Below are 57,671 nucleotides of genomic sequence, written 5' to 3' on the forward strand. Positions count from 1 at the left end.
GGACAGCCACACCATCACACTCTTGCCAAACGACGACCTGTTCGAACCGTACCTCGACCGCCAACTCGGCTCACAGCGCCCGTGGCACCGGTTCTACGCCGCTGTCGCCACCGTCGGTGCCGCCGCGTTCGCACTCGCGGCACTCGCCGTCGGTCCGGTGACAACTGCCGCAGCCCCTATCGTCGCACTCGCCGTCTGTGTCGCTATCCTCGCGATCTCGATCGCCCAGCACGTCTCGCGCCGCCCCGAACTCGAGTTCCCGTTCGGGTTGGCGAGCATGTAGGTGGTCATGGCGACGATCGCACCTGTGACGACGGTCGTGGCTGCAGCATCCCGCGTGTGGATTGCGGGCGTTCGCGAGCCGGCGAACCGACGATGCCAGAGGAGTGAGCACCGCGAAGCAAACGACCACCAGGACGCCCGAGACGGGACAGTCCACCCCGAAGCGCCCTCGACACTGTTCGACGTTCGAACACCGATTTTTGAGTCGCGATCACAGAACGAGCCCAGCTATGCGGGAGTGACACCGCTGTGCAAACACGCGACCAGGGTCACGATTACGATCATGCTCCTGATCACTGCCACAGTCAGAACCGCCAGAACACCACCAACAGCCCGGTGTCTCCTCGGGAGTGCACTGTCTCTCAGGAGTTCGGTTCAGTCTCCGTCAGTTGTTTTCGACTCGAGTCGGCGAGTCGGCCGACACAACGTCGCCCTCTGTAGTTGATTCTATCCCGGGGGTATCGCTACTGCCAGTCCCGGCATCGACACTCGACGTATCGTCGCTTACAGCATCGTCATTTGCAACCTCGTCACTCGCAACCTCGTCAGTACTCGAGAGCGACCGCCGTTTCGAAATGTAGGCGGGGACGACGAGGATCCCACCCATCGGAACGAGAATGCCGAGTTCGTACATCTCCGGGTTGTCGAATCCCTGACGGCGAGCGTCGAACCGGACGAGCAAGGCGATCGGGATCTGGATGAGAAGAGCGGCCGTCAAGAGGACGACGACGAGAGATTCCATGGTTCAGTGTCGTGTTCGGCGGACTCACAAAAGAAGATTCGTCATTTGACGGATGGGTTTCGACTCACGCTGTGGCAATGTGTCCTGTGGTGATGCCGTGGGTGATCACTTCAATTCTGACGCTGGCACGGATACCGACGCCGACGCCGATACCCGCACCGACGCCAATACCTGTACCCGCACCCACACCGAAACCAATTCACGAGCGCGATTACGGAGCGCCGTCCGCCAGAGTCAGTTGTCCTCCTCCGCAGCCGGCTCAGTCACCGTCACCCAGAAGTTCGTATCCGCAACCGCATCCTCGGCCGTCGGCACTCCCGACGGTTCCTCGTCGTACAGCAACACCGCAATCCGGACCGTCTCACCCGGCTCCGCTGCCGGCACCACATCGAACTCCTCGAGTTCCTGCTCGCCATCCGCCACCGACACCGCCCGCGTTTCGAGTGCCGCCCGCTCCGTGACGGCACCGTTCTCGAGTACTTGCTGCTGGACGACGACGGTGTAGGTCTCGTCCGACCCTTCCTGGTTATCGATCTCAATTGTCGGCGAGACCGGTTCGCCGGGTTCGAGTTCGTCCTCGAGTTCGCCGGCAACGAGTTCGCCGCCGTCGCCCTGAGAGTAGAGAGCGAGTTGCGTGAAGCCGCCGGCTGAGAGTGGAGCGATAAGCCCGACGAGCAGCGCCCCGATAGCAGCGACGATGGCAACGGCCAGGATGGCCGAGGTCACCGTCCCAGCGGCAGTCTCGTCCCTGCGAAAGCGAGAGAGCGCTGCGAGGGGGGCAACAGAGAACCGCTTGGCTTCGGGGATCCGAAGCCGACGGATTGCACCGAGTTGTGCGAGTCCAATGGTAAGCACTGCGAAGGTGGCAGCGATCGGATCGGTCGCCAGTCCCCACTCGGTGACGGCTAACACGAGCGCGACGACGGGGGCGATACCGATCGACAGCGCAAACGACAGTCCAAGACGCTCTGCGAGGTCGATTCCGCGGGGGTACGTCTCGATGTCGGGTGCGGTCACCGTCGTCTCCTGAGCGGTACGTTCGTGCGCCGGGAACAGGGTGGAGACGAGTGCGTAGCCTGGGAGAAACAGAACGAGCGGGAGTGTCGCGAGCAGGCGGAGTACACTGCCCTCGGCGACGCTCGTTACAACGAGGTAGGTGATAACGGCCAGCACCGAAATCGTCGCGAGATCGCTGGGATACTGCCGGACGGTACCCAGTCGAGTCTGTGTGTCCGTTCGCAAACTCATCGGGACGACACCACCGATTGGATACAATACCCGTCAGTCGACGGTGTTCTCAGAACCATTTGGGCGGATAAACCGGCCGTGTCCGCTTTGTTATGTCCGCGATATTCACGGAGGATGACCTGCTGTGAGTGAGTATGGCTCCGTGACGGCTCAATGTGGGCAAATCGAACAAAACGATCAGCACGCGGGCGACTGTATGCACCGATGAACGCTGACCGACTCACACATCGACAGCTAGGGTGTGCGACGGCCCTGTGGGTGAAACTCGGCCTTGATGAAGCGTAGCGTCATGTTCTGTGGGCAGGCCGTCAGTACGTTGCTCCCGTCTTTCCGGTTCTTTCGGTCTTCTCCATCCTCACCACCCCTGTCTTTTTCGTCCTTTCGGTCTTCTCCATCCCGTCTCTTCTTTCCCGTCCCCTCCGTTCTCTGCTCTCTGCCCTCACCAGAGACATGCACGAATATACCATCTCTGACCATACTACAGCAACCACCCGGAACGCAATACAGCCGTAGTACAGGTCAATCAAAACTACGCGATGTCTCGCTGTTCTCACTGAACTCATAGCTGTCAGCATCTACAGCCGTCGCCGCACATGGTCTCCACTACCTCTATCAGCACACTCATCCGTCAACGAACACCCTCACGAACTCCCGTGTGTATCCGTCAAAAACTCAGAACTCCACGTACTGGCCTTCCCACTCGCGACGCTTGTCGATCTGCTGACGCCCATCCTCCGTGATCGCATAATAGTTCGTTCGTCTGTCCAGTTGTCCTTTCTCGACGAGCTCTTTGTTGACGAGCGTGTCCAGATTCGGATACAACCGCCCGTGGTTTATCTCTGAACTGTAGTACTTTTCCACCTCATCCTTAACCGTTTGTCCAGATGGCTGGTCAGCTCCTGCGATCACGTACAACAAATCTCGCTGAAAGCCGGTCAGATCGTGCATTGCTCAATCACAGTGACCGTACCATTGAGTAGATATTTGTTATCCGTATCATACAGGGCTGTTAGTACTGCTTTCAATATGTTTCAGACTGTCTAAATCGATTGTTCTCGTGACAACGGTTTGGTCGTGACTGTTCACCCTACCGTACAGTCAACCGCAGCGGTCGACGGCATCGAATACGAGTGAGTTTCTATCAGCCACCCGCCAGGAACGTCAACCCCTCACTCGTCCATCGCCGAGAGCGCTACGTCAATGCCGTCGGCGTCGATCTGGACTTCCACGTGCTCGACGGTTGCCTCATAGGCGGTCGTGTGGGAGCCGTCGCTTTCGAATCGAACACACTCGGCGAGCAGATTGCTCTCGAGTAGGTTGTTGATTCGGCGGTAGACGGTTGCCGAGGAACTGTCGGTTCGGTCGGTCAGCTCCTTGGCTGTTTTTGGTCCTGCGCTCGTTGCGACGAGGATCGTTCGCGCACACTCGTCGCCGAGGACATCGAGCTGAATTGTTGGATCGGTCGTCGGGGTCGTCTGAGAGTTGGTCGCTTTCGTTGACATTGGTCTCACCTGTCTGCGGAGGCTAGTCTGGTTCGCTCTCGGTGTCGAGAGGTGGCGGTCGGGAACGATCGAATCGGTGTTGCCGCGCCGTCGCGGCGACCGGGAGTACGTTCCAACAATACAACCGGTAAGCGAGAGTGGTATTTTATAACGATGTGCCTTCTCGCTGGAAAGTCACGCATTCCGCTGCGAAATATTGTATTTCGGTCGCGAAATATCGTGTTTCGGTCGCTCGAACAGAGTGTTTCGCTCGCCGATGAGATGCGAACGGCGAGCAATCGAACCAAATTCTGCTTGACAATCGGAGAGCGTATCGTCGACCTGCACCCTCGAAATGACTTCTGGGACGGGTGTAACCGCTGGAAATTCGGCATTTCCAGTACTGTCCGGCAACCAGTACAGTGAACGGACGCCGTCCTTTATTCGGATCTAACCCCCTCGGTCGTAGTGATGCCGAGTCGCACGCTCTCGTCACCACAGGTCGTCCTCAGTCGGTACAGACCAAGCAATCGGTCTGGTGGTCGAACTGACCGCCACGGTGTCGCCGACTGTGAGAGCTGGGGCCGCCGCTGGCAGACTGATTGCGGTGCGCACTCGGATACACTAGCATTCATCCCTGGTTGGCTGGCGAACTGTGAGTTGCACCGTGGTCGTGATCGTGCTCATAGTCGTCCCCGGACACACACCGGGCGACGTACGATCGCCCACGGCCGCGCTCTCTCGATTGCACCGACTGGCGACCATACTGACCGCCAGTCCGGTTCAGCGACCGCAGCGATAGTTGCAGTGTCTCCCTACAACAACGTCATGACACTGCTGTCGACCGATGACGGCGACCGCCACCACCCACGAGCATCGACCGACGACCGTACTCGAGACACCACTTGTCCGCACCGACAGCCACAATCCACAATCACAACACGATCACTATGAAACCATCACAACAGAACTGGCGTCCGATGGAATCGTCGACAGCAGGCGCTCGCTGTCGAAACTGTGACACCCACGTTACCCAGCAGTTTGCCCGCGTCTTCGGTGACAACGGCGACGTCGTCCACGGCTGTCCAGCCTGTACGACGTATCGAGAGATGCAATCCGGTGGCCACCTGCCGGGCGAAGAACGAGAGTGAGTAGCGCTCTCTTCGCTCGGAACCGCTGTTTCACTCGAGAGACTGACTCGTGAAGTGGTACTACAGTGACACAGGCGAAACAGTAGCGACATCGACTATCCAGTACCGAACACAGCCAGCGAATCCGAACTCTCCTCGCGTCGAACCAGTCGCCGTTCATACCGTAGCCAGCTAGTTTCTACACCATTATGCAAGGACAAAATACCGCAGGTTAAAGTCAGTGGTTCGCAAATTGGATGACGTGTATGAGGGCCGACGACGAACTGCTCGCCGAGACGCGACCACTGACGTCACACTAAGCAATGTCTGTGCAGAGGACTAGATCTGAGACGCTCGCGGAAAGCGAGGTGTTTCACATCCTCGGTAACGACAGGCGGCGTGCAATCGTCCAGTTGCTCGCACGCCAGTCCGGACACGTCGACGTCTCGGACGTCGCAACGGAGATCGCTGCAACCGAATCCGACACGACGCCCGTTCCGAACAACCTCTACAAGAGCGTCTACGTCTCCCTGCAACAGACACATCTCCCGCAACTCGAGGAGGATGCCGTCATCGAGTACGACTCTGACGCGAAAACCATCCAATCCGGTCCGAACTTCGAGACCGTCGTCGGCTACATCGACGGCCACGACGGCGACCGCTCGACTGTCTTGCAGTTCCACCTTGCCGCCTGTTTTCTCGGCCTCGGACTGATCGCGCTAGCCGGCCTCGATCTGCCAGTGTTCTCGAGTGTAGATCCAGTCTTCTGGAGCGTCCTCATTCTGCTTGCCGTCGCGGTGAGCAGCCTCTATCGACTGTTTTACTGATCGAGTCTCGGACTCCGTCCCGGGCCCGTATCCGGACCCGGTATCGTGGTTCAATGAGTGGGCAGAAGCCGACCAGTCTCGAGTAGTAGCGCACGCTAATCGGCCTGATTGTGGTCAGAAGAACAGTTGGATGCACTGCAACAGTGATCAGTGGGGAACAGGTGTGCCGAAGGAGGTCTATCGACTGGAAGAAGTGCGTGACCGTGTGGTAGCGGTGTTCGTTGACGTGTGGTTCGTCGAATGTCGTCGGAATCCGTCGGGAATTTGTCGAGATTCTTCGCGGGAAATGAGGAGACGCGAATAAACGTGTGACGCGCTTAGGCGAGCGCGGCGGTCACGTCGTCAGTAGTCTCGTTCTCGGTCGGTGATGGACAGTCGCCGTTGGTGGCGATTTCGTCCTCGTCATCGTTGACGTACTCGGCTTCGTCACCGTTCTCATCGACGCCATTCTCCGGCTCTTCGATCACGTCTCCGATCATGTCGTGGTCCGCAATGATGACTATGATCGTTGCCTGTTCGACGGTTACGTCGAATGCACCGGTGGCTGACTCGTCGTCAGCGTCAATGGGATCGTCCCTGTCGTCGGTGCCAGCGTCGTCGGGTCCGGGACAGTCGGTTCCGATTTCGGTATCGGTGTCTGCGTCAGTGTCAGTGTCAGTGTCAGTGTCTGCGTCAGTTTCTGTTTCGGTGTCGGTTTCAGCATCGGTCTCGGTCTCCGCAATACCGTCCATCGCACTGTGATCGTCGAACACGACGAAGACGGTCGCCTGTTCGATCGTCACGTCGAACGAGTCGTCTTCGTCAGTATCGTCGGCGCGGTCGTCATCGGTTTCGTCGCACTCGTTAATTTCGTCGTCAACATCGTACTCATCGTCAGTGTCCGCTGGCTCATCGTGGTCGTCAGCCGAGCCACAGCAGACACCGTCATCAGTTTCTGTGGCCTCATCGTCGTTGACCGCCTCATCAGTGTCTGTCTCTGTCTCAGTATCTGTCTCGTCGTGATCAACATCGTCAGCTTCGTCCAGCGAATCGCCATCGTCGACGCCGTGGGTAACCACGACGATCGTCGCGGACTCGAGTGTGAGCTCGTCCTGACCCTCGGTCATGGCCGCCTCGTCTATGAGGTCATCCTCGATGATGACGAGAATCGATGCGCTGTCGATATCGTGTTCTCCGGCGGTTTCGTCGCCGGCTTCGGCGAGACCGGTGATCGTTGGCTCTTCAATGGTGACCTCGAGCTGGTGGTCGGCCATGGCACCGTTGTAGTTGTTCTGCTGGTCGTTGTGGTTGTGTTCCTCGTGTTCGTGGTTATCGTGACCGTGTTCGTAGTCTCCGTACTGGCCGTACAGACCGTGCACAACGAGGAGTGCACGGTCGATAGTAACAGTTAGTTCGCCGTCGGTCGGCCTCTCAACTGGCTCCTCATCATCGACGGGTGGTTCGGGGACGTCGACAGGTTCATCGTCGGTTTCGTCGGGTTTGTCGTAGTCGTCTGGTTTCTCGTTTTCCTTGTTGTCCGTGTCGTCTACCGCGTCCTCGTCGTCTTTTTCATCCTTCGGCCGTGTTTAATCGCATGATGGGAGCGGAATTTCCTGTTTTGCAGCCTTCTTAATGTTGTAAACCGCACACATCAGCGCGATCTCACGAAATTCTCGATACCAGGTTCGCGCTCGCAGGGCGACGCCCAGCGAGCGCTTGACAGAAGAGAAAACGGTTTCTGACATTGCTCGTTGGTCGTAGAGCTTGTCATCAATCCGCGCGTTGTGCGGGTGCATGGACGCAGTGCTTGATCAACGGTCGAATGTCGAATTCTCGGAGGTTTTCTCGAAGCTAGTTACAGTCATAGCCCTTGTCCGCCGTGAGGACGCGCAACTCGCCCGCGTGCTTGCGGGCGAGTTGATCACAGATCTCTGCATCATTCCCTTCCCACGTCGTAGTACAGTGCAAATCAAGAATCGCTTGCGTATCTGTATCGACGAGTTTCGTCACTTTCGTCGTTTGAACGCAGTAGTTTGTCCGTCGGCAGTAGTGGCGACTTGCACGGGAGCGGTCGAAGTACGTTGCGTCGATCGCCCCGATCTCACCGGCTCGTGCAGCTCCGCTGAATAGCGCAGCAGCACTCGGCACACACGCATTTCGAGCCTATCGAACGCTAGATATAACGTGCATGGATGAGGGAGATCGGCCGGTTCAAGGCCGATCTCCCGAGTTATTCGTGGTATCTCCGTCAGGATGTCGATGGTCATCCGATAGGACGTCCCAAGGTAAATCCGTAAGCAGTGAAGCGGAGTCATCGCATAATCGGCGAATCCGCCGCCCCGGTAGGTGGCGGCGGATTCGTTCGTATCGTCGAGGGTGTCATAGAACTCTTGTCACACCGTGATGATTGTGCTTCCCGGATTGTCTCCGCGTTCATAGTTGGTGATTGCAATAACAAGGCGAAGGCACAGCGCGAGGAACACCTGTGCACGTGCGTGGACGCGGCCTCGGGCGAACGCACGCCCGAGGCCGCAGTCCTTGACTGATTCGTTGGTTCGTTCGACGCCTATTCAGCGGTTATACGTCTCGTCTAGTGTCGGTTGCTTCAGCTGAACGTCCTCGCTGTGTTCCTCGATACGGTCTTCGACCCTGTACTCGATGTCCTTCGGGTTATCAGTGTTGCGTGGGTTATAGGGGGTGACTGGCACGACCCCTGCGGCCAGCAGGTGGTCGTGCCAGTCAAGTGTATCGTACGCGCTGTCACCAAGCATCCACATCGGTTTAGCGACGGCGAGCGCGTCACCCGTGACGCGCATCTGGTGCTTGTTTGCTCTCGGTGAACTCCGCTGCAATCGGAATCTTCGACCCGGTCGAAACGATCGTGCAACCGTAGCCGTAGTAGTACTCTTCAGCCGTTGGATCGTAGCATTTTGATGCGTCAGGATCGGCAGGCATTGCTCTCACGTCTGTCGAATCAATCGAGTAGGTCAAGTTGAGCAGGCCCCGCAAGGCGGCCTGCTCGACGAGATGGTCGAAAATCACGTCGATGACGTGTTCGAGATCGGTGAGGAAGCGATCGACCGCGTCTCTCGACGGCGGTCGATCGAAGCCACAGCTGAGCCAGACGACTGTGTTGTTCAGTTCTCGTGCAACCGGACGGATGCCGTAGATGTCCTTGTAGTAGCAGTGCAGAAACCCACGCATCATCTCGGGTGGTTCGTGATCTCGTGTTCGCCCCGTCTCCGCCGGGGCGAACACGTCGAACTCTTCGAGAAACTCGAAGGAGAGNCGTCTCTACCGTAGGATTCTCTTGCAGGGTCGCTGGGCTCATACCACCTCAGCGTTCACCCTGCTCTCTGGTATGAGAACTGTTCTATGACACTCTCATCGTCAGCAACTCTTTTAGCAATCCAGACACAGCGTTCGGTGAAGCGGAAGATTTGGGTTGGCACAATTTCCGGTCTTCCGCTTCAACACCGTGATTCTAACGACTTAACTCGACGCTGTCTAGCGATTAAACAGAGCCCAGTGAAGACGATCTCTTTCTCTCGGCCCGTCATTGCCCTCCCAACTCAGAGTACACCTAAATCTTCTGTGACTCACTAGGGCGACGGCATCACAAAAGCTGAGTGAAGTAGCGAGTTCGGTACTCTAAAGCGAAATATCCTCTTGATAGATGCGCTGCCCGTCGAATCCGATGAGATCTTCGAGAGGACGGAAGTAGGTTGGACCATCGCCAGAAGCAGCGGTATCTTTGACGTGGTGAAGGGTAAATTCGTGTTCTCCTGCGGTTGTCACAGCGGTTCGTGTGGAGGTTCCAGCGCGCTGGAAACGGCGGTCACCGTTTCCGCGCGCGTGTTTCTCCCCGCAATACGCCTCGACGAGGCGCTCGTCGAGGCTTCTGACGGTCTCCTCGAGGATAGTGGCCTCAAGCTGCATCTCGGTAAGCGATTCAGCGAGCGTGGCGAGCGGTAGCGTTTTGTCTTGGGCGATGCTAACTGCGAACCGCACGTTGATTTCGGCGTGCATGGGTCACTTCGGTGTAGGTACCAGAGGTGACCCTGCTTCCACAGGAGTCAGTTACGACTCTAGACGAGTTTGAGACACGACCGACGTTTTGCGCCCGGAAGGGACAGGTCAATACCCAATTTAGCCTAACAGACGATGAGATCCTATTCCCGTCAGAGCGCTGGGCAGCGACCTTCCGATCGTACGCCAGCTCCTCCTTCACGAACTCGGAGAATATCTGATAGAGTTCACTTAGAATGGGGGAAATTAAACTCAATTATATGGAGTGTTAACCCATTATATGTGTTTTAGAACCCACAAATCAGACTCTAATGTTTGTTTTTATATCATTAACATATATTATCTGAGGGAAAAATATTTAGTTATACGATTATTATTTTCGTCTGCAATGTCTGATAATAACAGAAGAAATAGCGGAGAAGAACAGAAAGATTTATCCGGAAAGCAGCCAAATCGTCGGTCCTTCCTCAGCACAGCCACCATGGCGGTAGTTGCTGGAACTGGGACATTTCTGACGTCCGGTGCGGCAGCAGAAGTCGGCGATAAGCCAAGTACACTCGGAGAAGTGAGTTCAGTCAAGGCTGAGGATAACCTCGGTTGTCACGGCATCCTAGTGCAAGGGCTAGAGTCGTCAAGTGAATACACAGTGCAGTTGAGCGATTACATGTTCGATATCGATGTGGAAGCGATCCCGCTTGGATACTCAGGTTACGACATAGATAATGAGAACGGGGTCATTTCTGGAACCATCGGCGAAAATGATATCCACGGCTTTGCTTCACGTTTCAGTCCCATCATCGAGTCGATAGAAGTACATGAGGGTAGTGTGGCGGTCGAGTTACAGTACAACCCGTTAGATCGCGAGGAATGTAACGTTGTCGGGGCTCCTCCGGACAATGTCGAACAGGTTGAAATCTACCTGGAAGGAGACGGCGACTATGGCTTCGGGTTTTGGGAGGCACACGGACCACTTTCAGCGGTGGACACAGGAAGTAGTGAACTTGAGGTTTGCCTGCCGGCCGGAGATTCTATCATCTGTCATTGGTCCCATTCAGGAGGAGTACAAACCGAGGAACTCGACATAGGGAACGGCGAACAAAAATACGACTTCGCTGCAGGTTCGCTTGACGACGAGCAGCATGTGTACGCCGTGGAGAAAGGCTTGTTGGACACCACCGACACGCCTGGACACTTCTATCTCACAGGTTCCACGACCGTCACTATCGATATCGGTTCACTCTTGTAAAGGACATTGTTGGTGAGTCAGGGAACAGTTTGAACGATTTTTTCAGGGCTTTCCGCCGGGTTTGCGTAGGATTTTCCGTCGAAGATCAAAGAGTCTGAGATACGCTGTGAGTTTGTCCTTCGAGATACCTCGATGGGGCGAGAGCCATCGTCGCGCCAGCGACCATCGCTGCGCCCGATGTCACGAGCAACGCCGTGACAAGGAGTACGACTAACTGATTGCGTGCGATCATAATCTGCTGTGAAGGCAGTGACCCATCGCCAGTTCTGTGCTTAAACCAGCACAACCATTTCGGGAGAAACTGCTCACTTCGAACGCGAGGTGTGGGCAGCGATCAGTGCTGTTCGACGAAAGCGGACATGGTGTCAGGAGGCGATAACGAGGCGTTTCGCAGGGTGTACGGACAATAAGTCGCGCTCGTTCCGGCCGACTCCGCCAGTGCGCTACTCGTTCGACTGCTCAGGCGATTTCGACGCCGTCGGCTCGTGGCCCGGCAAACAGACCAGATTCTCCCGTCCCAATCGAAGCTTCGTAATCTGCCCGTCCTCCTCGAGTTCAGCCAGCAGTCGGCTGACCTTAGCTTTCGACCAATCGACGGAGTCGACGATTCGTGACTGTTTCATTCGACCGCCGTTCTCGCTGATGAGCTGATGGACCCGTTCCTGATCCGTCATGAACTCCTCGCGCTGGGATTCGTACTCGTGCCCGAGCGAGCTGCGGTCGTCGAGTCGGTCACGAATCGCGAGCAAGGAACCAAGGAGTGCAAGAACGATCATGCCGAGCAGGGCAGCGATGTGTGCGAGTCCGCTCGCCTGAAGGGGGAAAAGAGAGGGGGAAAAGAGGGAGAACTCGAGTACGAGTGTCGGTGCAGCCAGTAGTGTCGAAAGGAGAGTGAAAAGTCCGAGTCCGAACCCGAGCAGCGAGACTGTCGCAATCTCAACCTCACTCGAACCGCAGGCGTTACAGACGCGACAGAGGGCACCCCCACAGGGAACGGCGGTGTTAGTGAACGCTGTAGCCGCTGCTCCCAGTCCGGACCGGATGGTCGGGCCGAGCTGTGCGAACAGCGACCCGCTGTCGAGAGTCGCGACCGACGTGGAAACGGGGTGAGATTCGTGCATGCTCGTGCGGAAGGTCGAGGTCATGGTGACGGCGAACAGCGGTTCACTCGTTTCTGTACCGTCGTGACCGCCCCTCAAAGTATTTTTTATGGGTCATGTATTGTTATTGGTTTATCTGTATGTCTCGATTGAGTGTCTCTCCGAGACGCCGACGTAACGGCGATAGCGGACACCCGTGGTTCTGGCGACTTCGGAAACAGCGCCCAGCAGTCACCGGTGAGACTGAACGACCGGACTCGATTCTGCGACAGTCCGTGCCAGACTGACGGGTCGTCGCCGTGTCGCTTCGCGACCGATACTCCAGTCGCTCGACACCACGCCGAATAAACGCGTACGGACGTTCGGCGCGCCTAGCCCGGATTTGGATCGGGTTTGCGCGATAATCGTCAGTTACGTCAAACTGACGACCCCCGTCTGAAGATTCCGGACTCATTGGCCAACACTTGTCTTGCCGCTCGCGTCGGCGCTTACGTTCCCGGGACACCGGCTGCCTCGAATCCAGTGACGCCCAGGAACGCAAGGACGTACAACACGACCAGGACCGAGACCCACGCGACGATCGTGATCGCGACCGCATCCACCCAGCCGCCAGGGTAGCGGGCGTTGATCACGCCCAGGTAAGCGATGAACACCAGCAGTGGACCGAGCAGCGGGATCCAACCGAGGAAGAATCCCACGAGTGCCCAGACAACCGCGCCGATCAGTGCCGTGATGAACGCGTACGTGTAGTCCTCTGTATCGACGATGAGCCTGGCACCAACGAAGATGCCGAGGCCACCAATGAGCAGGCTAACCGCGAACACGATGAGGCTCTCGATCATAGCTATCGACGAGGCCGTGCATACCGATAGTTATCACTCACCTACACAAACCAGAGCCCACCGTTAATCCGTTATCTGCCGGCGACACAGCCGAGCGTTCTCACCCGTCTGCGTGGGAAATTACGACGTACCTCCGTAACGAAGACCGACCGTTATCGGTGAGAACTTGTCGATTCCCAACCGGACCAAAACAGGCCATCGCGGTCGGAAGATGGCGTTATCTGCCGCATCCGAGAGCATCTATCTAATCCTGTGACTGTCGTTCCGGTCTGGCGACCAATGGCTGTTGTTGTGTTTCCTGTTGCTGCTGTTCCTGCCCCTGTCCCTGTTCTGCCCCCTGCTGAGTCGACGGACTCGAGTACCCCTGCTCACCAGCAGCCCCAGTCACGAGCGAGCGGATTCCGGACTCGAGACCGACTCGGGCCTCGAAGCCGAGTTCGTGACGCACCTTCGAGACGTCGGCGCGGCTGTGTCGAATGTCCCCGGAGCGAGGGTCGCGGTGGACGATCGGTGAGGATGAGCCGACGGCGTCACGGACCAGTTCGGCGAGGTCACGGATCGAGGTCCGCTCCCCAGTGCCGACATTGTAGGCCTCGCCGACGGCGTCAGTGGTCGCTGCGAGGAGGTTTGCGCGCACGATGTCGGAAACGTGGACGAAGTCCCGTGTCTGCTCGCCGTCACCCTCGATCGTGATCGGCTCGTCGGCGCGGGCCTGCTCAAGAAACGTCGAGATGACGCCGCTGTAGGGGCCCTGCTGGCGTGGCCCGTAGGCGTTGAAGTACCGCAGTGCGACGGTCGGAAGGTCGTACAGTTCGTGGTAGCTGCGAGCGTACTGGTCGAGTGCGAGCTTCTGGATGCCGTAGGGCGAGGTCGGCTCCGTCGTCGCTGTTTCGGAGATGGGCAGTTCGTCGGGGTGGCCGTAGACGGCCGCACTCGAGGCGAGGACGACGCGGGCGTCCTCCTGACGGGCCTGGTCGAGGACGAGCAGGCTGGCATCCAGGTTGGTCTCGTTGCTCCGGCGCGGCGCGTCGACGCTCTCGGTGACGCTGACGAGGGCAGCCTGGTGGAAGATGAGGTCGACGCCCCGGGCGGCGCGCTGGAGCGCCATCGGGTCGGAAATGTCCCCGTCGACGATGGTGAGGGAGCCGTCGGGGTCGAGGTCGGGGTCGGGATCAGCGTCCTCGCCCGTGCCCTCGGCTCTCCCGTCATCGTTCTCGGTGTCGTCGATCCCACCGTCCGCGCTTGCTGGTGTGTCGTTGGCCCACAGGGAACCGGTTTCCGATGTGGACGAGACCGAGAGGTTGTCCCGCGAACCGGTCGAGAAGTTATCCAGCACTCGAACGTCGTTGTACGGTGCCAGCGCCTCGACGAGGTGGCTCCCGATGAAACCGCCACCGCCGGTGACGAGTACTGTCCTGTCGCGAATCGCCGGCGAGGTCATGGCTCACTCGAGCATCCCGCATCGGTTTAGTATAGCACGCGTACCTGAACTGTACACCGAACCTACCGGTCAGCCAGCGGACTGGCGCGATCCCGTTATGCACAACACTACCAGAACCGGCACTAGTATCAGTACTCGTATCAGCACCAGTACCACTATCAGTACCAGCACAACACCAGCGGCCGATGCGGTCCTGCCAACCCAACAGAAGCTATATGCGCCCACCTCGGCAACGCTACGCCAACGCCAATGAATGCCAGTGAGAGTGAGAACGAGACTGAAAGCGAGAGCGACACCGTCGACCTCGTCGTGCGAAACTGCACGGTCGTCACCCCCGCCGGCCGCACCCCTGACGCCGGCGTCGCCGTCGAGGACGGAACCATCGCCGCTGTCGGCCGCAGCGACCGCCTCCCCGACGCCGACCGCGTCGTCGACGCCGACGGACAGGTCCTCGTCCCCGGCATTGTCGATGGCCACATCCACAATCGCGAGCCCGGACTCGAGTACAAAGAAGACTGGGAGTCTGCAACTCGCGCGGCCGCGGCGGGCGGCGTCACGACCGTTGTCGGAATGCCGAACACGGACCCGGTGATCGACCGCCCCGAGCATCTCGAACTGAAGTTCGAGCGCGGCGAGGCATCGGCCCACGTCGACTTCCAGAGTTACGTGGTTGTCACGAGCGAGAATCTCGATCAGATTCCGGCGCTAGACGAAGCCGGTGCGCTGGGGTACAAGATTTTCCTCGGCTCGACGGTCGGCGACGTACCGCCACCGAACGACGGCGAAATCATCGAGGCCATGGCAAAGATCAGAGAGACGGGCAAACGCCTCGGCTTCCACGAAGAGAACGGCGAGATCATCGACCACTACACGCAAAAATTCAAAGAAGACGGGAAGAACGAGCCGATCGACCACTCCCACTCTCGACCGGTCATCGCCGAGAAAGAGGCCGTCGAGCGGATGATCACGTTCGCCGAGGAGACCGACGTGAAAATCCACATGTTCCACGTCTCCTCGGGCTCGGCCGCCGAGGCCGTCGCCCGCGGGAAAGAGCGCGGCGTCGACATCACCGCCGAAACGACGCCGCATTACCTCTGGTTCACCGAGGAGGTCATGCGCGAGGTCGGCAACCCGGCACGCATTCAGCCGCCGATCCGCGACGCCGATGAGCGCGACCTGCTCTGGGAAGTCGGCATCGACGACGGCGCGATCGACTGCATCGCGACGGACCACGCGCCCCACACACCCGAGGAGAAGAAGGTCGACGACCCGTTCGGCAACACCTGGGACGCCATCTCAGGCTTCGTCGGCCTCGAAACCGAAGTGCCGACGATGCTCACCTTCGTCGATCAGGGACGACTCACACTCGAGGAGTGGGTCCGTCGCCACTCGACCCGCCCAGCACAGGTCTGGGGGATGTACCCCCAGAAGGGCTCGCTCCAGGTCGGAACGGACGCGGACTTCACGATTGTCGACCCCGAACGCGAGTGGACACTCGAGCACAGCGACGAACTGCACTCAAAGAACTGCGTCACGCCGTTCGTCGGCGAGACGTTCACCGGGAAGGCCACCACGACGGTCGTCCGCGGTAAAGTCGTCTACGAGGACGGTTCGGTCGTCGGCGAGTCAGGATACGGTACGCGGGTTGACGTCGACGCGGACGACTAACTGGTAGTTTCGCTCTTTCTTTCTCTCTCCGTCCGTCTGTCCGGTACTTGAGCAGCGACAGCAGTGGTTTCGGTAGTGATTGCACCAGTCCAACAGATCCCAACTACCGGGAGAAACACAAACGTATTTCACTACCTGACCATTCAGTCAGGGTGCAACCCATGACCGAGACACAGTCAGAAACGACGGACGAAACTAACCCAACAGACACTGACGCCGAACAACACGCCGAAACTGGCCGTTCAGCGGGTGACACCGCGGACGCAAACGTAGCCGGAAAGGAAACCGGCGAGTCTACCGCAACCGACCACCTCACCGAAGTTTACCTCTCGATCACCGATGGCGAAGCCGAATCCGTCGTCGAAACCCAGCGTTCTGATCCAGCCGACCGGGAACTCGAGTTCGACCGTGCCGAGGAGGCACTCGGCCCGGCAGCGCTGCACGGACTGGATGACGCGATTGGAGACCCGGACAGTTCGATTTCGTAGGTCAGTTGTCGGTGTGTTCGTTCGGTGTTCGTTGGCATTCGTTGGTATTCGTTGGCATTCGTTGGCATTCGGCAGCGCCACCAGTGCGAGGTTCTGAACCGAAACCCGAAACCAACATTACCGAACCGACCACATCACTCGACAGTGACCCGCGTTTGTCTCATCGGGGCCGACGACTGCACTCTCCAGTACGAGCTGCTCTCGCGCGAGACGGCTCGCGAGGCACTCTCGACGTACGATCTGCGCCGGCCGTTCGAGAACACGATCGCTTTGCGAACCGTCAGCGTCGGCGCGGCCATCTCGCTGTTGAACGATCTCGACTGGTATCTCACCCGTTTCGTCGACGAGGCGCTCGTCCAGGAGCCAAGCGTGAGCGACGAAGAGTGGCTCTCGCGCGAACTCGCGACACAGCTTCGAAATAGCGCGGTCGATCCCGACGAAACGGGCGAATTCTGCAAGATTTACGGCGTGGAACGTGCCGATCCCGCGTCTGCTCCCGGCGCTCCTGCTGTATCAGCCGCCGGAGCGAACACCGAAAGCGAATACGGTTCCGAGGGAGAGCACGGGAGCGGGAGCGACGAGAGGCAGGACGCGAAGACACAAACAGCGGGAGGGCAAGCACGGACCGAGACACAACAAACTGAAACGGAAACGGCGACAGCGACCGCACGCCGTCACCTCGTCGAACCGCTGTACGTCCGTCGGACAGGTGGCGACCTCCCCGAGTACGACCTCAGGGATGTCGACTCGACGCTCGTCGTTCGAATTACTGAAGCAGAGCACTCGCCTTGAGAAGCGCCAGGGGGACCAGCCCGTCGATACTGTTTTTTAGGCGTCCGCCTCAGCCGAATCGGACGCAGAATCGCTCGCACTGTCGCTCGCCGTAGCCATTCCGTGTTCTTTCCCGTCGCGGTCGGTGAGCGACACCGACACGTCCGTCACCGGGTCGTCGTCGAACGTCGCGCGAACCACTGCGCCGACGGTCACTTCCTGCTCAGCACAGGCCGTTTCCGGCGTCGACTCGTCTACCACCGCGGCCTCGACGACGAACGTGTCGTCCTCAAGTTCGGCGCGCTCAACGGCCAGTTCGTAACACAGGTTCGGGCCGCCGCCCTCGAGTGCGACGAGCACCGACTCGCCGAAATCGGTTTCGTCCAGGAACTCGGTGAGATCGTCGTCGACGTCACGCTCGGCAAGCCAGTTGTCGGCGTCGTCGGCCGATCGCAGGTGTTCCATGGACGGCTCGTCACTAATCTCGGAGCGCTGGTACTGGTGGTCGTCGATGGAAACGCCGTCGGTCCCAGTTCCGTCGTCATCGTCGTCCTCGTCTCCGTTCTCAGTGCCGTTTTCGTCTCCATTTACGTCGCCGCCGTTCTCTGACTCATCGTCGTCACCGGACCCTGAGCCCGGATCCGGGTCATCGTCATCATCGTCGGCGATACAACCAGCCGTCAGCGCGAGCAGTCCTGCCGTACTCCCGATGAGCGTTCGTCTGGAGGGGTGTGTCATCGTACTTGGACATACACGGGGACGGATAAAGACGATTGCTCTAGGTGAAAGAGGTCTTTTGGCTATCTTCGTTGTCGAAGTCCAGCTTACTTGTCGAACAGTCCAGTCGACATGTAGCGCTCGCCGCTGTCCCAGAAGACGGTGACGACGAGCGGACAGTCTTCGATTCGCTGACCCCCATCAGGCTCCGGCGTGGCGAGTTCCTGGTGCTCGAACGCGTCCGGTACCTCCGGGCAGTCACGCTCCGGTTCGGCGATTTCGTGTGCGATTCTGTTCGCAACCAGACTCGTCGCACCGCTCGACTGGCCGACCAGAATTCCCTCCTCGCGGGCGAGACGACGACACTCGTCCTCAGCGTTCTCGAGTGCAACCGTCTCGACGCGGTCAATCAGGTCCCGATCAAGGTTGTCGCTGACGAAGCCCGGTCCCATTCCCTGGAACTCGTCCTCGCCGGGTTCGCCCGTCGAGAGGACAGCGTTTCGTTCGGGTTCGACGGCGATAATGTCCATCTCGGGAAATTCCTCGCGGAGGTGACGGCCGGTTCCCGAGAGGGTGCCGCCGGTGCCGACACCGGCGACGAAGGCGTCGATCTCGCGGTCGCCGACCTGTTCGATGATCTCCGCGCCGGTCGTCTTGTAGTGGGCCTCTGGGTTGGCCGGGTTCTCGAACTGGCCGAGCTGGACCGCGCCCTCGGACTCGAGTTCATCTGCGCGCTCGCGGGCGTCTTCCATCTCGCCGTCGACGAGTTCGAGGGCTGCGCCGTAGGCGGCCATGACGCGGCGGCGTTCCTCGGACTTCGAGGCTGGCATGACGATGGTGAGGTCGTAGCCGCGGGCGGCGGCGACGAGCGCGAGCCCGATGCCGGTGTTGCCGCTGGTTGGTTCGACAAGCCAGTCGCCGGGTTCGATCGCGCCCTCGCGTTCGGCGGTACGGATCATCTCGAGGGCTGGCCGGTCCTTGGCCGACCCGCCAGGATTGAAGGATTCGACCTTCGCGGCGACGGTCGCCCCCTCCGGTGAGTCGACCTGGACGAGCGGTGAACCGATAGTGTCCAGGATGCTTCCCTTCATTGACCCAGGCTATGGAGTCGAGACGTAAACCCGTGCTGGACACAGGCAGGACGTGCCGGTGGTGGCGATGGCGGAAAACGAGTGTGAGAACAGGAGTACAAGAGTACAGGCGTACAGGAATGCTGGAATATTGGGATACAGAACGTGCAGAACGTACAAAACCGATAGAACGGACAAATTGGCTAGTTCGACGGCAGCGCCGGCGTCACCGTGTCGGATTCGTCGATTCGTTCCTGTGCGTACGCTTCGGCAGCGTCGACCACCGTGCTGTCGTTGGCTTCGGCACGCTCGATCATCTCGGTCAGTCTGTCGCCAATCTTCTCGGACTCCTCGTAGGCCTCCTCGTACGTTCCGCCGAAGTACTCCTTGCCGACGGTGACGAGGCCGCCCGCGTTAATCACGTAGTCCGGCGCGTAGAGGATGTCGCGCTCGGCGAGTGCGTCCGCGTGTCGTCGCTCCTTGAGGACGTTGTTCGCCGAGCCGGCGACGATGTCACACTGCAACTGGTCGATCGTCTCGTCGTTGACGACGCCGCCGATCGCACACGGCGCGAAGACATCACACGGTTCCTCGTAGACCGCATCCGGCGCGACGACGTCGACATCGTGGGCCGCGCTGAACTCGTCGACTGCCTCCTGGTTCACGTCCGAAATCGTCACGGACGCGCCGTGCTCGAGTAGCTCCTCGGCGAGCAGTCGGCCGACCTTTCCGAGTCCCTGGACGACGACATCGAGGTCGCTGACAGTGTCGGTGCCGTAGGTGTGTTCCGCGCAGGCGCGAATGCCCGAGAAGACACCGTGTGCCGTGACTTCAGACGGGTTCCCCAGCCCGTCCGTCCCGCCGACGACGTGGTCCGTCTCGCGCGCGACGATGTCCATCTCTTCTGCGCCCGAGTTGATGTCGACCGAGGTAATGTACCGGCCCGCGAGACAATCAACCGCGCGGCCGTAGGCCTCGAGTGCGTCTTCGGTTTTGACCTCCTCTGGGTCGCCGATGATGACCGCTTTGCCGCCACCAAGCGGGAGATCGGTTGCGGCCGCCTTGTATGTCATCGCCTCCGAAAGGCGCAGCACGTCCGTCAGTGCGGCCTCTTCGGACTCGTAGTCACGGATGCGTGTCCCGCCGAGACTCGGACCGAGGCTCGTGTCGTGAATCGCGACGATAGCCGTCAGTCCCGTCTCCGGGTCAGAGAAGTACGAGATCTGTTCGTGCCCTGGCTCAGCGATCGAGTCGAATACCATGCTGATAACTCTTGGGTTTGGTGTAAAAATGCTACCGACTCGCGGCCAGTAGCACTGGAAAGACAATCCAAATGATCGACACCTGCAACGACTGTCAAGAACACGCCCGTTAAGCCCCTCGACTCACAACCACCGCGTATGAGTCTCGAAACCATGCAGCCGAACCCCGCGTGGGACGCTGCCTCCTACGAGGACGCCGTCGACACGCTCGAAGCACACAACAATGAGGTCGTCTACAAGGTCTGGGGTGGCGACTGGTGCAAGGACTGCCGAAAGCTCCTCCCCGATTTTGGCGCTGCACTCGACGCCGCTTCCGTCCCCGACGACCGCATCGAGGAGATAGCCGTCGACCAGGACAAGCAAGGCTCTGGGGTCGACGAGTACGGTATCGAGTACATTCCGACGATTGTGGTCGAGCGCGCGCCCGCCGGCGCGGACGGAGACGAGGGTGAGGAAGTCACCCGTTTCGTCGAGGAAGAGGCCGTCCCACCAGCCATCTGGCTCGCCGACCAACTCGAGAGCAAGCTGTAACGTGTAACTGCGTCGAACGATTCTTTAGCTCTAGTGTCCAAGACGACTTGTATGGAGAGCCGTCTCGAACGGTTCGTCGCGAGGACCTCTGGCTCCTGGTCGCGATCGTAACCTTCGGCATCATCAGCATCCTGAGTCTCATCGAACTCGAGTTCGTCGTCGACGTGCTCGCGGTGATCGGCTGGTTCGTCCTGACACCGGTCTTTCTGTTCTGGGGCGAGGACATCGCCGCGCTCATGGCCGAACGGAGGCAGCCGACTGGTTCAACATGGCCCGAATCGTCCGCAGGCGACACCAGCGACCAGACCGATGCGTTCGCACAACTCAAACACCGGTACGCGAGCGGCGAACTCAGCGAAGAAGAGTTCGAACACCGACGCGACCGCCTGCTAGAAGCCGATGAGGCGTTCGACCGCGAGGCTGCAAACCGACCGATGGCAGAGCGCGGTGGACGAGCGCAGTCAGCGAACGGTCGGGGGGACCGCGGGCGCGAACTCGAGTGACGCCGGCAGCAATCACATCTACCAGTCTAGAACGGACTCTCAGTCTGCTCCGCACCTGCGAGCCACTCGAGTGCATCCTCAACATCGTGCGTCGGCGGCGAGCACGTCCGGTCGCGACAGACATATAGCGTTGGTTTGCCGTCTCTTGCTTCGCGCCCGGCCCAGACCGGCGGCGCATCTGTGAGGTCGAGTTCAGTGAGCCAGTCGCCGAATTCGTCGTCCGTCGCCGGTCGGCGCGCGAACAGCCGGTCCGGCAGGTACCGCGAGGCGAACGCCTCGCGCCACTCGTCGGGCAGGTCGTCCGCGGCGACCGTGATCTCGAGTGCCNGAACAGCCGGTCCGGCAGGTACCGCGAGGCGAACGCCTCGCGCCACTCGTCGGGCAGGTCGTCCGCGGCGACCGTGATCTCGAGTGCCCCGGACGCGAGTCGGTCTGCGGCGAGACAGAGCGTCGCGTGCTCGAGCGAGTTCGTCTCGATGCGGTTGGCGTGGGTTTCGAGCACGGTCGTGGCGATTTCCTCGAACTCGTCGCCTTGATCCGCGAAGCCCTCGAGCGCGAGCAGCGTCTCTACAGCGACGCCCGCCGCCGAGGGCGTCGACTGATCGCCCAGTTCCTGCGGGCGAGTGACGAGCGATTCCCCACTCTCGGGCGTGAAGTACAGCGTTCCCCGGTCTGCGTCCCAGAACTCGTCCTCGATGACGCGTGCGAGGTCGAGGGCGAACGCGAGGTGGTCGACCTCGCCGGTAGCCTCGTAGCAGCCCAGTGCAGCGCGCGCGAGGAACGCGTAATCTTCGAGGTAGCCGTCGATGGCCACGTCCCCGTCTTTGTACCGCCGCGAGAGTCGCTGTTCGTCTTCGTCCCAGAGCCGATCGCGAACGAACTCGAGTGCGTCGACGGCCATAGTGGCGTACTCGTCACCATCCTCACCCCCGCCGAGAACCAGAGCGGCCTCGGCACAGGTCGCGATCATGAGACCGTTCCAGCCGGCGAGCACCTTCTCGTCGCGGTTGGGTCGCGGGCGTTGTTCGCGAGCCGCGAACAACTCTTCGCGGGCGGACTCGAGTCGGTCCTGCACGTCGGGTGCTTCGAGATCGTACTCGGCCGCGAGATCTGACACCGAGCGCACGCGGTTCGGCTGATTCGAGCCCTCGAAGTTGCCTGACTCCGTGATGTCGTACCGGTCACAGAACAGGTCAGCTGTCGTCTCGTTCTCGAGTACGTCGTGAATCTCGTCGGGCGTCCAGACGTAGAACGTACCTTCCTCACGCTCGCCGGTGTCGGGGTCCTCGCTCTGGGCGTCGAGCGTGCTGAAGAAACCGCCCTCCTCGTGGGTCAGTTCACGCTCGACGAACGCCAGGGTCTCGGCAACGACCTCGGCGTAGCGCTCGTCGCCGGTCTGCTGGTAGCCGATGAGGAACGCGCGCGGAATCGCGGCGTTGTCGTACAGCATCTTCTCGAAGTGGGGCACCGTCCAGTCGCGGTCGACGCAGTAGCGGTGGAAGCCGCCGCCGACGTGGTCGTAGAGGCCGCCAGCAGCCATCGCGTCGAGCGTTTCGACGAGCACGTCCTGAAAGTCCTCGCGTTCGGTTCGGTCTGCGGCGCGGGCGAGCACCCGGAGCCGCGATGGCTGGGGGAACTTCGGGCCGTCGGAGCCGAAGCCGCCGAACTGGCGGTCCGCACTCCGAAACGAGGCGTTCGCGGCCGCGTCGAGTACGTCACTCGACGGCGGCTGTGAAGCGCTCACGGTATCCGGAGTCTCTTCGAGTCGATCTTTTGCCGCGTTGGTCCACTGTTCGGCGCGGTTCTCGACCTCGTCGCGGTCTCTTTCCCACGAGTTCGTCACGTTCTCGAGGATGTCGAGGAAGCCAGGCTGGCCGCGCTTGGCGTTCTTGGGGAAGTAGGTCCCAACGTAGAACGGCTTCCCCTCGGGGGTGAGCCACGCCGAGAGAGGCCAGCCGCCGCGGCCGGTGACGAGTTGGCAAACGGTCATATAGATGCTGTCGACGTCCGGCCGCTCCTCGCGGTCGACCTTGATCGGAACGAAATTCTCGTTCAGGGCCTCGGCGACCTGCTCGTCCGCGAAGCTCTCGTCTTCCATGACGTGACACCAGTGACACGCCGAGTAGCCGATCGAGAGGAAGATCGGCACGTCGTGCTCGCGGGCCGTCTCAAGGGCTTGCTCGTCCCAGGGCTGCCAGTTGACGGGGTTGTCCGCGTGCTGGCGCAGGTACGGGCTCTCCTCCTCGTCGAGCCGATTGCGATCGGTCGGCGTGGATGTCGTCATACCCACGCCTACGGCTGGCGGTTGTAAAAGGCCGACGAGTGTGTGTCGGTACAGCAAACAACACACTACGTGAGACCGAGCAACGAGAGGCCGAATACGGACGCAGCCGTTAGGATCACCGTCCAGATCGCGATGCCGACCGTCATCCATCCCGCGACGAGCCGATCCCGGCTCCCCGCGAACAGCGCGACGATCGCGGCGATATGAACCCCGGTGAGGATCGGTCCGCCAAAGGAGATTCCGGGCAGGCCGTACCTGTCCCAGAGGGTTCGTGCTCGCGCGTAACGATCGGTGGGTTCAGACTCCTCGCCATCATCGTTCCCACGCCAGCCCGCCCACCAGTCCGAGAGCCGCCCGTGAAACAGAATCAGGGCGTACACGGAGAGAACGTTGCCCGCGAAGGCGATGACTCCCGTCAGAACCGGATCGAGTCCGAGTCCGATCGCAATCGGAATCACGACGAGAATCTCAAACACCGGAATCGCAGCGAAGATGAACACCAGCAGGTACTGGACGAAGCCAGTAGCGTCCTCGAGTGTCGTTCCGATATCGACGAGTAGTGGCGTGAGTGACATGCGATTGTGCGGAGAGGCGGACTGTGGTTGTGCGGACGTGAGTGACAGCAGGTGGGTAGTGACAGCAGGCGGGGGAGTGGGGAGGTCAGCGCGAGCAGAGCGTTGCCGACCGCCGCGTGATGGGCGCTGTCGGAGCGCGCTTGGTTAGTGCAGTTCCTCGGTGAGCAGTCGTCGCAGCACGAGGTGGAGCACACCGCCGTTCTCGACGTACTCGACAGCCATCGGGGTGTCGACCTGCGCCGTCACGTCGAACTCGACGGTTTCGCCGTCGTCTTTTTCTGCGGTGACAGTCAGTTCGGCGTTTGGCTCGAGGCCGTCTTCCAGGCCGTCGATCTCGAAGTACTCGTCGCCCTCGAGACCGAGTTCTTCCCAGCCCTCGCCCTCGGCGAACTGCAGCGGCAGGACACCCATGCCGATGAGGTTGTCACGATAGATGCGCTCGTAGCTCTTGCCGATCGTCGCGCGGATACCGAGCAGGTCGGTCCCCTTCGCGGCCCAGTCACGGCTCGAACCGGTACCGAGTTCCTCGCCAGCCATGACGATGAGCGGGGTGTCGTCCTCGCGGTAACGCTCGGAGGCTTCGAAGACAGTGGTCTCCTCGTCGGTTGGGTGGTGAATCGTGTAGCCGCCTTCCTTCCCATCGAGCAGTTCGTTCGTGATGCGGACGTTCGCGAAGGTGCCGCGCATCATGACCTCGTGGTTCCCGCGGCGGGAACCGTAGGTGTTGAATTCGTGAACCGGTACGTCGCGCTCTGTCAGCCACTGACCGGCCGGCAGGTCCTCGCCGAACAGGCCGGCGGGACTAATGTGATCAGTCGTGACCGTGTCACCGAGGGTGAGCAGCGCACGCGCGTCCTCGACGTTGCCCACGCCGGGCTTCTCGAGTGGGAAGTCCTGGAAGAACGGCGGCTCGCGAATGTAGGTCGACTCGTCGTCCCAGTCGTAGACCTCTCCCGTGGGTGCGTCGAGGGACTCCCAGCGCTCGTCGCCCTCGTAGACGCTTGCGTACTTCTCCTCGAACATCTCGGGGGAGATGCTGTCGTGGATCGTCTCGCGGATCTCCTCGGTGTCCGGCCAGATGTCCTCAAGGAAGACCTCCTCGCCGTCGTCGTTCGTGCCGATCGGCTCGTTCTCGAGGTCGATATCCATCTTGCCAGCGAGACCGTAGGCGACGACCAGTGGCGGGCTGGCGAGGTAGTTCGCCTTGATTTTCGGGTGGATGCGTGCCTCGAAGTTGCGGTTACCCGAGAGGACGCTCGTCGTCCAGAGGTCGTGCTCGTCGATCGCGTTCTCGATCGGCTCTGGCAGGGGTCCGGAGTTGCCGATACAGGTCGTACAGCCGTAGCCGACGACGTGGTAGCCCAGTTCCTCGAGATCATCGAGCAGCTCCGCGCGTTCGAGGTACTCGGTGACGACGCGGCTGCCGGGTGCAAGACTCGTCTTGACGTAGTCAGGGATCTCGAGGCCCTGCTCGGCGGCGTTACGGGCGAGCAGCCCAGCGCCGACCATCACGGACGGATTCGACGTGTTCGTACAGGACGTGATCGCGCTGACGAGGACATCACCGTGGCCGATCTCGACCTCAGTTCCGTCCTCGAGTTCGACGGGAACCTTCTCGTCGAGCGGAAGGCCCGGTCCGGCGTCGGTCGCGTCGGCTGCGGCTGCACCGCTGCCGTCGCCGATTGCGGGCTCGCCACCCGCGCCGATGACGCCCTGCTCCTCGAGGAGGGTCGGGAAGTGCTCGTCGAGATTCCCCATCGGGATACGCTCGTGGGGCTTCTTGTGGCCTGCGAGGCTGGGCTCGACCTCGTCGAGGTCGAACTCGACGGTTTCCGTGTACTCGGGTTCCTGCTCGCCGAAGAGACCCTGGGCTTCGAGGTACTCGCGGACGAGTTCGATGTGATCCTCGTCGCGACCCGTGAGTTCGAGGTACTCGAGTGTCTTCTCGTCGACGGGGAACATGCTGATGGTCGAACCCTGTTCGGGAGCCATGTTCGAGATAGTCGCGCGGTCCGCGACCGAGAGTTGGGAGACGCCGGGGCCGTAGAACTCGACGAACTTGTCGACAACGCCGACCTGACGGAGCTTTTCGGTGATGTGGAGTACGAGGTCCGTCGCGGTGGCACCTTCGGGAAGGTCACCGGAGAGGCGAACACCGACAACTTCCGGCAGGGACATGTTGATCGGCTGGCCGAGCAGTGCGGCTTCGGCCTCAATACCGCCGACACCCCAGCCGACGACGCCGATACCGCCGATCATCGGCGTGTGGCTATCGGTGCCGACGAGCGTGTCGGGAACGAGCCACTGGTCGCCATCCACTTCGCGCTCGTGGACGACGCGGCCGAGGTGCTCTAAATTGACCTGGTGGACGATTCCCGTCCCCGGCGGCACGACGTTGAACTCGTCGAACGCCTGCTGGGCCCACTTGATCGAACGATATCGCTCCTCGTTGCGCTCGTACTCGATTTCGACGTTCTTCTCGTAGGCGTCGTCGGTGCCGAAGTGGTCGACCTGCACGCTGTGGTCGATCACGAGGTCACACGGGACTTCGGGCTCGACGACCGTCGGGTCGACGCCCTTGCGGTCTGCGGCCGAGCGAAGCGCCGCAAGGTCAACCACTGCGGGAACGCCGGTCAGGTCCTGCAGGACGACCCGCGACACCGTAAAGGGGACCTCGGCGTCCGGCACGTCGGGCTCCCAGGAGGCCGCTGCACGAATCGAGTCCGCATCGATCTGGTCACCGTCAGCGTTTCGGAGGACGGACTCGAGTAGAATACGGATACTGACTGGCAGTTTGTCGAGATCACAGAGGCCCTGCTCCTCGAGTACAGTAAGATCTGCCATCTTGTACGTCTCGCCGTCGTGTTCGAATTCCCGGATTGCGTCCGAGAACGCATCAGTTGCCATGGAGCGACTTTAGGATTAAATACATTTGAACCTCTCGAGAAGATTGTATGCAGTGCCTTATACACATCATATACACTATATACATTATATCACAGCGACTGTCTCCAGCACCTACATGATTCCGACCGCACACGAGTAGGCAGTCGCACACGAGTAGAACACGCATCACACCCCAAACGTGGGACACAAGATGCCACAGAGAGCTGTCTTTCAGTAGCCGAGTTGGGCAAGAGTCGCCTCGAGTTGGCCAACGTACCGCTCGCCGAAGAGATGCGTATGAACAAGCAGCGGGTAGAGTCGATAAACGTACCGTCGCCGGTCGAAAAAGCCCGATTCGATTGCCCGGTAGTCACGGTACCGATCGAAGAACGCGTCACCAAAGGTCTCAGTCCAGTCGACGTACGCGAGTTCGATCTCGGGATGGGCGTAGTACGTTGCTGGATCGAGAAACGCCACGACATCTCCGTCACGTGAGAGGACATTCGTGGTCCAGACATCGCCATGGATCAGCGCAGGTGCGTCCGGTTCGACAAGCAGTGACTCGAGGTCATCGGCCACCGCGTCGAGACGGTCCGCGAGTGCCGCCGGGAGCGTCCCGCCCTGGAGCGCGAGACTCGCAACGTACTCGAGTCGATGATCGCGATAGAACGTGATCCAGGAATCGGTCCACGGGTTTGGCTGGCGGACGGGTCCCGTGAGCGTCTCACGCTCAAGGCCGAAGGCGTCCGCACTGGTATCGTGGAGTGCGGCGAGGTGGGCCGCGGCGTCGCGAGCGACTGCGGAGTCGTGGTCGGTCGATCCCGGAACGTACTCGAGCACCAGCAGATCATCGTCAGCGTATCGAACATCAGGAACCGGTAACTCGCTTTCGCGCGCGAGCGTACGGAGCATGAACGCCTCGGTCGAAAGCGACGAGTCGCCGGTCTTCGCGACGAGACATGAGCCGTCTGCGCAGTCGACACGATAGACGGAGCCGATCTGACCGCCTTGCAGTTCGGTGACAGCGGTCGGTCGGACCGCGAGTGCGTGTGCGACCGCGTCGATGATCTGGTCCGTATCAGTCACGGTGACGATTGGTCCCGAACGTACTCGACGAACGAGAACCCGTCACGGTCGTCTCGAAACTCCTCGGACCACGCCTTTCGGTCCCAGTCTGGGAACAGTGTATCGCCTTCGGGTTCCCGATGAACTTCGGTGACGATCAGGCGATCGAGCGCGGGCAAGAACTGCTCGTAGACGGTTGCACCCCCTGCAACGAAGATTTGATCGGTGTCGTCGTGACGGTCACGTGCGGCCTCGTCGGCCGCTTTGAGTGCCACCTCGAGATCTTTCGCGAGCACGGCGTTTTCGGGCGTCTCGAGAGTTTGACTCGTCAGCACGACCGTCGTCCGACCGGGGAGCGGTTCGCCGAGCGTCTCGAGGATACCCTCGTAGGTCACTCGACCCATAATGATGGGGTGGTCCATCGTCGTCTCCTTGAAATGTTGCAGGTCTGCGGGGATGTGCCAGGGCATGTCGCCGTCTTTGCCGATAACGCCATTGTCTGCCACGGCGACGATGCCAACGAGTTCGCGCTTGACCGCAGGGAGTGAGGGAGAGTCCCCGCTCATTCGGCAACTCCAAACGTGAGTCCGTCGTGGCACTCGTAGTCGTGCAGCGTGACATCCTCGTAGGACAGGTCGTCGATCGTCGCTGCGTCCACCTCGAGCGTCGGCCGATCAAGCGGCTCGCGCGAGAGTTGTTCGAGCAGTCCCGGGACGTGGTCGAGGCGCTCGTCACCCTCGTTCTCGGCGGGCGCTTCGGACTCGAGCCACTCGCGAATCTCGCGGTACTCGTTGCGTGCCTCGACATCGGCGAGTCGAGTCTGCAGCTCTTCAAGATTGTCCGCGTACCACTTCCCGCGGTCGCCGCGGCCGCAGTAGATGTGTGCGTCGACGACAGTATGGGCGAACGTGCCGGGTTCGAAGCCGGTCTGCTGGGCGACGACTTTCGTCAGGAGCGCGTAGGCCGCGATGTTGAACGGAATCCCGAGCGCGATGTCGCCCGAGCGTTGCGTGAGGTGACAGTTCAGCCGGTCGCCCTGGACGTTGAAGACGAACGAGTAGTGACACGGCGGCAGCGTCGAGACGGCCGCGTTCGCTGGGTGCCAGGCGTTGACGACGAGCCGGCGTGAGTTCGGCGAGTCCGAGAGCGTGTCGATTACGTACTGCAGTTGGTCGAACGTCCGTCGCGTCTCGCCGTCTGCGGTCTCCTCTGCGGTGACCCACTGCTGGCTCTCATCGGGCCAGGACTCGCCCGGCAGCTGTGCGGGTTCCTCGGGAACCGGAAAGCGTCGCCAGAAGCGCCCGTAGGCGGTATCGAGGTGGCCGTCCTCGTCGGCCCAGGCGTCCCAGATTTTAGTTTCCTCGCGGAGGTCGCGGATGTGCTCCTCGCCCGAAAGATACCAACAGACCTCGTGGAGCATCGAACTCCAGCGGTAGCCATCCATCTGCTTGGTCGTCAGCAGGGGGTAGCCCTCCTGGAGGTCCACCTCGTAGTGCTCGCTGAACGAGGAAATCGTGTCGACGCCGGTGCGGTTGGGCTTGTACGCCCCCTCGCTGAGTGCCGCGTCGACGAGGTCCTGGTACTGTTGCATTGTCAGCCCCTTCTGTGTGCTCTGCCTTTTCCCCACCGATTTTCGGCCAGATACCACAGTTGCCGTGCCCAGTCGTCACACCTGGCCGTCAGTACGACTCGATATCGAGGCCGTCGATCCGCTCGAAGTGGTCGACGTTTCTCGTAAGCACCGGCTCTTCGTGGATGAGCGCCGTTGCACCGATGATCGTGTCGCCGATTCCAATCGCCCGTCCGTCCGCAGCGAGCCGCCCGTCGATCCGGCCGGCCTTCTTCATTACCGCACTGTCTGCGGGATACACTGTTTTCGTTTCGAGCACGTTCTCGATCTGTCGACGACGTGTACTGGCGTCTGTCACCCGCTCGATGCTGTGATAGAGTTCGAACTGAGACACCGCCGAAACCCGAAGTGGAACCTGCTGGCTCTCGAGTGCACCGACCGTTTGGATGGCCCGATCGGCTCCCTGCATGACATCGATGAGGATGTCGGTATCGACAATCACGAGTCCAGCCGGTCGGTGCGTCGGTCGAGTTCCGCCCGCGACCGATCGGTCTGCTCACGAATGGCATCGCGCATCGTCTCGGCCTCCGCGTCGGTGAGCACTCCCGCGAGATCGAGCAACGACCGCTCGCCTGCGATCCGGTCGATCGTATCCGAGAAGGATTCTCCTTCCCGCTTCCGCGCTCTGAGCCGCTGATACGCGTCCTTGGTAAGACGGACGTTCCGGTACTCGGTGTCGCCCATGTACACATATGTGTGCAGAATCGGCTTAACCGTTGTGCTGCCTGACGCCAGGCACACTTTCACTCCGCTGTCCAAACCGTCTTTAGCCCCGCGTCCCTGCCACCGACTACGACGACACCATGGCAGGTCCCACCGGTACTCGAGTACTCGCCCTCCCGCCGACCACGGTACTCGAGCGATCGGTTGCGACGCTCGAGGATATCGCCGCGACGATCAAGCCGGATGCGGTCTGGCTGTTCGGATACGCTCGCGAGCCGACGGCGGCAGCCCGCGCTCGCCACATCATGGACGTGCCGGTGATTCACCCGCCGCTCGAGACGGCCGACGGTGGGACGCTTCCCCGGCACAGGATTGGTGACGAACTCGAGTTCGTTGTGGCGCAGCATTCGCGGGCGCTTGGTGCGGTTGCTGGTGCTGATTCTGGTGCTAGTGCTAATGTTGGTGCTAATTCTGGTGCTGATACTGCTGCTGGTGTTGGGAACAGTGCTGCTGACGGCGACAGCGACAGGGACGGTAACGGGAATGATGACGGGAGCAAAACTGAACCACCGAGTGCCGACGCCCTCATCTGCGACCAGATCACGACCACGACGCGGCCCACCGCACTCGAGACGACCCTCGATCACGCGGGCGAACTCGCGGCGGCGCTCCCGGCGGGCCAGGAGACGACCGTGCTAACCGGCGGGCTGCCCGCCGGCTACGACGAACGGTGGCACCTCGACGCCGGGACGGGAGCCGTTCGAACCGTCGCGCACGATCCGCTGCGTTCCGCCGAGCCAGTCGCTGACGACGCCGTTGCGGTCCGCGTCCGGGGAGCCGGTCCCGTCGACGGCTACGGCGGCGCGGAATCCGTGGTGGCGCTCGAGTACAGCGCCGACGGTGCCGTCTCGACTGCAGCCTACGCACCGGGCGATTTCGGACTCGAAGCGATCACCGGAGTCGGCCAGAAGACAGCGAACCGCCTCGAATCGCAGGGAGTGACGACTCGGGCGGGGCTACTCGACCTGTCCGTTGCGGCGCTCGCGGATATCGAGGGCATCGGGGCAAAGAGCGCGCGCAGAATGCACGACCACGCGCGGGTACTCGAGTCGGGCGAGCCGCGCCGACTCACGGACGAGCCACTCCCCGGCGAAGCGTGGGGGCGGCCGCCGCTGTGTCTCGACATCGAAACCGACGGGCTCTCGCCGACGATCATCTGGCAGATCGGGGTCTACGATCCCGAATCGGACACTCACCGAGCGTTCGTCGAGCGCGATGACCCCACCGACCGGGAATCGGTCGTTCGGGAGTTCTGCGACTGGCTGCTCGGCGTTCACCTGAATCGGGCGCTACTCACCTGGAACGGCTGGGGATTCGACTACCGGCATCTGGGTGCGTTCGTCGCCCGCCACTGCCCCGAGTATACCGACGACTGGGAGTCGGTTCCGAAGTTCGACCTCTACCGCTGGGCGACCGACCGTGAGGGCACCGGCAACGCGCTCCTCCCCGGCCGGACGAACGAACTCGACGTCGTCGCCGCCGAACTCGGCTACGAGGGCCTGGGAACCGGCCTCGACGGCGCGCGAACGGCGGCGGCGTACCAGCGATTCATGCGGACGGGCGAATCGGATGTACTCGAGTGGGACCGCCACGAGGCCTACTGCGAGGACGACTGTCGGGCGCTGTGGCACGTGTACGAGCGGCTTCGGGATGCACCGCGAGCGTCGGGTGTGGTGGGGTCGGCTGGCTCAGCGAGAGCAACGGAGTCGACGGGGTCGTCTCCAAATGGAGGCGGCTCACGCGCCGACAGCAAGGGTGGATCGACCAGCGAGCAGACCGGACTTGGTGATTTCTGAATGGCAACGAACGAGGGCGGAGATGTGGGAGATGAGGACGGCCAGGGCGACCAGGGCAACCAGGACGACCAGCAAGCGATCCCGATCACTGGTGAGGAGTTGCGAGAGACGTTCCCGCGCGCAGGCGCTCGCGACTCTGGTGACATCTCCGTCCTCGAACTCCCCGGCCGAGAGGCAGCGACCGTTCCGAACTCGAACGTCCTCCGCCCGGAGCTCGCCGAGCAGTTGGAACACGACCTCTATGCTCATCAGGCCGAAGCGCTCGAGGCACTCGAGTGTGGGAAGAACATCTGCGTCGCGACGAGCACCGCCTCGGGGAAGACGCGAATCTATGCGCTCCAGATTGCGAGACACTATCTGGACGCACGCGAGCGGGCCGCAGAGACCGGCGCGGGAAAGGGGAGACAGAACGGAGGCGAGAAGACGGGTGCAGTGTCAGGACCCACACCGACCGCCTACATCTGCTACCCCACGAAAGCCCTCTCGCGCGACCAGGAGCGCGAACTGAACGACTTCTACGACGACCTCGGCCTCGACATCACCGTCCGCGTCTACGACGGCGACACCGAACGCGGCGAGACGCGCCGCCAGATCCGCGAGGAAGCAGACATCATCATCACCAACTTTGCCGGCGTGAATACCTACCTGCACGACCACGACCGCTGGGCACGCTTCTTCTCTGCCTGCGACCTCGTGGTGATCGACGAATCCCACACCTACACCGGCGTCCACGGCATGCACGTCGCCTGGATTATCCGCCGACTGAAGCGCGTGCTCGCCTCCTACGACGCCGACCCGCAGTTCATCCTCACCAGCGCAACGATCGGAAATCCGGGCGCGCACTCGAGTACCCTGATCGACGACCAGGTAACGGTGATCGACGAGGACGGCTCTCCAACGGGGCCGCGGGAACTGGTGCTGTGGAATCCGCCGCCGCAGTCGAGTGAGAAAGACGGGGACAGAGCCGGTGCCGAAGACGCCGTCACCGACCGCGTCCCCGCCACCGTCGAAGCACCGCGGCTCCTCTCGCACCTGACCTACCACGACGCCCAGACGCTGCTGTTTACGCCCTCCCGAAAGCTCGCCGAACTCTCGGTCAAGCGCGCGGCAAAACATCGCCGCGACCGGTCACGATACTACACGAATCCGGACCGTGGCAGCGCCATCGAGCCCTACCACGCGGGCCACTCAAGGCGAAATCGCCACGGCACGGAACATCAGCTCAAGACCGGCGTGCTAGACGGCGTCGCCTCGACGAACGCACTCGAGTTGGGGATCAACGTCGGCGAGATGGACGCCACCGTCCAGTTGGGCTACCCCGGCCAGCGCCAGTCGTTCTGGCAGCAGATCGGCCGCGCGGGACGAGGGTCGAAGCGTGCGCTCTCGGTGCTCGTCGCCGGTCACCGCACACTGGACCAGTACGTCGTGAACAACTCGGAGTACCTACTCGAGAACGACGTCGAGGACGCCGTCGTCGACACCGAGAACGACGCGGTCTTCGCACAGCACCTGCTCTGTGCGGCGGCCGAACTCGCGCTCGATGAGAGCGACGCCGGCGCGGGCGGACTCGCCGACCGCGAGCGACTCGAGCAGGCGGTCGAGATGTGGCGACGCGCAGGGAAACTCACCGGCCACCTCGAAACCGGCGTCTCCTACACTGGCCCACCCAGACCGCAGCGGTCGATCTCGCTGTACGCCACGACCGGCGAGGAGTACACGGTCGAACTCGCCGACGGCGTCGACGAGCGCCACGACCCCGAGATGGAACCGCTCGCCGAGGAGCGCGTCCTGCGGGACTTCCACGAGGGTGCGGTCAGACTCCACGAGGGCCAGCAGTACGAGGTTTGTGCGGTCGATCACACGACCCCGCGGCCGTCGGTGACGCTGCGCCCGACGGACGTAGCGTACCACACGCGGACGCGCACGGACGTGACTGTCCTCGACGCCGTCTCGGAGGAGTCGCGCGAGATTGGGACCTTTACGCTCCACTTCGGCCGCGGGCGAGTGCTCGTCTACCACGACGCCTACGATGAGGTCGCGATCCACGGCGGCAAAAAGCAAGCACAGCAACTCCCCACCGGAAACCCGCCGCTCTCGATGGAGACGCAACTGTGCTGGCTCGAGGTCCCAGAGCGCGTCGAGTCCACACTGGTCGAGCGGTACCGCGACTTTTCCGTGCCGGAACTGGACAGCGACCTCGCAGATACCGCCCACCTCGGCTACGCGGGTGGCCTCCACGCCGCCGAGCACGCGACGATTGGCGTCGCCCCACTCGAGTTGATGGTCGACAAGCGCGACCTCGGCGGACTAGCGACGCTGTCGATCGACTCGCATCTGGCCAGCGCCACAGCAGACGAGAACGGTGACGACGAGACGAGCGTCGGCGAGGACCCTGCCCCCCAGAACATCGCCGCTGCTGAGGCGACCGTCAGAGAACTCGCGATGGGACTCGAGCGCAAACCCGCGAGCGGCTGGTTCATCTACGACGGGATCGACGGCGGCCTCGGTTTCTCGCGGGCGATCTACGAGAACTTCGAGGCCGTCGCCAGGCGTGCGCGCGATCTGATCGAAAACTGTGACTGCGGCCGCATCGATGGTTGTCCTGCGTGCGTGATGGACGACCAGTGCGGGAACGACAACCAGCCACTACACCGCGGCGCTGCTGTCGACGTGCTGGATCACCTCCTGGCGAGTGCGAGTGGGGATGGAAGTGTTCTCGGGTCCGATCTACCGATAGATGATGGTGAGGACGGAGACAGAGACGGTAACGAAGGCGGAAACGGAGCGGGAGACGAAGACGAACACGAAACTGGTGAAGTCGACGACAGACGGCCGCCGCTATTCTACGCCTGATGTTCTACGCTTGTGGGTGAGATGATTCGGCGGCAACTGAGACACCAAGCTGGTCGAAGACGAACGACCAGACATCGAGTTGCTCCTCGACGACCATCCAGGTCGGCTTGCCAGTTCCGTGGCCGGTATCCCGGTAGGTCTTACAGAAGAACGGGCCACCCGCGGCGATAGACTGCATGCGCGCGGCCATCTTCCAGGCGTGCACCGGATGCACGCGCGTGTCGTCTTCGGCCGTTTTGAAGAGGACAGCCGGATACTCGGGACCGGAGCCGTCCGTCCCGTCAGCGACGTTGTGGTACGGCGAGTACGCCTTGATCCACTCGTAGGCCTCCGGGTCGTCCGGCGACCCGTACTCACTCGTCCAGGACGCACCGAGCAGGAAGGTGTGGAATCGGAGCATGTCGAGCAGCGGAACGTGACAGCAGACCGCTGCGAACAGGTCCGGCCGCTGTGTCAGTGCGGCACCGACGGTCAGCCCACCGTTCGAGCCACCCGAAATCGCCAGGCGCTCGCTTGACGTGTACTCCTCGCCGATCAGGTACTCCGCGGCGGCGATCATGTCGTCGAACGTGCGCTGTTTATCCTCGTGGCGGGCCGCCTCGTGCCACTCCTTACCGAACTCGCCGCCACCGCGGAGGTTTGCGTGTGCGTACACGCCACCCTCGCGAAGGAATTCGAGCCTGTATTTCCGGAAAGTCGGCGTCAGGCTGTTTTCGAACCCGCCGTAGCCGTACAGCAGCGTCGGATTGTCGCCGTCGCGCTCGATGTCAGCGCGGTGGACGACGAACATCGGAATCTCGGTCCCGTCGGCGGACTCGTACCGAACCTGCTCGACGGTCAGGTCGAACTCGAGTGCAACGTCAGGCTGGTCGAGTTCCGTGACGGTGTCTGCCTCAAGGTCGTAGCGACAGACGGCTGGCGGGTAATCGAACGACTGGTAGCTGAAGAACACCTCGGACGCGTCAGGAGTGCCATCGAGGCCGGCCACCGTTCCCGTCCCCGTCTCCGTCTCGGCTCCGGGGAGACCAATCGACCGCACGTGCTCGCCCGCGAGGTCGAACAACTCGAGTTCGGAGACGGCCGCGCGTTCGTACTGTACCAGCAGGTGGTTGTCGACGACAGCCGCGTCTGTGACGATGCCGTCGCGTTCGGGGATCAGTTCCGGGAGTTCGCTGGGATCGACTGCGTCGACGGAACCGGAGAGGTCGAGTTCAAGGAAGCGATAGTACGGTGCGTCGAGGTCCGTCTGCAGGTACGCAACGTCCTCGTGGAGCAGTGGCAAGTAGACGTGGTCGGCGTCAGTGATGACCTGTATCAGGTCGGTGTCGCCAACCGGGGCGTACAGCAGATCGCTGCGGTCCCAGTCGGCGACTAGCGCGACAAGCAGATGGTCGCCATCTCGATCCGTCGCGAGCAGCGGCCACGTCGACGCCTCGTCGATCTCGTAGACGAGGTCGTCCTCGTTGCCATCGGGGTCGGCACCGTGTTCGTGGTAGTGGATGGTCTTCTCGAGTTGGGCCTCGCCAGCCAGCCCAGTACGGCTGTAGTAAAACCCGTCGGGCGTCCACGCGAGTGACCGGGGAGTGGCGCGGCCAACGTCCGACAGTTCCTCGATCACGGTTCTCGAGGGCACCTCGATGACGACGATGTCGTACAGTTCGTTGCCGCCCTCGTCGACGCCGTACGCGAGGCGCTCGCCGTCCGGCGAGACGGTCCACCACCCCATCGCCTTCGTTCCGTCCTCGCTGAACTCGTTCGGATCGACGAGCACCTCGCGCTCGGACTCGAGTGACTCCCGAACGTACAGCACTGCCTGGTCGTCCTCGTCTGTCTCGACTTCCTGAAAATACCCCGTTGGTGCTGCTGTCACCGTCCCGTAGTCGGTCGTCCGAGCGAGCGACTCGAACTGCGGACGTAGTTGCTCGCGAGCCTCCCGGGACTCGAGATAGTCGTCGGCGTACTCGTTCTGTCGGTCGACCCAGTCGTCGACGGCCTCGTCGTCCGATTCGAGCCAGCGGAACGGGTCGTCAACCATGTCGCCGTGGCGTTCGTAGCTCGTGTTCTCGCGTTTTGAGTGTGGGGGACCGGAAACCATGCTGATGGGGTACAAACGCTAGATACTTGAATACATAGTTTTAGCTACAGTTTGTCCGGAACAGGAACTGTCGTTGCCCAGTTCCACACGTTTGCATCCAAAAGAGTCAATGAGTCTACCTGTGACGGACGAGTATGACCAATTCGACGGATGCAGAACTATTCGGTGCCATCGCCGATCGGATGGCCAGTGAACTGGCGCTCGACGCCAGCGGGCACGACATTCATCACGCCTGGCGTGTGTTCTCGCTCGGACGACGACTCGCCGACAAAGAGGGAGCCGACGGCCTCGTCGTCGGAGCGGCGGCGCTCACTCATGATCTCCACCGCGTCGTCGGTGGCGACGAGTTCGTCCATCCCCGAGACACGCTGCCGACGGTCCGCGACATTCTCGAGAATGTCGACTTCCCGACCGAGCGAATCGAGGCCGTCTGCCACTGCGTCGCCGTTCACGAAGAGTACGACTTTGACTACGGCCACGGCGACGAACGAGGTGCCGACACCATCGAGGCCGCCATCATTCAAGACGCGGACAACCTCGACGCGATCGGTGCCGTTGGAATCGCACGTGCGTTCGCTTACGGTGGTGCACACGACAACCCGATGTGGACCGCCGATCCGTCGCCCGACTGGGTCGCGTGGTCGAAGGCCGAAACTGGCGGCTCAACACTCGAGCACCTTGAGGAGAAACTCGTCCACCTCCAGGAGAACATGAACACCGACACCGGCCGCCGACTGGCCGCCGAGCGCCACGCGTTCCTCCTCGAATTTCGCGAGCGATTCGAACGCGAGTGGGTCGGTGAGGCGTAGTGCTCCGAAACGACAGCCCTGCGCGAAAAGGCAAAGACCCACTGCGAAGCTCACGTGGCGGTAAATAGATGTCCGCCCTCCGAACCGCGCTTCTCGAGTGGGACGCGGATCGCATCGTCACTGTCGTCACGGCTGGGGTGGCGGTATACAGCTCGATGCAGCTGACGGACGGCTTGGTCACCGGGCTCGCACTGGCCGTCTGTCTCGCGGCTGTACTCGGCGGTTCGTGGTGGGGTGTGACGCGACTCGTCGAACACGTCTGGCGTCAGCAATAGCCCTGCATTCAGTGCCGGTACACTGGCTGGAGTCGCGGCCAATACACACGAATGTGTGTACTTCTTGCTCGTGGAAAGAGCAACACTTACAAGTTCGTGCGTTTCGATATCGACCATGTCAGAGACCGTGCTCCTGATCGGCGGCGGCGGTCGCGAACACGCCATCGCCCGCGAGCTCGAGACTAGTGAGGCCGACCTCTACGCCTGCGCCGGCAACCGAAACCCCGGCATCGCCCGCATCGCAGACGGCTTCGAGACACTCGAGACGACCAACCCGAAGGCCGTCCTCGAATTCGCCGAGGATGTCGACGCGACAATCGCCGTCGTCGGCCCCGAAGCACCCCTCCAGGCCGGCGTCGCAGACGAACTCGAGTCCGCCGGCATCTACGCCTTCGGCCCGAAGGAGGCTGAAGCCCGCATCGAGACGGACAAAGCCTTCCAGCGCCGGTTCATGGCCGAACACGACATTCCGGGCTGCCCGGACTTCGAGACGTTCGACGACATGGACGCCGCATGTGATTTTGTCGACGAGTACGACGGCGACCTGGCGATCAAGCCCGCGGGACTCACCGGCGGCAAGGGCGTCAAAGTCATCGGCGACCAGGTCACCGCCGAGGAGGGCAAAGAGTACATTCGCGAGTCCGACTACGACCGCATCGTCCTCGAAGAACGCCTCATCGGCGAGGAGTTCACGGTGCAGGCGTTCGTCGCCAACGGCGACGTACGAACGGCACCCGCCGTGCAGGACCACAAGCGCGCCTACGAGGGCGACGAGGGACCGAACACCGGCGGAATGGGGAGCTACTCCGACGCGACCACTGCGCTGCCGTTCATGACCGACGCGGACTACGACGACGCCGTCTCGATCATCGAGGCAACTGTGGAGGCACTCGAGGACTACCGTGGAATTCTGTACGGCCAGTTCATGCTCACCAGCGAGGGGCCGAAGGTCATCGAGTTCAACGCCCGCTTTGGCGACCCCGAGGCGATGAACACACTTCCAGTCCTCGAGACGGACTTCCTCGACATTCTGACGGCTGCACGGGACGGCGACTCGCTCCCGGCACTCGAGTTCGCGCCGCAGGCGACGGTCTGTAAGTACGCGGTTCCGGAGGGGTACCCGACGGATCCTGAGGCAGGTGCGAAAGTGCAGGTTGACGAAGAGAGTGCCGGCGATGCACTCCTCTACTACGCGAGCGTGGACGAACGCGACGACGGCATCTATACCACGACGTCGCGCTCGTTCGCCGTGGTCGGGCGTGCGGATTCGATTACTGAGGCCGAGACAATTGCCGAGGATGCCCTCGAAGTCGCCGGCGAAGAGGGGCTGCACATGCGCCACGATATCGGGAAGCCGGAGTTAGTGCAGCAGCGAATCGATCACGTCGAGGAACTGCGCGGCGAGTAATCGGCACTCGCGACGACTGCTGTGGCAGTAGCAGCGTTTTCGGTGCTGTAAGCAGTGTCAGCAGTATTAGCGATCACAGCGATACGTGCGGTGTCAACGGCAGTAGCGGCGACAACAGTGTTACTGAGGTGCGTCCAATCCGTCGTCGAACTCAATCGATCCTGTCACAGTCCCTCAGATCACGTCGCCAACACTCTCTAGATTGACCGCCTCCCCGAGCGTGCCAGGGTCGGCGACCGCGCCGACGCCCTGTTCGTCGACGGCCGACTGAATGGTTTCGACGGTGACGCAGTCGTGACGCGCTCGGAGTCTGCGGCTCTGTCGAGCGCCCGGCGCAGAAGGACGTAGCCGACGACGGTGAGGAGCCCCATCGCCAACGCACCCCGGACGCCGTAGCGACGGTACCCGACAGTCATCGCCTTCTTCCCGACGGTAAGCAATCCGATCATGGTGACCGTCGTAGGACAAGTACAGGCAAGAGCCTGCGCCCTTCGTGTGGAGGCCGCCAGCAACGCACCAACGCACTGCTGTCGCAGCACACTTACACAACCACGACGAGCACTGCCGCCGCACCACCAAGCAACAGGAGCGCACTGTACGCAGCAACCTGATTCCGGAAGCGCTTGTTCGTCGACGTCGCCGCCAGCATCGCCTTCACGACGATACTCGAGACGGTCGCGAGCAAGATCGCGATCGTTGCCTCCGGCGCGCTAAGCTGGCCGCCCCGATAAAGCACCACGGCGGAGGTGGTCGCGCCCGCACTCGAGATGAAGCCGCTCGCGACGGCGGTCGCGTAGAAGCCGAGGGTGCCGAACCAGGTTTCGGCGAGTGACCCGAAGACGAGGACGACGAGGAAGACGGCACCGAACGCGAGCGCGTTCTTCATCGAGAAGGGGCTCTCGAGTTCCATCGAACCGGACTCGCGCCAGTCAGCGGTGAGGCCGGCGACGGCAAACGCGATCACGATGACAGCACCGAGGGGAAGGATGGCCTCGACGAGGATGCCGGTGTTTGCACCTGCGTCGGTGTCGGTGCCGGCACTGGTGCCAGCACCCATCGTGAAACCAACCGCAATCGCCAGATTGCGGGCGGCCATGGCAGCGTTCGCGAGCAAGATAGCGGCAACGGCGTACGAGGCGGCTTCTGGTCGCTGGCGGACGTGGTCGAGCATCGTTCCGACGACGGCCGTCGAGGAAGCGAGACCACCGAAAAAGCCCGTGACGGCGATACCGCGTCCGCCGTAGGTGGAGACGATCGCGTAGTTGACGATTCCGATACCGGCGACGGCCACGACCATGAGCCAGATTATCTGTGGCTCGAGTGGGATCGTCACGGCACCGAGGTCGAGTGCGGCTTCAGCCGGCAAGAGAGGATAGATGACGAACGCGAGGATGGCGAACTCGGTCGTCGAGCGCATCTCCTCGCGGGTGAGTCCCCACGCGAACTCGTGGAGTTCGCGTTTGAGGACGAGCAAGAGTGATGAGAGGACGGCGACAGTAACACCCTCGATGATGAAGCCGGCTGCGACGAGCGAGCCGACACCGTAGGCGACGAGCATCGACACCGACGTCGTTAGGGAGAGGCCGGTATCCTCGTCGCCGAGCAGTCCCTGCACTGCGAGTAAGACACCCTGAACGATGACGAGCAGTCCGCCGAGGATGAGCAGACCCTCCCCAATGTCTGTCTGGAGGACGAGAATCGTGAAGACCGCAGCGAGCAGGCTAATCAGCGAGAACGTCCGAATGCCCGCGGACTTCTGTGACCATTCGCGCTCGAGTCCGAGGAACAGGCCGAGTGCGCCGGCAAGCGCGATCCGGACGACCGTCTCGTCAAGTGGGGCATCGCCGATTTGCAACGCGACCTCGTTCACTGCTGGCTGTTCTCCACGACTGCATATAAGCGCCGTGGCGACTGTAGCATGGGGAGATCAGATAGAGGAAGCAGAGAAAGGAGCAGAGCAGTGGTGTGAGGAGGAATAGTCGAATGACAGTAACAGCCCGGTGTTTGGAACAGTCTGGCAATCCGATCGATCACAGCCAGTGCGAGGCAGTACAGACGGAGGACAGCGAGCGTTATAGTTCGACGTACTGTCCTTCCCAGTCCCGGCGTGCCTCGAGTTCACGACGGCCACGGCGGGTGAGCGTGTAGAAGTTCGTCCGCCGGTCGCGGTGTCCCTTCTCGACGAGGCCCTTGTCGACGAGCGTGTCCAGATTCGGGTAGAGGCGGCCGTGGTGAATCTCTTTTTCGTAGTACTGCTCGAGTTCCTCCTTGATTGCCAGTCCGTGGGGTTCCTCCTCGCCAGCGATGACGTACAGCAGATCTCGCTGGAATCCTGTCAGGTCGTACATTGGGAAAGTACCACCTACACTTACTGTCGAATTTTAATAAGGCTATCGGGTTGTTTCGAACGAAACCGGGGTATTACCAGCGAATATAGTCGTTTCATTGAGTTTCGAATGATAACACCCATGACCGATTCAGCATGGCAATACACATAATGTTCTGTTCATGTTTACGGTTCGTCGTTTATAGAACCGAATATTTGGCACCCTTCGGTATGGTCGTCACTGGAATCGGTGGAAACGAGTCACTCACACTGTGGCTCGCCCGCGACACCCAGCGCAGTCGCTCAGAACTGTAGTAAACAGGAAAGCAAATCGCGTGACGGGAAAAACGTCACGCGATCGCTTGCCGCCCTGAATTGGTCCCCGCTGACGCTTCGGCCCTCCAAGCGAAGCGTCACCAGAAAGATTCTGCTGGGACTACTTAAATGTGACGACACACTGCGAATTTGTGACGTATTCTAGCCGGGGGCGGAAGCAGTATCCAACTGTCTCCCAACGACCGGCACCCGTCGGTTCCTGTGCTTCGAGAAGCGTCTTGAGAGCCGTGAAAGCAGATGTTTTGCTTCCTACACAAACCGATGGCGACCGACTGACGCAGTCCGAGGCAGATTACATGTGCTCTTCCTCCAGTACCCAGCCGATCGCGCGCTTGTAGTAGGTGAACATCTGCTCGACGCCGTCGTGATTCATCTCCTCGCTTTCAAGGTGTTCCGTCAGGAACTCATACTGCTCGCGGATTTCTTCTTCGTCGCGCATGTCTCAGTGTTCCACCGACAGACAAAAAAGACCGCCGGGATCAGCAGGTGTCTTGGCTGGGGACTCTCGGTCCGGATTCTATTGAATCCCGAACCCGAACCTGATCAAGTCACGATCATGATTCCGATCTCAGGCACGCAGCTGAGAAGCCGTGTCCTTGTTCAATCACTTCGATATTCGAGGTGTGTGGACTCACGTAACATGTTATTGGAGCGGCGGTCTAGTAGGGCAATTTGCGTGTAGGCGTCGTTTCACGAAGTAGTCACTCGTTTGGTGACACAACAGTCACCAAACCCGACCGGATATGAAACGGGACGAGAAAGAGTGTGGGCTCTCACAACGCCACTGTTTCCTCCGTTCGTCGTTGCCCGCCATCACCACTCGGTGATGAACGTTGGGTGGAACTATTCGCAACTTAATTGTAGACTCAATGCAATGTTCGTATGTGAACCGTCGGATCGCCCTTGGTTTCGTCCTCGCCCTCCTCCTCCTGGGCGTCCTGATCCGCATCGTCGGCGGCCGTGCCGTCGCCGGAGAGTTTTCGAGTGCCGACTATCGGTTTCTCGGACTCGCTTTCGGATCGGGACTACTCGCACTGACCTTTCGAGCACTCGTCTGGGAACAGTTCCTCTCGCTGGTTGACGACACGCTGCCCCGGATACGAATCCTCGCGCTCTTTCTGAGCGCGATGTTCATCAAGTACGTCACACCCTACGGCCAGCTTGCCACCGAGCCGTTCGTGGCCTATCTCGTGTCACAACGCGGTGAGATGGCCTTTGAAGACGGACTCGCTGGCATACTCTCCGCAGATCTGCTGAACTACGTGCTCTACTACACCTACGGGTTCGTCGCGCTTGGCGTGATCGTCGTCACCGGCGCGCTCGGAACGGACCTCTCCCTGCAGTTGCTCGCATTTACCGGCCTGTTTTCGGTCGTCGTCGGCGTCGTCTTCGTCACGGTCCGCCGCCCATCGGTCGTCTACACGCTGGTCCTGTGGGTGACGACGGGAGTTCGGAGACTCCTCTGTCGGTTCTCAGGCCGATTCGAGGATCGGTTTACGAAACAGACCGTTCGATCGCGCCTTGACGGGTTCTACGAGACGATCGACACGATTTCAGCAGACCGAATGGCGCTCGTCGCCGCCATCGTCTTCGCACACCTGGGAATGCTCTTTCTCATGCTACCGGTCTATCTCGGCGCGCTCGCACTCGGGTACCGGCTGGCACTCCCTGTTGTCGCACTCGCCGTCGCGTTCGGAAAACTCGGCGCGGTCGTCCCCGCTCCCGGCGGTACCGGCGGCGTCGAAACGATGGTGACCGGGGTCCTCGCGACGCTCGGCGGCCTCGAACTCGCCACCGCGCTCACGATCGCACTTATCTACCGACTCAGCACCTACTGGCTCACCGTCGGCGTCGGCGGACTCTCCGCTGCCGCAGTGTTCCTCCGCGGCCCACACCCGGAAGCAAACGACTCCCGTTCGTAGCATTGCAACAGGTGTGCAGTCCCACCACTCACTGTCAACTGTCGACAGGAACCCCGACTCCGTGAGGACTTTTTGTATCCTCTCCGTAGACCTCCCCATGAAGATTCGGGGCGAGCGCAAGTGTACGGAGTGTGGGACCCGGTGGTCGTACTACGAAACCGGCAGCATCGACTGTCCGGGCTGTGGCAGCCTCCGCAGCGTCGGCACCGACAATCGAACCGAACACACCGACCTGCAGGTCCCGTTCGATCTCACCCCCATCCGCTCCGACATCGACGACACGTCGACAGGTGAGCTCGCCGACCGCGCCCGCGACCGCTGTCGCGAGTATATCCGTCAGCGCGGCTTCATCAACGCTGGTGACCTCCGTGACCTCGACGACACCTACCTCGCCGCCATCGAACTCAGACACGTCGCCGACATCGTCGCTCGGGAACTCGAGTACGATGCCTCGCTCGACGACCGGGACGAACTGTACTTCCTCTCCTTGCTCCGCGACGCCGACAGCGGTGAGCGTCCGTCGGCCGACGAGGTCCCACCCGGGCTGCAGGCAGCGCGCGGGCTCGCCGTCGCAAACGCCATTCGAGAGTATCGTCGCGACGTTCGCACCTGGCTCGAGGAGGGAGAGGCAGGACGAACACAGGAGGAGTTGGCGAAATCGGAACGGCAGGTACTCGAGTCCCTCGGCGAGCACGTCAAGCGAATTCGACTGTTAGACGGTAACATCGAGCCGACAGCCGCGGATCGGCTGGTCGAAGCGACCCGTGACCTGGCAGACGGGCTTCGCGGTGACGAGGTGGCGCTTGGGCAAGCGCAGGATCGGTTGGAGCGACTCGAGACGGACGTATAAAAGCAGACGACGGACTCAGGGCAGCGAAACGTCGATCCCTTCCTGCAGACTCGCAGCTTTGACCGTATTGTACAGCAACATCGCGCGTGTCATCGGACCGACACCGCCCGGCACCGGCGTAATCGCACTCGCCTGTTTTTTCGCGCTTTCGAACTCGACGTCACCGACGAGTTCGTACCCCTTCTCGGTATCTGCATCCACACGATTAACACCAACGTCGATGACGACCGCATCATCACCGACCATCGAGCCATCGATCAGTTCCGGTACGCCGACCGCTGCGACGACGATATCCGCGCTACGGGTCTTTTCGGCCAGGTCGTTCGTTCGGGAGTGACAGACCGTCACCGTCGCGTTGCCGTCGTCGGCCTTCTGGATCAACAGATTTGCGAGCGGTTTGCCCACGATATCCGAGCGGCCGACAATTGTCACGTCTTTGCCCTCGATCTCGACGCCAGCGGACTCGAGTAGCTTCTGGACGCCGTGGGGAGTGCAGGGACGGAAGCGGGCGTCACCGGCGACGAGGCGGCCGACGTTCTCGGGGTGGAAACCGTCAACGTCCTTGGCGGGGTCGACGCGACGGATGACCTCGCGGTAGTCGACGTGGTCCGGGACGGGGGCCTGGACGATGTAGCCGTGGACATCGTCGTTTTCGTTGAGCGCGGCGATTTCGTCGTACAGCGTTTCCGGGGATGCATCGCCGCCGACGTCGACGTGGTAGCTCTCGATGCCGACCTCCTCGCAGTCGCGCTGTTTCATATTCACGTAGGTTTCGCTGGCTGGGTCGTCGCCCATCAGCACCGTCGCCAGCCCGGGACGCGCGCCCGCGTCGGCGAGCGTCTCGATGGCGTCGGTCAGGTCCTCGCGAATCTCGCTCGCGACGGCGTTGCCGTCGATGATCTCGGTCATTACTCGAGTTGCCGGCTGGGATGCTCATTAATGCTCGGGTTTGTGCCCAACACTACACCCGACCCGGCCAAATATATACAAGTATGTGGTCAGATTCTGTGGTGGGAATCCCAAAGACGGACACCAGTACGCAGAGCCGGCAACCGGCCCACGTCGCCCCATCTGTTTTGGCATCCGGGAAAATACGTCCAGACGAATATGGAGTACACGACACTCGGGAACACCGGCACGACCGTCTCGAAGCTCTGTTATGGCACCTGGCGCTTCGGCAAGAAACACGGTGACACCGTCGAAACTGGCCGCGAGGAGGCCCACGAACTGCTCGATGCAGCCTGGGAGAACGGCATCAACTTCATCGACACGGCAAACGTCTACGGTGATCCCGACGGCACCAGCGAGGCGTGGATTGGCGAGTGGCTCACAGACCACGACCGCGAGGACTTCGTCATCGCCTCGAAGGTCTACTTCTCGTTCGACGGCTGGGGCGAACCCGGTCCGAACGACTCCGGACTCGGGCGCAAACACATCCACGCTCAGATTGAGGGCACTCTCGACCGGCTCGGCACTGACTACCTCGACCTCTACTACATCCACCGCTGGGACGAGAACACGCCGATTCGAGAGACGATGTCCGTCCTCACCGAACTCGTCCGCGAGGGGAAAGTCCACTACCTTGGTGCCTCAACGATGGCCGCCTGGCAACTCACCAAGGCGCTCTGGACCAGCGACGTGGAGGGGTTCGAACACTTCGACGTCACCCAGCCGATGGTCAACGCCGCCCACTACGACGCCGTCGGCGACTACCTCGATGTCTGTGCCGATCAAGATCTGGCGGTCTGTCCGTACTCGCCGCTCGCCGGCGGCTTCCTTACCGGCAAGTACGAACGCACCGACGACGGCGGTGTCGAGGCACCCGACGGCTCGCGAGGGAATCTCGACGACCTATTCGAGGATCGCTACGCGACCGACCGAGCGTGGGAGGTTCTCGACGCCGTCGAATCCGTCGCGAACGAGGTCGAGGCTACTCCGGCGCAGGTCTCGCTGCGCTGGCTCATCGAACAGGATCGGTTCACGTGCATCCCCATCGTTGGCGCGCGCTCGCCGGACCAACTCGAGGAGAACGCCGGCGCGGTCGAGATAGACCTCACGGACGAACAGTTCGAGCGGATCGACGAGGCTCGTGGTGGGGTACAGTAGCCGGCTCAAGGGCTGAAACGGAAACCTAGAACAGCGGCGTCGTCACCACGAGCGCGTCGACGAGAATCGCGACGAGCACAGCGCCGAGGAAGGCGTTCGAGGCGTGGAACGCGCGAAACGCCGCGGCCTCGGTCTGCTCGAAGTGGAGGACGATAGAGGCCCAGAGGAAGACACCACCGAAGAGGACGACCGTCCCGGCGTAGAGCGCGCCGAGGTCGGTGATCCAGGCGAGCGCGACCGTGCTGACGAGCGTCGCCGCGAGGTAGTAGATGATGTGTTTTCGCGTCTCCGTCTCGCCGCGGACGACGGGCATCATCGGGAAGCCACCGCGGGCGTAGTCGTCCTTGTACGCCAGCGCGAGGTTGTAGAAGTGCGCCGGCGTCCAGAGGAAGATCACGCCCGCGAGCGCGAGCCCCGGAAGCCCGATTTCGTTCGTCACGGCGGCCCAGCCGATCAGCGCCGGAAGCGCGCCCGCCGCACCGCCGATGACCGTGTTCTGGACCGTATTCGGCTTGAGCAACAGCGTGTAGACGACGCTGTAGAACAGGATTGCAGCGAGTCCGAGCGCTGCCGCGAGCATGTTGATCGTCAGGAAGACCGACAGCGACGCTGCTGTCAGAAACAGTCCGAACAGCATGGCGTTGCGGACCGGAATCAGTTCAGTCGCAAGTGGCCGGTCCGCGGTCCGGGACATGCGCTTGTCCACGTCGCGCTCGAGGACGTGATTGAACGTCCCCGACGCGCCGATCGCAAGCACACCGCCGCCGAGCGTGGCGAGAATGACATCGGGTGTAAGCGCGGGGCCTGCCGCGAGCGCCATCCCCGCCGCCGCGACGAGACACAGCAACCACATCAGCCGTGGCTTCATCATCTTGAAGTACGCAAATGCGGTGAGCCGAACGCGAGCGAGGCGACTGTCGGGCAGGGAGAGCCCAGTCGTCGCGTCATCGGCGGCCGGTGCTGGCTCCGGTTCTGGATTCGCTGGCCCGCCTGTTGGCGTGCCGAACTCGAGTCCATCGTCATCTGCAGAACCGGTCGCGAGTTCGAGATCCCAGGCGAGTGCGAGGACGATGGCAGTGAAGATCACGAGACCGAGTCCGAGGTGGAGCCCCGGCATGACCGCAGCAGGACCGAGCACTGCCGTCGCAGCACCGACGCCGATCTGGACGGCGTATAACACCGTTCCGGCGAAGATAGCCACCTGAACGCGGCGGGAAACGTCGCCGAACAAGGCCGCGATAGCCGTTGCCGCGACGAGCAGGCCAACGAGGACGGCTACCAGACGATGGCCCCAGGCGACGACGAGCTGGGTCTGGTTCAGCGGATCGGCTGGCGCGTGGCAGGTCGGCCAGGTCGAACAGGCCGCGGCAGCGTCCGTCAGCGAAGTCGTTGCGCCGACGATCAACAGGAGGTAGACGCCGAGCGCGGTCGCTGCGAGCAGTCCTGAAAAGCGCCGACGCGTCCGGATCGGACGGGGAAATGATTCGAATTCGGTTGCCACGGCTACTCTCGTTTAGAGCGTTCGACTCCGCGTATTTATGGCTCCCGTTTTTCGCGGCTGTCCCGTCGGTTTCTCGCAGTGTCGAGGGCGAACGTGTTCGAGCAAGCGGCTATATTTTCGAGGGGCAGATTACATTCCCATGTCTTCAGCCGCCTCGGGAATCGGCAGGTCGTGTTGGGAGACACCGAGCAGTTCCGCCGCGTGGTCGAGCGCCATATCGAAGCCGTAGTAGCGCTCGAGCTCGTCGCCATCTGCAGTTGGTCGAACCTTGAGCATGGCGTAGCCCTCGATGTTCTGAGCGATAGCCGCGGTGCCGGCCGCACGCAGTGTTGTCTCGTCCGTCCTGTCGTCCTCACTGCCGGCGACGAACTCGAGTCGGCGCTCGGTCTCGGTTTCGTCGTAGGTGGCACGGATGCCGTTGGCGGTGGCGGTGGCGGTTGTCGTCGTTTCCGTCGTGGCATCGTCCGTCTCAGCGTCCTGGGTCATACTCCTACTCGCAGGCCAGCCACCGGGAAAGTATCGGTTCGTCGTGGCAGGTGACGCGAACCGGAACCGATATTCCTTTTTTGCCTCCGGCGGACAGTTTGCGCGTGACACGAGCCGAATCACAGTCGGCTTCCTCGCCCTCCCAGCCCGTCGCCAAGTTCCGACTGACACGGGTCGTCGCCCTGCAGTGGCTCGTCGTCTCGGTCGTCGGTTTCTTCGCGCTCGGCTACTATGGTGTCCACCTGCACGCGCGCTTCCGCGGAGAACACCTCGCCCAGGTCGCCATCCCCGTGCTTCCGTCCGGAACACTGCTGTTCTGGCTTGCGCTTGCAGCGCTCGTCCTCGGTGTGGTCGTCGTGCTCCACGAGGCCTGTCACGGCCTCTTTATGGCACACTATGGTAGCGAGCCGTCCTTCGGAGTCGGGCTCTCCTACGCGCTTTTTCCATACGCCTACGCAGCCGTCGGCGGCGAACGGTTCACCCGTAACCAATTGCTCATCAGTCTCGTCTCTCCGTTTATCCTGCTCACCGCGGGCGGACTCCTGCTCATGGCAGCCATGCCGGAACACCTGCTCGCCGTACTCCTCGTGTTCGCGCTCGCGGTGAACGGTGCTGGTTCAGTCGGCGACCTCTGGATGGCTGCCGTCTTGCTCCAGTATCCAAGCCGCGTCCGGGTTGATGCGCTGCCGAACGACGACGTACAGGGGTTCGCGGTCTACGACCCCGAGTCAAACCCCAGCACCGGCGACGGGACGCCACAATTCGCCGGACTGCAGGCGCTCTCGCTGGTCGTCACCGGTGCTGTCGCAACGCTCGCTCTCTTTGGAACCACCGTCATCGCCCTCGTCCTCGCCTCCCTCGCCGCCGGCACCGGCACCGTCGAACTGGCTACCGACCGCCTACTTCTCTTCCGACACGAAGTGGACTCGAGTGGCGTCGCGCGATTCGAGGTGGGTGAGGTTGCGGTGGGTGCACTGAGTCTGGCGGGTGGACTGTGCTGGGCAGCGCTTGGCTGGGTTTCGGAGTGGGTAGCACGGAAATCATAACTCGGAGTCGAGCCCCACCGAACCCAAACAGAACTCGAACAGAATGAGAACAGAATTCGAACCGTAACGCTCGTGCGCCGGACGAACCGAAACTGCGTATGACCAAGTGGCTCCAGAGCGGGCGACGACGGGACATCTGTGTGTTGCTGGCGGCAGCCAGCGGTTCGGATACTGCAGATCGTGAGGCCGACGCAGAGAGCCAGACCGCCCACCGCGGCGAACTCCGCGGCCAGCAGCTCAAGTCCCAACTCGAGTCCCACTACGACGACCGGATCGAACCGAAGTCGTTCTACGGCACGCTGTCGGCACTCGTGGACACGGGATTCGTCGAGAAACGAACAGAGGGGCTGCACGACGTGTACGCGCTCACCGAGGCGGGCGAGCAGCGGTTGTACGACCAGTACGAGTGGATGGGGGCGTGTCTCGACGCTGATCGTTGAACGGTGATAAATCGCTGGCTACGAGCGTCGGTCCTGACCGATCAGGAAACCGAGCGCCCCACCCGGCAGCGTGAACGGCCACGTGACCGCCAGCAACGCGAGGACCGAGAGGAGTTCACCCGTCCCGCCGACACCGGATCGCCACCGCTCGCGCCGGAAGCCGACGCCGAGAACGAGCCCGACTGCAGGCAGGACCCAAACAGCTGTTCCGAGGAGTTCACCAGCGACTGTGGAAAGTTCTATCCCAACGAGCGGAAGTTCGTGGACCGTCGTGAGGGAAACACCCGCGAAACTCCCGTCGTAGGCGGCTGTTGCCAGGAGAACGACCGACCAGACGCCGACGACGGCCCATGCGACACGGGTCGTCAGTTGTACCGTCCCGCGAGTGGCCAGGAACCCACCGAACGCGAGCGCCAGCGCGCCGGCGAAACCAACCGGGATTCGGAACTGCTCGGGAAGAACGGGCGGCGAGCGCTCGACCGCAACGGTCGTCAGCAGATACTCCGTCTCCTCGACTGTGACAGTCGGTGGACCGGTTTCAGACAGTCCCGTCATCGGGACTGCCGCCTCGCTCTCGTATCGCGGCCAGTCGTGGCCACCGCCCTGGTCGCTGTGGTACCAGCCGACCGGCAGGTCATCGGCCGACTCGAGTGTCACGACTGCAGACTCCACAGCCGTTCTCGTCTCCGGCGGCAGGTCGTCCACCGGAACAGCCGTCGCACTATCCGCCGTAATCGTCGTCTCACTCGCACGCAGTTCGTGTGCGTCGCCAGTGTGGTGGGGCCAGAGATAGAACGGATTGCATAACAGCCCGATTCCGAGGAGGAGCAGGAGGGCAACTCGAGTACGCATGGACATCGCTCGTTTTCTTCACGACAGTCGTGTTAGATATGTGTATCGAACGGCGATGCTGTGGCGGCGGTGATGGATCCGAATACGGAGCCGGAAAAGCGGGCAGTGAAAGGCAAAACCGCGAGAAAGACGGTCGACTGAAGCGGCTCAGTTATCGAGTACCTGATCGCCAATCGTGTTCCGTAGCACTTCGCTCGTGCCCTCGTAGATCTCGTTTAGCTTGGCGTCGCGGTAGAAGCGCTCTGCAGGGAAGTCCTTCGTGTAGCCGTAGCCACCGTGGATCTGGATGCCTTCGTTTGCGACCTCGCGGGAGATTTCGCTGGCGTAGAGCTTCGCCTGCGCGGCGTCCTTGATGAAGTTCTCGCCGCGGATCTTTTTGTCTGCGGCTTTGTGCATCAGCATCCGGGCCGCCTGGATCTTCGTGTCCATGTCCGCGAGCTTGTGTTTGATCGACTGGAACTCGCCAATCGGCTGGCCGAACTGTTCGCGTTCGCCGGCGTAGTCCCGGGCCTCCTCGAACGCTGCGCGAGCGATGCCGATACTCCGGGCGGCGATGGTGATCCGGCCGCCGTTCAGCGTCTTCAGTGCCTGCACGAAGCCGTCGCCCTCGGCACCGAGGAGGCGATTCTCGGGAATCCGGAGGTCGTCGAATCGGAGTTCAGCCGTTGGACAGCCCTTGTCGCCGAGCTTCTCTTCCGTGTTCTCGACGATGAAGCCGTCGTCCTCCTCGGGACGGACGATGAACGAGGAGATACCCTTGTTGCCGGCGTCGGGGTCAGTCTTCGCGAAGACCGTAACGGTGTCCGAGACGGAGCCGTTCGAGATCCAGAGCTTGCCGCCGTTGATCACGTACTCGTCGCCGTCCTTCTCCGCGGTGGTCTCCATCGCCGGCACGTCACTGCCCGCGCCTGCCTCGGAGAGCGCGAACGCACCGACATCGTCGCCTGCTGCAAGTGGCGTCAGAAACTCCTCCAGTTGCGCGTCGTCGCCGAACTCGTAGAGCATGTTCCCCGCGAGCGAGGTGTGAGCGGCGACGACGGTCCCGAGGCCGCCGGAGCCACGCGAGATTTCCTCGAGTCCGATCGCGTAAGAGTGGTAGTCGAGGCCGGCTCCGCCGTACTCCTCAGGGAACGGCATTCCCATCAGACCGAGATCAGCCATCTCGTCGACAAGGTCCTGCGGGAACTCGTCCTCGTGGTCGATCTCGTCCGCGACAGGAACGATTTCCTCGTCGACGAACTCCGAAACCATGTCCCGAATCTGTTGCTGCTCCGCCGAGAGCGCAAAGTCCATACCTGCGCTATGGCGGGTCGATTCTTTATTGTTACCTCTCGGATTTCGGTTCACGGGTGGCCGATTGTTTCGCGTTTATTCGGAGTCGTCCACGAATGCCCGTCGGATTTGGTGAGCCGATGTGACCAGTCAGGCAGCGTCCGTCCCTGCACCAGCCAGTGACTCAAGTGCCTCATCGACCGGATCGTCACTCGAGAGTAACCTCTCGCGTGCAGCGAACTGCTCCGTTACGTGCTGGCCAGAGAGTCATAGAACAGTACGCATACCTTCTCTGTGACTACCCGACGAACGATACGTACAGGTCAAGAAGTACCGAAGCAGCAATCAAGGACGCACGTTTCGAGGTCGCTACAGGCGATAAAGACTCTGACTGCACAGCCAGCCGACCTGCCGACGATCGTGACGCCATATTCTGTCATGGATGAGTCTCCAGTGTGTTCTCTTCTCGATGATCGGTTGCGTCGTCGAACGCCGTTGCGGTGACGGCCGCTTCAGCGAAGTGACATCGGGACTCAACCCCGTAGATATCATCGAGTGGTGGTTCGCGTTCCCGACACTCTGACTCGGCCATCGGACACCGCGGGTGGAAAACGCAGCCGCTTGGCGGGTCCCTTGGGTTGGGCACCTCATCGCCCTCGACGCCTGCGAGCCCCTCGTCGTCGACGGTCGGAACCGCGCCGAGCAGCGCCTGTGTGTACGGATGGGTCGGCTGCGTGAACAGCCGCTCGGTCGGCCCCCGCTCCATGATTCGGCCGAGGTACATCACAGCCGTCCTGTCAGCGACATGCCTGACGACCGAGAGGTCGTGTGAAATGAGGAGGTACGTTAGACCGAGCCGGCGCTGGAGCTCCGTCAGGAGGTTCAGTACCTTCGCCTGGACGGAGATGTCCAGCCCGTTGGTCGGCTCGTCGAGGACGAGGGCTTGCGGCTCCGGCGCGATGGCACGTGCGATGGCGACTCGCTGGAGCTGACCACCCGAGAGCTGGTGTGGCCGCCGATCGGCCAGGTCCGGACCCAGGTCAACGAGTTCGAGCACCTCCTCGATGCGCTCTTCATGGTCTCCCGACCAATCCAGCTCGACCAGCGGTTCCCGGATGAATGCTCCCACCGTGTGGCGTGGGTTGATGCTAGCCTGTGGGTTCTGGAAGACATACCCGAGGTCGGCGATCTGCTCATGGGTTCGCTCGGAGACAGTGCCAACGGGTTCGCCGTCGAGACGGATAGTCCCGTCTGTGGGAGCGTAGATACCGGCCAGCAACCCCGCGAGCGTGGACTTTCCGCTACCACTCTCGCCGACAATGCCCAGCGTCTCACCGCGCGCAACCGCGATGTCGATGTCGTCGACGGCCCGAACCGGCGGCGTCTCACCCGTGAGACGGTCGAATAGCGAGTTTCTGGTGCCGAAGAACTTGGAGACACCGTCAAGTTCAAACAGCGTGTCCCCCTTCTCGGGGGCGTTCCCAGCGGTTTCGTCGGTCGTGCCCGATCCGGGCTCCCCGGTCGGGACGTGCTCGAGTTCTCCGCAGTGGGTCGTGTGTTCCTCCCCGACATCAACCGCGGGGATGGAATACTGGTGGCAGCAGTCGCGGGCGTGGGAACATCGCGGCGCGAACGAACACCCCTCGACTGCCGAGGTCTGTTCCGGGACCCGTCCCTCAAGCGTCTGGAGCGCCTCGCCCGGCTTCACGCGCTGTGGCAGGCATGCGAGGAGCCCACGAGTGTACGGGTGGCGGGGCTCCGCGAGAACCCGCTTGGTTGGTCCACTCTCCATTACCTGCCCGCCGTACATCACGACCACGCGGTCGCAGACGTCCGTGACGACTCCGAGGTCGTGCGTGATCAGCAGCGTCCCCATGTCGCGGTCGGCGGTCAGCCGCTCCAGACGGTCGAGAATCGCGGCCTGCGTCGTCGTGTCGAGCGCCGTCGTCGGCTCGTCGGCAATCAGTAGATCCGGGTTGCAGGCCAGAGCGATGGCGAGCATCGCGCGCTGGCGCATCCCACCCGAGAACTCGTGGGGGTAGTCATCCGCGAGTGAACCCGGATCGGCGAGGCCCACGTCCTCCATCAACTCGATCGCTCGCTCACGACAGTCCCGCCACTGTTCGGTTCGATTGAACAACGGTGTGTGCAGGTGATCGAGCAGCGACTGTCGCTCTGGCGACTCGTGCACTTTGAGCGCCTCGGCGATGAGTTCGCCGACAGGAAAAACAGGATTGAGCGTGCTGTGTGGGTCCTGGAACACGATAGAGAGTTGCGTCCCTCGAAGCCGGCGAAGTTCGGACTTCGGACACTCCGTGAGGTCGGTACCGTCGAACCGAACGCTGCCGTCGGTGATGTCAGCCGGCGACTCCAGCCCCACGATGGAGCGTGCAGTGACCGACTTTCCCGACCCGCTCTCGCCGACGAGGCCAACAATCTCACCACGGTCGACCTTGAAGGAGACACCGTTGACCGCATGGACGGTTCGCTCGTGTGTGTCGAATTGTGCGTGTAGGTTCTCAACATCAAGTAGTGCGTTGCTCATCTCAAATTTCCTCCAAGCGGCCCTGTTGTTTCGGATCGAGGAAGTCTCGAATCCCGTCGCCGAGCAGGTTGAACCCCATGACCGTGAACATGATTGCGACGCCAGGTGCCGTGACGAGCCACCACGCGTCCAGGATGTAGTTGCTTCCCGAGTCGATCATCGTTCCCCACTCGGGCGTCGGCGGCTGCGCACCGAGCCCGATGAACGACAGCCCGGCTGTTGCCAGCACGACGGTCCCCAGGTTGAGCGTCGCGAGTACCATGACTGGGTGGATAACGCTCGGTAGCAGGTGACGAATTGCAATTCGCCGCCTTGACATTGCGACAAGCTGCGCCGCGGTCACGTAGTCTCGCTCTTTCACCGACAGAACACTTCCCCTGACGACGCGTGCGTACGTTGACCAGCCGACAACTGCCAGCGCGATCATCAGGTTCCGCAGGCTCGGGCCGAGAATCCCGGCGATAACGAGCGCGAGAATCAGTCCTGGGAAGGCAAGTTGAATGTCGACGAGCCGCATCAACAGTTCGTCGACGATCCCGCCGACGTACCCGGCGACGAGTCCGACGACGGTTCCGAGGACGACCCGAATCGCGGTGACGAGGATTGCGATGCCGAGTGAAACCCGTGCTCCGTAGACCAGTCGGGCGAGAACGTCTCGTCCCAGTTCGTCCGTCCCGAGGGGATGTTCGAGCGATGGTCCCTGGAGTCGGTTGGCATGCGCGTGTTCCATCGGGTCATGGGGCACGATGGTGGGGCCGAAGACAACCACGAGGCCGAGGACCCCGACCATCCCGGCACCGATAGCAGCAAGCCTGTTACGGCGAAATTCCAGGCGGATTCTCTCCCCAATGCCGGTCGACGACTGTGGTCTGGTCGTGCTCATTGTGCCTGTTCCCCCAGCGTTACGCGCGGATCCAGTCGTTTGTACAGTAGGTCCACACAGAAGTTCGAAACCACGAAGACAACCGCTGTAAGGAGGACGACCCCCTGGACGACGGGATAATCCCGTGCGAAGATCGCCTCCACGAGCAACGCTCCAAGTCCGGGACGGTCAAAGACGATCTCGATGACGACGGTACCGTTCAGGACGCGCCCGAACTGAAGGCCGACAACCGTCACGACGGGAATCAGGGCGTTGCGGAGTGTGTGCTTCCAGATGACGATCCGCTCGGAGAGGCCCGCCGATCTGGCGGTGTCGATGTACTCCGCCTCCATAACCTCGAGCATCGACGTGCGAACGAGCCGCGTGACGACTGCCGCCATGCCGGTGCCGAGCGCGATAGCCGGTAAGATGAGATGGTCGAGTCCGCCGACCCCCGAGACTGGTAGAACACCCAGGTAAATAGAGAAGACGAGGATCAGCATGAACCCGAGCCAGAAGTTCGGGACGGAGACGCCGAGCAACGCCACGATCTGAGAGATGCGGTCGATTCGCGTGTTCTGGTAGACCGCACTCAGGACGCCCGCAGGCAAGGCGATAGCCAGTGAGACGAGCATCCCCGCGACCGCGAGTTCGACGGTCGCTGGAAGCGCCTCTATCATCAGCGCACTCACAGACCGGTCGTTGTAGTACGACACCCCGAGGTCACCCTGGAGGACGTCCCCGAGCCAGTGGACGTACTGGATATACACCGGCTCGTCAAGCCCCTGCTCGGCCCTGAACTCCTCGACCTGCTGGGGCGTCGGCGGTTGCTCGAGCTGCTGAGTGAGGATCGTCTCGGCCGGGTCCCCTGGAGTCAAATGAATCAACCCGTAGGTGATTACCGAGACGGCAAACAGAACGCCGATCACCGACGCCACGCGAGAAACAAGATATCGAGCGAACATTCAGTGCCGTCTCACTCAGTGGGAGCGACGTTCCCCCAGTGGGCCTGGTTCGAGACGGGCGCGATTTCCACGCCGGTGACGTCCTCGTGCATGGCGACGAAGATGCGATCGTGGAACAGCGGGACGCCGATGGTCATCTCGCGAACTCGGTGCTGTGCCTCGCGCAGTGCATCAGTGTCGTCGTCGTGGATCCCAGCGTCGATCAGCGCGTCGACCGCTTCACCGGGATTGTGCATCCCTGTTCCCTCACTGCGGTAGAGGTCCAGATTGAGTAGTCCCTCACTGTGGTACTGTCGCTTCAGCAGCCCCTTGACGTTCGCATCGAGAATCGACGCGCCGCCGAGCTCCAGCTGATTCTCGGGACTCCCGGTAAAATCGAGATATGCCGACCATTCCATCATCCGCA

Annotated in this window: 53 protein-coding genes and 5 pseudogenes (2 of these 58 only partly in view); 19 read left to right on the forward strand and 39 right to left on the reverse strand. The window is 61.7% G+C overall.

Annotation, left to right across the window (positions count from 1 at the left end; translation table 11 throughout):
- A protein-coding gene (locus C482_RS16225; protein ID WP_006168836.1) for a DUF7344 domain-containing protein crosses the window boundary here: on the forward strand, positions 1-283 show its 3' portion. It extends 254 nt beyond the left edge of the window; 283 of the gene's 537 nt are visible here — the last part of the coding sequence; the start codon falls outside the window, past its left edge; its stop codon occupies positions 281-283.
- A 384-nt stretch (positions 284-667) separates the two neighbouring features.
- Here the strand turns inward: C482_RS16225 and C482_RS21650 are convergent, their stop codons facing one another.
- From C482_RS21650 to C482_RS16250, 6 genes are all read right to left on the reverse strand, one after another.
- A complete protein-coding gene (locus C482_RS21650; RefSeq protein WP_006168837.1) occupies positions 668-1,024 on the reverse strand; it encodes a hypothetical protein in 357 nt (118 codons plus the stop codon).
- A 64-nt stretch (positions 1,025-1,088) separates the two neighbouring features.
- Positions 1,089-1,211, reverse strand: a complete 123-nt coding sequence (locus C482_RS22685; RefSeq protein ID WP_275039636.1) for a hypothetical protein — start codon at positions 1,209-1,211, stop codon at positions 1,089-1,091.
- Between the two features lie 47 nt (positions 1,212-1,258).
- Positions 1,259-2,272: a DUF1616 domain-containing protein gene (locus C482_RS16235; protein ID WP_049896879.1), complete on the reverse strand. Its 1,014-nt coding sequence runs from the start codon at positions 2,270-2,272 to the stop codon at positions 1,259-1,261.
- 234 nt (positions 2,273-2,506) lie between these two features.
- Positions 2,507-2,749, reverse strand: coding sequence for a hypothetical protein (locus C482_RS16240; RefSeq protein ID WP_006168839.1), 243 nt, complete (start codon positions 2,747-2,749; stop codon positions 2,507-2,509).
- 195 nt (positions 2,750-2,944) lie between these two features.
- On the reverse strand, positions 2,945-3,220 hold the full coding sequence (locus C482_RS16245) for a PadR family transcriptional regulator (RefSeq protein ID WP_006168840.1): 276 nt from the start codon (positions 3,218-3,220) through the stop codon (positions 2,945-2,947).
- Positions 3,221-3,441: 221 nt separating this feature from the next.
- Complete coding sequence (locus tag C482_RS16250; RefSeq protein WP_006168841.1) at positions 3,442-3,774, reverse strand: winged helix-turn-helix domain-containing protein; 333 nt, start codon at positions 3,772-3,774, stop codon at positions 3,442-3,444.
- 959 nt (positions 3,775-4,733) lie between these two features.
- Between C482_RS16250 and C482_RS20665 the strand changes: the two genes are divergently transcribed.
- Both C482_RS20665 and C482_RS16255 read left to right on the forward strand, forming a co-directional pair.
- On the forward strand, positions 4,734-4,904 hold the full coding sequence (locus tag C482_RS20665; RefSeq protein WP_006168842.1) for a DUF7563 family protein: 171 nt from the start codon (positions 4,734-4,736) through the stop codon (positions 4,902-4,904).
- A gap of 302 nt (positions 4,905-5,206) precedes the next feature.
- Positions 5,207-5,710 (forward strand): DUF7344 domain-containing protein, encoded by a 504-nt coding sequence (locus C482_RS16255; RefSeq protein ID WP_006168843.1) that lies wholly within the window; start codon positions 5,207-5,209, stop codon positions 5,708-5,710.
- A gap of 317 nt (positions 5,711-6,027) precedes the next feature.
- On the opposite strand, the gene C482_RS16260 is transcribed toward C482_RS16255, so the two are convergent.
- The 4 genes and pseudogenes from C482_RS16260 to C482_RS16275 all read right to left on the reverse strand — a co-directional run.
- On the reverse strand, positions 6,028-7,068 hold the full coding sequence (locus tag C482_RS16260; RefSeq protein WP_006168844.1) for a hypothetical protein: 1,041 nt from the start codon (positions 7,066-7,068) through the stop codon (positions 6,028-6,030).
- Positions 7,069-7,275: 207 nt separating this feature from the next.
- Positions 7,276-8,058, reverse strand: a pseudogene (locus C482_RS16265) (IS5 family transposase); the annotation flags it as partial.
- Positions 8,059-8,082: 24 nt separating this feature from the next.
- Positions 8,083-9,020: pseudogene (locus tag C482_RS16270) on the reverse strand (transposase).
- Positions 9,021-9,343: 323 nt separating this feature from the next.
- Positions 9,344-9,718: pseudogene (locus C482_RS16275) on the reverse strand (ISH6 family transposase); the annotation flags it as partial.
- Positions 9,719-10,106: 388 nt separating this feature from the next.
- Between C482_RS16275 and C482_RS16280 the strand changes: the two are divergent.
- Positions 10,107-10,964, forward strand: coding sequence for a hypothetical protein (locus C482_RS16280; protein WP_049896880.1), 858 nt, complete (start codon positions 10,107-10,109; stop codon positions 10,962-10,964).
- 42 nt (positions 10,965-11,006) lie between these two features.
- On the opposite strand, the pseudogene C482_RS21325 reads toward C482_RS16280, so the two are convergent.
- The 4 genes and pseudogenes from C482_RS21325 to C482_RS16295 all read right to left on the reverse strand — a co-directional run.
- Positions 11,007-11,126, reverse strand: a pseudogene (locus tag C482_RS21325) (IS1595 family transposase); the annotation flags it as partial.
- Positions 11,127-11,407: 281 nt separating this feature from the next.
- Positions 11,408-11,839, reverse strand: a complete 432-nt coding sequence (locus C482_RS22765) for a helix-turn-helix transcriptional regulator (protein ID WP_394295546.1) — start codon at positions 11,837-11,839, stop codon at positions 11,408-11,410.
- 713 nt (positions 11,840-12,552) lie between these two features.
- The gene (locus tag C482_RS16290; protein WP_006168848.1) at positions 12,553-12,906 is read right to left on the reverse strand and encodes a hypothetical protein; all 354 of its coding nucleotides are present in this window, start codon (positions 12,904-12,906) and stop codon (positions 12,553-12,555) included.
- 244 nt (positions 12,907-13,150) lie between these two features.
- Positions 13,151-14,347, reverse strand: a complete 1,197-nt coding sequence (locus C482_RS16295; RefSeq protein ID WP_006168849.1) for an NAD-dependent epimerase/dehydratase family protein — start codon at positions 14,345-14,347, stop codon at positions 13,151-13,153.
- A 249-nt stretch (positions 14,348-14,596) separates the two neighbouring features.
- Between C482_RS16295 and allB the strand changes: the two genes are divergently transcribed.
- The 3 genes from allB (at position 14,597) to C482_RS16310 (ending at position 17,295) form a co-directional block, all read left to right on the forward strand.
- Complete coding sequence (allB, locus tag C482_RS16300) at positions 14,597-16,015, forward strand: allantoinase AllB (RefSeq protein ID WP_006168850.1); 1,419 nt, start codon at positions 14,597-14,599, stop codon at positions 16,013-16,015.
- Between the two features lie 161 nt (positions 16,016-16,176).
- Positions 16,177-16,503, forward strand: coding sequence for a hypothetical protein (locus C482_RS16305; RefSeq protein ID WP_006168851.1), 327 nt, complete (start codon positions 16,177-16,179; stop codon positions 16,501-16,503).
- Between the two features lie 144 nt (positions 16,504-16,647).
- Complete coding sequence (locus tag C482_RS16310; protein ID WP_006168852.1) at positions 16,648-17,295, forward strand: DUF5804 family protein; 648 nt, start codon at positions 16,648-16,650, stop codon at positions 17,293-17,295.
- Between the two features lie 36 nt (positions 17,296-17,331).
- Here C482_RS16310 and C482_RS16315 read toward each other — a convergent pair whose 3' ends face one another.
- The 3 genes from C482_RS16315 to C482_RS16325 all read right to left on the reverse strand — a co-directional run bounded on the left by C482_RS16315 (position 17,332) and on the right by C482_RS16325 (position 20,323).
- The gene (locus C482_RS16315) at positions 17,332-18,012 is read right to left on the reverse strand and encodes a hypothetical protein (protein ID WP_006168853.1); all 681 of its coding nucleotides are present in this window, start codon (positions 18,010-18,012) and stop codon (positions 17,332-17,334) included.
- Positions 18,013-18,098: 86 nt separating this feature from the next.
- Complete coding sequence (locus C482_RS16320) at positions 18,099-19,082, reverse strand: PLP-dependent cysteine synthase family protein (protein WP_006168854.1); 984 nt, start codon at positions 19,080-19,082, stop codon at positions 18,099-18,101.
- A 182-nt stretch (positions 19,083-19,264) separates the two neighbouring features.
- Positions 19,265-20,323: a Leu/Phe/Val dehydrogenase gene (locus C482_RS16325; protein WP_006168855.1), complete on the reverse strand. Its 1,059-nt coding sequence runs from the start codon at positions 20,321-20,323 to the stop codon at positions 19,265-19,267.
- 138 nt (positions 20,324-20,461) lie between these two features.
- Here C482_RS16325 and C482_RS16330 point away from each other — a divergent pair, with 138 nt between their 5' ends.
- A complete protein-coding gene (locus tag C482_RS16330; RefSeq protein WP_006168856.1) occupies positions 20,462-20,854 on the forward strand; it encodes a TlpA family protein disulfide reductase in 393 nt (130 codons plus the stop codon).
- 47 nt (positions 20,855-20,901) lie between these two features.
- Complete coding sequence (locus C482_RS22495) at positions 20,902-21,357, forward strand: SHOCT domain-containing protein (RefSeq protein ID WP_152422036.1); 456 nt, start codon at positions 20,902-20,904, stop codon at positions 21,355-21,357.
- A 26-nt stretch (positions 21,358-21,383) separates the two neighbouring features.
- Here the strand turns inward: C482_RS22495 and C482_RS16335 are convergent.
- The 8 genes and pseudogenes from C482_RS16335 to C482_RS16370 all read right to left on the reverse strand — a co-directional run bounded on the left by C482_RS16335 (position 21,384) and on the right by C482_RS16370 (position 30,481).
- A pseudogene (locus C482_RS16335) lies at positions 21,384-23,641 on the reverse strand (thioredoxin domain-containing protein).
- A gap of 65 nt (positions 23,642-23,706) precedes the next feature.
- A complete protein-coding gene (locus C482_RS16340) occupies positions 23,707-24,216 on the reverse strand; it encodes a small multi-drug export protein (protein WP_006168859.1) in 510 nt (169 codons plus the stop codon).
- 144 nt (positions 24,217-24,360) lie between these two features.
- The gene (gene acnA / locus C482_RS16345) at positions 24,361-27,123 is read right to left on the reverse strand and encodes an aconitate hydratase AcnA (RefSeq protein WP_006168860.1); all 2,763 of its coding nucleotides are present in this window, start codon (positions 27,121-27,123) and stop codon (positions 24,361-24,363) included.
- A gap of 210 nt (positions 27,124-27,333) precedes the next feature.
- Positions 27,334-28,188, reverse strand: a complete 855-nt coding sequence (locus C482_RS16350) for a fructosamine kinase family protein (RefSeq protein WP_006168861.1) — start codon at positions 28,186-28,188, stop codon at positions 27,334-27,336.
- Positions 28,185-28,733 carry a dihydrofolate reductase gene (locus C482_RS16355; RefSeq protein ID WP_006168862.1) on the reverse strand — a complete coding sequence of 183 codons (549 nt, stop codon included), beginning with the start codon at positions 28,731-28,733 and terminating at the stop codon, positions 28,185-28,187. The genes C482_RS16350 and C482_RS16355 overlap by 4 nt, the downstream gene beginning before the upstream one ends.
- Complete coding sequence (gene thyA, locus C482_RS16360; protein ID WP_006168863.1) at positions 28,730-29,758, reverse strand: thymidylate synthase; 1,029 nt, start codon at positions 29,756-29,758, stop codon at positions 28,730-28,732. Before thyA ends, C482_RS16355 begins: the two co-directional genes overlap by 4 nt.
- 88 nt (positions 29,759-29,846) lie before the next feature.
- Positions 29,847-30,239, reverse strand: coding sequence for a type II toxin-antitoxin system VapC family toxin (locus tag C482_RS16365; RefSeq protein WP_006168864.1), 393 nt, complete (start codon positions 30,237-30,239; stop codon positions 29,847-29,849).
- On the reverse strand, positions 30,236-30,481 hold the full coding sequence (locus C482_RS16370; RefSeq protein ID WP_006168865.1) for an antitoxin VapB family protein: 246 nt from the start codon (positions 30,479-30,481) through the stop codon (positions 30,236-30,238). The genes C482_RS16365 and C482_RS16370 overlap by 4 nt, the downstream gene beginning before the upstream one ends.
- A 119-nt stretch (positions 30,482-30,600) precedes the next feature.
- Between C482_RS16370 and C482_RS16375 the strand changes: the two genes are divergently transcribed.
- Positions 30,601-32,316 (forward strand): ribonuclease H-like domain-containing protein, encoded by a 1,716-nt coding sequence (locus tag C482_RS16375; RefSeq protein ID WP_006168866.1) that lies wholly within the window; start codon positions 30,601-30,603, stop codon positions 32,314-32,316.
- A complete protein-coding gene (locus C482_RS16380) occupies positions 32,317-35,169 on the forward strand; it encodes a DEAD/DEAH box helicase (protein ID WP_006168867.1) in 2,853 nt (950 codons plus the stop codon).
- Positions 35,170-35,173: 4 nt separating this feature from the next.
- Here the strand turns inward: C482_RS16380 and C482_RS16385 are convergent, their stop codons facing one another.
- Entirely contained in the window at positions 35,174-37,264 is a 2,091-nt protein-coding gene (locus C482_RS16385) for a prolyl oligopeptidase family serine peptidase (protein ID WP_006168868.1), read from the reverse strand.
- Between the two features lie 134 nt (positions 37,265-37,398).
- Here C482_RS16385 and C482_RS16390 point away from each other — a divergent pair, with 134 nt between their 5' ends.
- From C482_RS16390 to purD, 3 genes are all read left to right on the forward strand, one after another.
- The gene (locus C482_RS16390; protein WP_006168869.1) at positions 37,399-38,073 is read left to right on the forward strand and encodes an HD domain-containing protein; all 675 of its coding nucleotides are present in this window, start codon (positions 37,399-37,401) and stop codon (positions 38,071-38,073) included.
- A 68-nt stretch (positions 38,074-38,141) separates the two neighbouring features.
- Complete coding sequence (locus C482_RS16395; protein WP_006168870.1) at positions 38,142-38,348, forward strand: hypothetical protein; 207 nt, start codon at positions 38,142-38,144, stop codon at positions 38,346-38,348.
- Between the two features lie 115 nt (positions 38,349-38,463).
- Positions 38,464-39,756 (forward strand): phosphoribosylamine--glycine ligase, encoded by a 1,293-nt coding sequence (purD, locus tag C482_RS16400; protein ID WP_006168871.1) that lies wholly within the window; start codon positions 38,464-38,466, stop codon positions 39,754-39,756.
- 197 nt (positions 39,757-39,953) lie between these two features.
- Here purD and C482_RS16405 read toward each other — a convergent pair whose 3' ends face one another.
- From C482_RS16405 to C482_RS21885, 4 genes are all read right to left on the reverse strand, one after another.
- Positions 39,954-40,205 carry a hypothetical protein gene (locus tag C482_RS16405; RefSeq protein ID WP_006168872.1) on the reverse strand — a complete coding sequence of 84 codons (252 nt, stop codon included), beginning with the start codon at positions 40,203-40,205 and terminating at the stop codon, positions 39,954-39,956.
- A gap of 92 nt (positions 40,206-40,297) precedes the next feature.
- On the reverse strand, positions 40,298-41,626 hold the full coding sequence (locus C482_RS16410) for an MgtC/SapB family protein (RefSeq protein WP_006168873.1): 1,329 nt from the start codon (positions 41,624-41,626) through the stop codon (positions 40,298-40,300).
- 202 nt (positions 41,627-41,828) lie between these two features.
- Positions 41,829-42,104 (reverse strand): PadR family transcriptional regulator, encoded by a 276-nt coding sequence (locus C482_RS16415; RefSeq protein ID WP_006168874.1) that lies wholly within the window; start codon positions 42,102-42,104, stop codon positions 41,829-41,831.
- Between the two features lie 606 nt (positions 42,105-42,710).
- Positions 42,711-42,857, reverse strand: a complete 147-nt coding sequence (locus C482_RS21885; protein ID WP_006168875.1) for a hypothetical protein — start codon at positions 42,855-42,857, stop codon at positions 42,711-42,713.
- 445 nt (positions 42,858-43,302) lie between these two features.
- On the opposite strand from C482_RS21885, the gene C482_RS16420 reads away from it, so the two are divergent.
- Together C482_RS16420 and C482_RS16425 are read left to right on the forward strand one after the other, a co-directional pair.
- A complete protein-coding gene (locus C482_RS16420; protein ID WP_049896899.1) occupies positions 43,303-44,340 on the forward strand; it encodes a lysylphosphatidylglycerol synthase transmembrane domain-containing protein in 1,038 nt (345 codons plus the stop codon).
- A gap of 97 nt (positions 44,341-44,437) precedes the next feature.
- Complete coding sequence (locus C482_RS16425; RefSeq protein WP_006168877.1) at positions 44,438-45,190, forward strand: DUF7117 family protein; 753 nt, start codon at positions 44,438-44,440, stop codon at positions 45,188-45,190.
- A gap of 15 nt (positions 45,191-45,205) precedes the next feature.
- Here the strand turns inward: C482_RS16425 and folD are convergent, their stop codons facing one another.
- A complete protein-coding gene (gene folD, locus C482_RS16430) occupies positions 45,206-46,099 on the reverse strand; it encodes a bifunctional methylenetetrahydrofolate dehydrogenase/methenyltetrahydrofolate cyclohydrolase FolD (protein ID WP_006168878.1) in 894 nt (297 codons plus the stop codon).
- Positions 46,100-46,297: 198 nt separating this feature from the next.
- Between folD and C482_RS16435 the strand changes: the two genes are divergently transcribed.
- On the forward strand, positions 46,298-47,296 hold the full coding sequence (locus tag C482_RS16435) for an aldo/keto reductase (protein ID WP_006168879.1): 999 nt from the start codon (positions 46,298-46,300) through the stop codon (positions 47,294-47,296).
- Between the two features lie 25 nt (positions 47,297-47,321).
- Here C482_RS16435 and C482_RS16440 read toward each other — a convergent pair whose 3' ends face one another.
- Both C482_RS16440 and C482_RS16445 read right to left on the reverse strand, forming a co-directional pair.
- Positions 47,322-48,797, reverse strand: a complete 1,476-nt coding sequence (locus C482_RS16440; protein ID WP_006168880.1) for a heme o synthase — start codon at positions 48,795-48,797, stop codon at positions 47,322-47,324.
- 129 nt (positions 48,798-48,926) lie between these two features.
- Entirely contained in the window at positions 48,927-49,283 is a 357-nt protein-coding gene (locus C482_RS16445; protein ID WP_006168881.1) for a DUF7111 family protein, read from the reverse strand.
- A 104-nt stretch (positions 49,284-49,387) separates the two neighbouring features.
- On the opposite strand from C482_RS16445, the gene C482_RS16450 reads away from it, so the two are divergent.
- Together C482_RS16450 and C482_RS16455 are read left to right on the forward strand one after the other, a co-directional pair.
- Complete coding sequence (locus C482_RS16450; RefSeq protein ID WP_006168882.1) at positions 49,388-50,329, forward strand: DUF3267 domain-containing protein; 942 nt, start codon at positions 49,388-49,390, stop codon at positions 50,327-50,329.
- 98 nt (positions 50,330-50,427) lie between these two features.
- Positions 50,428-50,769, forward strand: a complete 342-nt coding sequence (locus tag C482_RS16455; protein ID WP_006168883.1) for a PadR family transcriptional regulator — start codon at positions 50,428-50,430, stop codon at positions 50,767-50,769.
- 18 nt (positions 50,770-50,787) lie between these two features.
- Here the strand turns inward: C482_RS16455 and C482_RS16460 are convergent, their stop codons facing one another.
- The 6 genes from C482_RS16460 to C482_RS16485 all read right to left on the reverse strand — a co-directional run.
- Entirely contained in the window at positions 50,788-51,627 is an 840-nt protein-coding gene (locus C482_RS16460) for a hypothetical protein (RefSeq protein ID WP_006168884.1), read from the reverse strand.
- A 141-nt stretch (positions 51,628-51,768) separates the two neighbouring features.
- Complete coding sequence (locus C482_RS16465) at positions 51,769-52,914, reverse strand: acyl-CoA dehydrogenase (protein WP_006168885.1); 1,146 nt, start codon at positions 52,912-52,914, stop codon at positions 51,769-51,771.
- Between the two features lie 415 nt (positions 52,915-53,329).
- A complete protein-coding gene (locus C482_RS16470; protein ID WP_006168886.1) occupies positions 53,330-55,438 on the reverse strand; it encodes a dipeptide ABC transporter ATP-binding protein in 2,109 nt (702 codons plus the stop codon).
- 1 nt (position 55,439) lies between these two features.
- Positions 55,440-56,321: a nickel transporter permease gene (gene nikC / locus C482_RS16475; protein ID WP_049896883.1), complete on the reverse strand. Its 882-nt coding sequence runs from the start codon at positions 56,319-56,321 to the stop codon at positions 55,440-55,442.
- The gene (gene nikB / locus C482_RS16480; protein WP_049896886.1) at positions 56,318-57,265 is read right to left on the reverse strand and encodes a nickel ABC transporter permease; all 948 of its coding nucleotides are present in this window, start codon (positions 57,263-57,265) and stop codon (positions 56,318-56,320) included. The genes nikC and nikB overlap by 4 nt, the downstream gene beginning before the upstream one ends.
- A gap of 11 nt (positions 57,266-57,276) precedes the next feature.
- Positions 57,277-57,671 carry the 3' portion of an ABC transporter substrate-binding protein gene (locus tag C482_RS16485; RefSeq protein WP_006168889.1) on the reverse strand. It continues 1,129 nt past the right edge of the window, so 395 of the gene's 1,524 nt are visible here — the last part of the coding sequence; the start codon falls outside the window, past its right edge — the gene reads right to left on this strand; it ends in the stop codon at positions 57,277-57,279.

The organism is Natrialba chahannaoensis JCM 10990 (assembly GCF_000337135.1).
Classification (GTDB): domain Archaea; phylum Halobacteriota; class Halobacteria; order Halobacteriales; family Natrialbaceae; genus Natrialba; species Natrialba chahannaoensis.

Bases quoted from the DNA above. Each gene is read 5' to 3' on its own strand.
- C482_RS16435 (WP_006168879.1), top strand. From the start codon at position 46,298: ATGGAGTACACGACACTCGGGAACACCGGCACGACCGTCTCGAAGCTC.
- C482_RS16375 (WP_006168866.1), top strand. From the start codon at position 30,601: ATGGCAGGTCCCACCGGTACTCGAGTACTCGCCCTCCCGCCGACCACG.
- C482_RS16415 (WP_006168874.1), bottom strand. From the start codon at position 42,104: ATGTACGACCTGACAGGATTCCAGCGAGATCTGCTGTACGTCATCGCT.
- C482_RS16425 (WP_006168877.1), top strand. From the start codon at position 44,438: ATGAAGATTCGGGGCGAGCGCAAGTGTACGGAGTGTGGGACCCGGTGG.
- C482_RS21650 (WP_006168837.1), bottom strand. From the start codon at position 1,024: ATGGAATCTCTCGTCGTCGTCCTCTTGACGGCCGCTCTTCTCATCCAG.
- C482_RS16355 (WP_006168862.1), bottom strand. From the start codon at position 28,733: ATGAGCGGGGACTCTCCCTCACTCCCTGCGGTCAAGCGCGAACTCGTT.
- C482_RS16250 (WP_006168841.1), bottom strand. From the start codon at position 3,774: ATGTCAACGAAAGCGACCAACTCTCAGACGACCCCGACGACCGATCCA.
- folD (WP_006168878.1), bottom strand. From the start codon at position 46,099: ATGACCGAGATCATCGACGGCAACGCCGTCGCGAGCGAGATTCGCGAG.
- C482_RS16445 (WP_006168881.1), bottom strand. From the start codon at position 49,283: ATGACCCAGGACGCTGAGACGGACGATGCCACGACGGAAACGACGACA.
- C482_RS21885 (WP_006168875.1), bottom strand. From the start codon at position 42,857: ATGCGCGACGAAGAAGAAATCCGCGAGCAGTATGAGTTCCTGACGGAA.
- C482_RS16245 (WP_006168840.1), bottom strand. From the start codon at position 3,220: ATGCACGATCTGACCGGCTTTCAGCGAGATTTGTTGTACGTGATCGCA.
- C482_RS16405 (WP_006168872.1), bottom strand. From the start codon at position 40,205: ATGATCGGATTGCTTACCGTCGGGAAGAAGGCGATGACTGTCGGGTAC.
- C482_RS16465 (WP_006168885.1), bottom strand. From the start codon at position 52,914: ATGGACTTTGCGCTCTCGGCGGAGCAGCAACAGATTCGGGACATGGTT.
- C482_RS16295 (WP_006168849.1), bottom strand. From the start codon at position 14,347: ATGACCTCGCCGGCGATTCGCGACAGGACAGTACTCGTCACCGGCGGT.
- C482_RS16455 (WP_006168883.1), top strand. From the start codon at position 50,428: ATGACCAAGTGGCTCCAGAGCGGGCGACGACGGGACATCTGTGTGTTG.
- C482_RS16255 (WP_006168843.1), top strand. From the start codon at position 5,207: ATGTCTGTGCAGAGGACTAGATCTGAGACGCTCGCGGAAAGCGAGGTG.
- C482_RS16235 (WP_049896879.1), bottom strand. From the start codon at position 2,272: ATGAGTTTGCGAACGGACACACAGACTCGACTGGGTACCGTCCGGCAG.
- purD (WP_006168871.1), top strand. From the start codon at position 38,464: ATGTCAGAGACCGTGCTCCTGATCGGCGGCGGCGGTCGCGAACACGCC.
- C482_RS16380 (WP_006168867.1), top strand. From the start codon at position 32,317: ATGGCAACGAACGAGGGCGGAGATGTGGGAGATGAGGACGGCCAGGGC.
- C482_RS16240 (WP_006168839.1), bottom strand. From the start codon at position 2,749: ATGGTCAGAGATGGTATATTCGTGCATGTCTCTGGTGAGGGCAGAGAG.
- C482_RS16315 (WP_006168853.1), bottom strand. From the start codon at position 18,012: ATGACACACCCCTCCAGACGAACGCTCATCGGGAGTACGGCAGGACTG.
- acnA (WP_006168860.1), bottom strand. From the start codon at position 27,123: ATGGCAACTGATGCGTTCTCGGACGCAATCCGGGAATTCGAACACGAC.
- nikB (WP_049896886.1), bottom strand. From the start codon at position 57,265: ATGTTCGCTCGATATCTTGTTTCTCGCGTGGCGTCGGTGATCGGCGTT.
- C482_RS20665 (WP_006168842.1), top strand. From the start codon at position 4,734: ATGGAATCGTCGACAGCAGGCGCTCGCTGTCGAAACTGTGACACCCAC.
- C482_RS16385 (WP_006168868.1), bottom strand. From the start codon at position 37,264: ATGGTTTCCGGTCCCCCACACTCAAAACGCGAGAACACGAGCTACGAA.
- C482_RS16340 (WP_006168859.1), bottom strand. From the start codon at position 24,216: ATGTCACTCACGCCACTACTCGTCGATATCGGAACGACACTCGAGGAC.
- C482_RS16460 (WP_006168884.1), bottom strand. From the start codon at position 51,627: ATGTCCATGCGTACTCGAGTTGCCCTCCTGCTCCTCCTCGGAATCGGG.
- C482_RS16305 (WP_006168851.1), top strand. From the start codon at position 16,177: ATGACCGAGACACAGTCAGAAACGACGGACGAAACTAACCCAACAGAC.
- C482_RS16390 (WP_006168869.1), top strand. From the start codon at position 37,399: ATGACCAATTCGACGGATGCAGAACTATTCGGTGCCATCGCCGATCGG.
- C482_RS16325 (WP_006168855.1), bottom strand. From the start codon at position 20,323: ATGGTATTCGACTCGATCGCTGAGCCAGGGCACGAACAGATCTCGTAC.
- C482_RS16470 (WP_006168886.1), bottom strand. From the start codon at position 55,438: ATGAGCAACGCACTACTTGATGTTGAGAACCTACACGCACAATTCGAC.
- C482_RS16370 (WP_006168865.1), bottom strand. From the start codon at position 30,481: ATGGGCGACACCGAGTACCGGAACGTCCGTCTTACCAAGGACGCGTAT.
- allB (WP_006168850.1), top strand. From the start codon at position 14,597: ATGAATGCCAGTGAGAGTGAGAACGAGACTGAAAGCGAGAGCGACACC.
- C482_RS16280 (WP_049896880.1), top strand. From the start codon at position 10,107: ATGTCTGATAATAACAGAAGAAATAGCGGAGAAGAACAGAAAGATTTA.
- C482_RS16320 (WP_006168854.1), bottom strand. From the start codon at position 19,082: ATGAAGGGAAGCATCCTGGACACTATCGGTTCACCGCTCGTCCAGGTC.
- C482_RS16395 (WP_006168870.1), top strand. From the start codon at position 38,142: ATGTCCGCCCTCCGAACCGCGCTTCTCGAGTGGGACGCGGATCGCATC.
- C482_RS16290 (WP_006168848.1), bottom strand. From the start codon at position 12,906: ATGATCGAGAGCCTCATCGTGTTCGCGGTTAGCCTGCTCATTGGTGGC.
- thyA (WP_006168863.1), bottom strand. From the start codon at position 29,758: ATGCAACAGTACCAGGACCTCGTCGACGCGGCACTCAGCGAGGGGGCG.
- C482_RS16330 (WP_006168856.1), top strand. From the start codon at position 20,462: ATGAGTCTCGAAACCATGCAGCCGAACCCCGCGTGGGACGCTGCCTCC.
- nikC (WP_049896883.1), bottom strand. From the start codon at position 56,321: ATGAGCACGACCAGACCACAGTCGTCGACCGGCATTGGGGAGAGAATC.